48 protein-coding genes, 6 pseudogenes and 1 riboswitch (2 of these 55 cut by a window edge) are annotated in these 57671 nt (G+C 63.2%); of the genes and pseudogenes, 32 read left to right on the top strand and 22 right to left on the bottom strand.

Annotated features, from left to right (window positions below; translation table 11 throughout):
• Positions 1–1026, top strand: the 3' end of a protein-coding gene (leuS, locus tag EJ068_RS13565) for a leucine--tRNA ligase (protein ID WP_126080573.1). Its footprint begins 1602 nt before the window's first position; only the last 1026 of its 2628 coding nucleotides appear in the window; the start codon falls outside the window, past its left edge; the stop codon is at positions 1024–1026.
• Positions 1013–1594 (top strand): LPS assembly lipoprotein LptE, encoded by a 582-nt coding sequence (gene lptE, locus EJ068_RS13560; RefSeq protein ID WP_127249873.1) that lies wholly within the window; start codon positions 1013–1015, stop codon positions 1592–1594. Before leuS ends, lptE begins: the two co-directional genes overlap by 14 nt.
• A gap of 334 nt (positions 1595–1928) precedes the next feature.
• Here the strand turns inward: lptE and fsa are convergent, their stop codons facing one another.
• A complete protein-coding gene (gene fsa / locus EJ068_RS13555; protein WP_126080575.1) occupies positions 1929–2585 on the bottom strand; it encodes a fructose-6-phosphate aldolase in 657 nt (218 codons plus the stop codon).
• Between the two features lie 90 nt (positions 2586–2675).
• Here fsa and EJ068_RS13550 point away from each other — a divergent pair, with 90 nt between their 5' ends.
• The 8 genes from EJ068_RS13550 to EJ068_RS13515 all read left to right on the top strand — a co-directional run bounded on the left by EJ068_RS13550 (position 2676) and on the right by EJ068_RS13515 (position 11510).
• Complete coding sequence (locus EJ068_RS13550; protein WP_127249874.1) at positions 2676–4859, top strand: primosomal protein N'; 2184 nt, start codon at positions 2676–2678, stop codon at positions 4857–4859.
• 32 nt (positions 4860–4891) lie between these two features.
• Positions 4892–5587, top strand: coding sequence for an aspartate/glutamate racemase family protein (locus EJ068_RS13545; RefSeq protein WP_127249875.1), 696 nt, complete (start codon positions 4892–4894; stop codon positions 5585–5587).
• Positions 5588–5700: 113 nt separating this feature from the next.
• The gene (locus EJ068_RS13540; RefSeq protein ID WP_042645646.1) at positions 5701–6096 is read left to right on the top strand and encodes a DUF4345 family protein; all 396 of its coding nucleotides are present in this window, start codon (positions 5701–5703) and stop codon (positions 6094–6096) included.
• 234 nt (positions 6097–6330) lie between these two features.
• Complete coding sequence (locus EJ068_RS13535) at positions 6331–6891, top strand: F0F1 ATP synthase subunit delta (protein ID WP_126080578.1); 561 nt, start codon at positions 6331–6333, stop codon at positions 6889–6891.
• On the top strand, positions 6891–8420 hold the full coding sequence (atpA, locus tag EJ068_RS13530; protein WP_126080579.1) for a F0F1 ATP synthase subunit alpha: 1530 nt from the start codon (positions 6891–6893) through the stop codon (positions 8418–8420). The genes EJ068_RS13535 and atpA overlap by 1 nt, the downstream gene beginning before the upstream one ends.
• 33 nt (positions 8421–8453) lie before the next feature.
• Positions 8454–9338, top strand: coding sequence for a F0F1 ATP synthase subunit gamma (locus tag EJ068_RS13525; protein WP_127249876.1), 885 nt, complete (start codon positions 8454–8456; stop codon positions 9336–9338).
• 69 nt (positions 9339–9407) lie between these two features.
• The gene (gene atpD, locus EJ068_RS13520; RefSeq protein WP_127249877.1) at positions 9408–10985 is read left to right on the top strand and encodes a F0F1 ATP synthase subunit beta; all 1578 of its coding nucleotides are present in this window, start codon (positions 9408–9410) and stop codon (positions 10983–10985) included.
• 117 nt (positions 10986–11102) lie between these two features.
• Entirely contained in the window at positions 11103–11510 is a 408-nt protein-coding gene (locus EJ068_RS13515) for a F0F1 ATP synthase subunit epsilon (protein ID WP_126080583.1), read from the top strand.
• A gap of 204 nt (positions 11511–11714) precedes the next feature.
• Here the strand turns inward: EJ068_RS13515 and EJ068_RS13510 are convergent, their stop codons facing one another.
• Positions 11715–13208: a mannitol dehydrogenase family protein gene (locus EJ068_RS13510; RefSeq protein ID WP_127249878.1), complete on the bottom strand. Its 1494-nt coding sequence runs from the start codon at positions 13206–13208 to the stop codon at positions 11715–11717.
• A 298-nt stretch (positions 13209–13506) separates the two neighbouring features.
• On the opposite strand from EJ068_RS13510, the gene uxaC reads away from it, so the two are divergent.
• On the top strand, positions 13507–14916 hold the full coding sequence (gene uxaC / locus EJ068_RS13505; protein ID WP_127249879.1) for a glucuronate isomerase: 1410 nt from the start codon (positions 13507–13509) through the stop codon (positions 14914–14916).
• 56 nt (positions 14917–14972) lie between these two features.
• Positions 14973–15305 (top strand): cupin domain-containing protein, encoded by a 333-nt coding sequence (locus EJ068_RS13500; RefSeq protein ID WP_127249880.1) that lies wholly within the window; start codon positions 14973–14975, stop codon positions 15303–15305.
• Between the two features lie 167 nt (positions 15306–15472).
• On the opposite strand, the gene EJ068_RS13495 is transcribed toward EJ068_RS13500, so the two are convergent.
• Positions 15473–16099 carry a LysE family translocator gene (locus tag EJ068_RS13495; RefSeq protein WP_129554592.1) on the bottom strand — a complete coding sequence of 209 codons (627 nt, stop codon included), beginning with the start codon at positions 16097–16099 and terminating at the stop codon, positions 15473–15475.
• Between the two features lie 240 nt (positions 16100–16339).
• Between EJ068_RS13495 and EJ068_RS13490 the strand changes: the two are divergent.
• Positions 16340–17560: pseudogene (locus tag EJ068_RS13490) on the top strand (ATP-dependent DNA helicase RecQ); the annotation flags it as partial.
• Between the two features lie 266 nt (positions 17561–17826).
• The gene (hutH, locus tag EJ068_RS13485; protein WP_127249591.1) at positions 17827–19323 is read left to right on the top strand and encodes a histidine ammonia-lyase; all 1497 of its coding nucleotides are present in this window, start codon (positions 17827–17829) and stop codon (positions 19321–19323) included.
• Positions 19324–19484: 161 nt separating this feature from the next.
• Here the strand turns inward: hutH and EJ068_RS33665 are convergent, their stop codons facing one another.
• The 3 genes from EJ068_RS33665 to EJ068_RS13475 all read right to left on the bottom strand — a co-directional run bounded on the left by EJ068_RS33665 (position 19485) and on the right by EJ068_RS13475 (position 21741).
• A complete protein-coding gene (locus EJ068_RS33665; protein ID WP_281059022.1) occupies positions 19485–20780 on the bottom strand; it encodes a caspase family protein in 1296 nt (431 codons plus the stop codon).
• Positions 20777–21073 carry a caspase family protein gene (locus EJ068_RS33660; protein ID WP_281059021.1) on the bottom strand — a complete coding sequence of 99 codons (297 nt, stop codon included), beginning with the start codon at positions 21071–21073 and terminating at the stop codon, positions 20777–20779. Before EJ068_RS33660 ends, EJ068_RS33665 begins: the two co-directional genes overlap by 4 nt.
• 254 nt (positions 21074–21327) lie before the next feature.
• Positions 21328–21741, bottom strand: coding sequence for a hypothetical protein (locus EJ068_RS13475; protein WP_127249590.1), 414 nt, complete (start codon positions 21739–21741; stop codon positions 21328–21330).
• Between the two features lie 789 nt (positions 21742–22530).
• Between EJ068_RS13475 and EJ068_RS13470 the strand changes: the two genes are divergently transcribed.
• The 11 genes from EJ068_RS13470 (at position 22531) to EJ068_RS13420 (ending at position 35331) form a co-directional block, all read left to right on the top strand.
• Positions 22531–24009, top strand: a complete 1479-nt coding sequence (locus tag EJ068_RS13470; RefSeq protein WP_127249589.1) for a multicopper oxidase family protein — start codon at positions 22531–22533, stop codon at positions 24007–24009.
• Between the two features lie 196 nt (positions 24010–24205).
• A complete protein-coding gene (locus tag EJ068_RS13465; protein ID WP_189341864.1) occupies positions 24206–24649 on the top strand; it encodes a Spy/CpxP family protein refolding chaperone in 444 nt (147 codons plus the stop codon).
• Positions 24650–24718: 69 nt separating this feature from the next.
• Positions 24719–26038, top strand: coding sequence for a glucoamylase family protein (locus tag EJ068_RS13460; RefSeq protein ID WP_127249587.1), 1320 nt, complete (start codon positions 24719–24721; stop codon positions 26036–26038).
• Positions 26039–26688: 650 nt separating this feature from the next.
• Positions 26689–29220, top strand: coding sequence for a copper-translocating P-type ATPase (locus tag EJ068_RS13455; protein ID WP_127249586.1), 2532 nt, complete (start codon positions 26689–26691; stop codon positions 29218–29220).
• Positions 29217–29594 (top strand): cupredoxin domain-containing protein, encoded by a 378-nt coding sequence (locus tag EJ068_RS13450; protein WP_126080597.1) that lies wholly within the window; start codon positions 29217–29219, stop codon positions 29592–29594. The genes EJ068_RS13455 and EJ068_RS13450 overlap by 4 nt, the downstream gene beginning before the upstream one ends.
• A 9-nt stretch (positions 29595–29603) precedes the next feature.
• Positions 29604–29885 (top strand): DUF2933 domain-containing protein, encoded by a 282-nt coding sequence (locus tag EJ068_RS13445; RefSeq protein ID WP_127249585.1) that lies wholly within the window; start codon positions 29604–29606, stop codon positions 29883–29885.
• Entirely contained in the window at positions 29882–30556 is a 675-nt protein-coding gene (locus EJ068_RS13440; protein ID WP_127249584.1) for an isoprenylcysteine carboxylmethyltransferase family protein, read from the top strand. Before EJ068_RS13445 ends, EJ068_RS13440 begins: the two co-directional genes overlap by 4 nt.
• Entirely contained in the window at positions 30553–31017 is a 465-nt protein-coding gene (locus EJ068_RS13435) for a hypothetical protein (protein ID WP_129554591.1), read from the top strand. The genes EJ068_RS13440 and EJ068_RS13435 overlap by 4 nt, the downstream gene beginning before the upstream one ends.
• A gap of 3 nt (positions 31018–31020) precedes the next feature.
• Complete coding sequence (locus tag EJ068_RS13430; protein ID WP_127249582.1) at positions 31021–31728, top strand: ABC transporter ATP-binding protein; 708 nt, start codon at positions 31021–31023, stop codon at positions 31726–31728.
• A gap of 4 nt (positions 31729–31732) precedes the next feature.
• Positions 31733–34096, top strand: coding sequence for an ABC transporter permease (locus EJ068_RS13425; protein WP_127249581.1), 2364 nt, complete (start codon positions 31733–31735; stop codon positions 34094–34096).
• Positions 34097–34101: 5 nt separating this feature from the next.
• Positions 34102–35331 (top strand): HlyD family efflux transporter periplasmic adaptor subunit, encoded by a 1230-nt coding sequence (locus EJ068_RS13420; protein WP_245463413.1) that lies wholly within the window; start codon positions 34102–34104, stop codon positions 35329–35331.
• Between the two features lie 540 nt (positions 35332–35871).
• Here EJ068_RS13420 and EJ068_RS33295 read toward each other — a convergent pair.
• Genes EJ068_RS33295 through EJ068_RS13415 form a run of 3 tightly spaced genes read right to left on the bottom strand, consistent with a single transcriptional unit; the run spans position 35872 to position 39665 of the window.
• Complete coding sequence (locus EJ068_RS33295; protein ID WP_245454879.1) at positions 35872–36333, bottom strand: hypothetical protein; 462 nt, start codon at positions 36331–36333, stop codon at positions 35872–35874.
• A complete protein-coding gene (locus EJ068_RS33655; protein ID WP_245455306.1) occupies positions 36302–37234 on the bottom strand; it encodes a shikimate kinase in 933 nt (310 codons plus the stop codon). The genes EJ068_RS33295 and EJ068_RS33655 overlap by 32 nt, the downstream gene beginning before the upstream one ends.
• Positions 37194–39665, bottom strand: a complete 2472-nt coding sequence (locus EJ068_RS13415) for a hypothetical protein (protein WP_245455307.1) — start codon at positions 39663–39665, stop codon at positions 37194–37196. Before EJ068_RS13415 ends, EJ068_RS33655 begins: the two co-directional genes overlap by 41 nt.
• Before the next feature lie 422 nt (positions 39666–40087).
• Between EJ068_RS13415 and EJ068_RS13410 the strand changes: the two genes are divergently transcribed.
• Together EJ068_RS13410 and EJ068_RS13405 are read left to right on the top strand one after the other, a co-directional pair.
• Positions 40088–42298, top strand: a complete 2211-nt coding sequence (locus EJ068_RS13410) for a diguanylate cyclase (RefSeq protein ID WP_126063807.1) — start codon at positions 40088–40090, stop codon at positions 42296–42298.
• Complete coding sequence (locus EJ068_RS13405) at positions 42193–42669, top strand: EAL domain-containing protein (RefSeq protein ID WP_189367335.1); 477 nt, start codon at positions 42193–42195, stop codon at positions 42667–42669. The genes EJ068_RS13410 and EJ068_RS13405 overlap by 106 nt, the downstream gene beginning before the upstream one ends.
• Before the next feature lie 314 nt (positions 42670–42983).
• Here the strand turns inward: EJ068_RS13405 and EJ068_RS32620 are convergent.
• Positions 42984–43497 (bottom strand): annotated as a pseudogene (locus EJ068_RS32620) (transposase); the annotation flags it as partial.
• A 122-nt stretch (positions 43498–43619) separates the two neighbouring features.
• Between EJ068_RS32620 and EJ068_RS13395 the strand changes: the two are divergent.
• Positions 43620–43832, top strand: a complete 213-nt coding sequence (locus EJ068_RS13395; RefSeq protein WP_126057615.1) for a hypothetical protein — start codon at positions 43620–43622, stop codon at positions 43830–43832.
• A pseudogene (locus EJ068_RS13390) lies at positions 43732–44014 on the top strand (transposase); the annotation flags it as partial. The gene EJ068_RS13395 and the pseudogene EJ068_RS13390, both read left to right, overlap by 101 nt.
• 298 nt (positions 44015–44312) lie before the next feature.
• On the opposite strand, the pseudogene EJ068_RS13385 reads toward EJ068_RS13390, so the two are convergent.
• From EJ068_RS13385 to EJ068_RS33850, 11 genes and pseudogenes are all read right to left on the bottom strand, one after another.
• Positions 44313–45095: pseudogene (locus tag EJ068_RS13385) on the bottom strand (sensor histidine kinase); the annotation flags it as partial.
• Positions 45096–45124: 29 nt separating this feature from the next.
• Positions 45125–45757, bottom strand: coding sequence for an Hsp20/alpha crystallin family protein (locus tag EJ068_RS13380; RefSeq protein ID WP_126057616.1), 633 nt, complete (start codon positions 45755–45757; stop codon positions 45125–45127).
• 531 nt (positions 45758–46288) lie between these two features.
• Complete coding sequence (locus EJ068_RS13375) at positions 46289–46513, bottom strand: DUF982 domain-containing protein (RefSeq protein ID WP_245454712.1); 225 nt, start codon at positions 46511–46513, stop codon at positions 46289–46291.
• Between the two features lie 627 nt (positions 46514–47140).
• Positions 47141–47945: pseudogene (locus tag EJ068_RS13365) on the bottom strand (hydroxymethylpyrimidine/phosphomethylpyrimidine kinase).
• Positions 47936–48541, bottom strand: a complete 606-nt coding sequence (locus tag EJ068_RS13360; protein WP_126057618.1) for a thiamine phosphate synthase — start codon at positions 48539–48541, stop codon at positions 47936–47938. The pseudogene EJ068_RS13365 and the gene EJ068_RS13360 overlap by 10 nt, the downstream one beginning before the upstream one ends.
• A complete protein-coding gene (locus EJ068_RS13355; RefSeq protein WP_126057619.1) occupies positions 48538–49311 on the bottom strand; it encodes a thiazole synthase in 774 nt (257 codons plus the stop codon). Before EJ068_RS13355 ends, EJ068_RS13360 begins: the two co-directional genes overlap by 4 nt.
• Before the next feature lies 1 nt (position 49312).
• Positions 49313–49510: a sulfur carrier protein ThiS gene (gene thiS / locus EJ068_RS13350; protein WP_126057620.1), complete on the bottom strand. Its 198-nt coding sequence runs from the start codon at positions 49508–49510 to the stop codon at positions 49313–49315.
• Positions 49479–50480 (bottom strand): glycine oxidase ThiO, encoded by a 1002-nt coding sequence (gene thiO, locus EJ068_RS13345; RefSeq protein ID WP_126057621.1) that lies wholly within the window; start codon positions 50478–50480, stop codon positions 49479–49481. The genes thiS and thiO overlap by 32 nt, the downstream gene beginning before the upstream one ends.
• On the bottom strand, positions 50477–52312 hold the full coding sequence (gene thiC / locus EJ068_RS13340; protein WP_126063809.1) for a phosphomethylpyrimidine synthase ThiC: 1836 nt from the start codon (positions 52310–52312) through the stop codon (positions 50477–50479). The genes thiO and thiC overlap by 4 nt, the downstream gene beginning before the upstream one ends.
• A gap of 103 nt (positions 52313–52415) precedes the next feature.
• A riboswitch (TPP riboswitch) is annotated at positions 52416–52532 on the bottom strand.
• Between the two features lie 121 nt (positions 52533–52653).
• Complete coding sequence (locus EJ068_RS13335; protein WP_245454713.1) at positions 52654–52881, bottom strand: hypothetical protein; 228 nt, start codon at positions 52879–52881, stop codon at positions 52654–52656.
• Between the two features lie 662 nt (positions 52882–53543).
• On the bottom strand, positions 53544–54005 hold the full coding sequence (locus tag EJ068_RS33850; RefSeq protein WP_306283303.1) for a hypothetical protein: 462 nt from the start codon (positions 54003–54005) through the stop codon (positions 53544–53546).
• An 898-nt stretch (positions 54006–54903) separates the two neighbouring features.
• On the opposite strand from EJ068_RS33850, the pseudogene EJ068_RS33285 reads away from it, so the two are divergent.
• From EJ068_RS33285 to EJ068_RS13315, 3 genes and pseudogenes are all read left to right on the top strand, one after another.
• A pseudogene (locus EJ068_RS33285) lies at positions 54904–55426 on the top strand (SMC-Scp complex subunit ScpB).
• A gap of 533 nt (positions 55427–55959) precedes the next feature.
• The gene (locus EJ068_RS13320) at positions 55960–56610 is read left to right on the top strand and encodes a DUF433 domain-containing protein (RefSeq protein WP_126057624.1); all 651 of its coding nucleotides are present in this window, start codon (positions 55960–55962) and stop codon (positions 56608–56610) included.
• Between the two features lie 4 nt (positions 56611–56614).
• Positions 56615–56992, top strand: a complete 378-nt coding sequence (locus tag EJ068_RS13315; RefSeq protein WP_126057625.1) for a DUF5615 family PIN-like protein — start codon at positions 56615–56617, stop codon at positions 56990–56992.
• 21 nt (positions 56993–57013) lie between these two features.
• On the opposite strand, the gene EJ068_RS13310 is transcribed toward EJ068_RS13315, so the two are convergent.
• Positions 57014–57671, bottom strand: partial view of an ATP-binding protein gene (locus EJ068_RS13310; protein ID WP_126063810.1) — the end only. It continues 1976 nt past the right edge of the window; 658 of the gene's 2634 nt are visible here — the last part of the coding sequence; the start codon falls outside the window, past its right edge — the gene reads right to left on this strand; it ends in the stop codon at positions 57014–57016.

The raw sequence follows: 57671 nt of genomic DNA, 5'->3' as shown, positions 1-57671 counted from the left end.
CTGGCGGTCGACCAGTATATCGGCGGCATCGAGCACGCGATCCTGCACCTGCTCTATTCGCGCTTCTTCACCCGCGCCATGCGCGAGACCGGTCACCTCAATCTCGCCGAGCCGTTCAAGGGCCTGTTCACGCAAGGCATGGTGGTGCACGAGACCTACCGTGTCGGCGGCCCGTCCAACAACGGGCGCTGGCTGTCGCCGAGCGAGGTCAGGCTCGAGGATGTCGGCGGCAAGCGCCTCGCCTTTGAGATCGCCACCGGCGAGGAGGCGACGATCGGCGCGCTGGAGAAGATGTCGAAATCGAAGAAGAATACGGTGAGCCCGGAAGAGATCACCGACGGCTACGGCGCCGACACGGCGCGCTGGTTCATGCTGTCGGACTCGCCGCCGGAGCGCGACGTCGAGTGGACAGACGATGGCGCGGCCGGCGCGCACCGTTTCGTGCAGCGCATCTGGCGACTGGTGCAGATCGCCGCCGAATCTCTGCCCGGCGTAAAGCCGGCAGCGGCGAAGGATGGCGATGCGGGCGCCGTGTCCAAGGCCGCGCACAAGATCCTGAGGGCGGTCGGCGAGGACATCGAGAAGCTCGGCTTCAACCGCGCGATCGCCCGCATCTATGAGCTTGCCAATGCGCTGGCGACGCCGCTCAACGACGTCGCCGAAGGCAAGGCCAATGCTGCGCTGAAGGGCGCCTGCCGCGAGGCGGTGGAGATCCTGGTGCACATCATCGCGCCGGTCATGCCGCATCTGGCGGAGGAATGCTGGGAGGCGCTGGGCGGGACCGAGATGGTCGCCGAGCGGCCGTGGCCGGTCTACGATCCGGCGCTGGTCGTCGACAACGAGATCGTGCTGCCGGTGCAGGTCAACGGCAAGAAGCGCGGGGATTTGACAATTGCCCGCGACGCGGATCAAGGTGCCGTCGAAAAAGCGGTGCTGGCTCTCGACTTCGTGCAAAAAGCACTGGAGGGTAAGGCTCCGCGCAAGGTGATCATCGTCCCGCAGAGGATCGTCAATGTCGTTGCCTGATCCGGTGAAGCCACAAGCGATCCGCCTGCGCGGCCGCCTGGCGGTCTGCGGCATGGTCGCCGCGCTTGCGCTGGTCTCGGCCTGCACCGTGCGGCCGCTCTATTCCAACCAGCCGCTGTCGCCCGGATCGCAGCTCAGCGCGTCCGCCGAGCTCGCCTCGATCTCGATCAAGCCGGTCAACACCCGCTATGCGCAGCAGGTGCGCAACAATCTGATCTTCGCTTTCGGGCAGGGCTCGGGCGAGCCGGCCTCGCCGGCCTACACGCTCGATCTCGGCGTCACCGAACTGGTCGAATCGGCGGCCATCGTGCAGGTGCAGACCCAGGAAGACGAGCCGACGGCGGGCACGGTCACGCTGACCGCCAACTATGTGCTCAGGGACACCGCGACCAACACGGTGATTGCCGTCGGCAAGCGCTCGATCCCGTCGTCCTTCGACCGGCCGCGCCAGGAATTCGCGGCCTATCGCGCCCAGATCGATGCCGAGAACCGCGCGGCGCGCGAGTTGGCCGATCTGCTGCGGCTGTCGATCGCGCAGGATCTGGCCAAGCACGGCAAGAAAGCCTAATTCCTCGCCGGGGATTGGCCGAAGCTTCCCCGACGTCGTCATCCCTGGGCGGAGCAGCCAAGAAGCGGCGTCGCGGAGACCCTGGGATCCATTCCGTTACCTCAACGCGAAGGTGCAGCGGAGCAGAATTCTGCGCCGTTGCGACGCTCGTATGTCACGGCATGGATCCTCGGGTCTGCGCCGCGTCGCTTCGCTCCTTGCTTCGCCCGTGGATGACGATCGCGATGGGCGCTCCGGCCAATCGCCAAGGCATGCGACCCACCAAGGTATAGACACTTTGCCAAGAAAAAAGGCCGGTCACCCGGCCTTTTTCTGGTCTGGCGAGATGTCGGTCTCAGCCGATCTTCTGGCCGGTCTTGGCCCAGTCGGCGAGGAAGGCGGCGAGGCCCCTGTCGGTCAGCGGATGATTGACAAGCGCCTTCAGCGTCGCCGGCGGCGCGGTGACGACATCGGCGCCGATCAGCGCCGCCTGCTTGACGTGATTCACCGTGCGCACCGAGGCGGTCAGGATCTCGGTCTTGAAATCGTAATTGTCGTAGATGGTGCGGATCTCGGAAATCAGCTCCATGCCGTCCGAGCCGGTGTCGTCAATGCGGCCGACGAAGGGCGAGATGAACGAAGCGCCGGCCTTGGCGGCGAGCAGCGCCTGGTTGGCCGAGAAGCACAGCGTCACGTTCACCATGCGCTTCATCTCGGTGCGGATGGTCTTGCAGGCCTTCAGCCCGTCCAGCGTCAGCGGCACCTTGATGCAGACATTCGGCGCGATCTTGGCCAGCACCTCGGCCTCGGCCATCATCTGATTGAATTCGGTCGCCACGACCTCGGCCGAGACCGGGCCTTCGACGATGTCGCAGATCTGCTTGGTGACTTCGGCGATCTTGCCGCCCGATTTCAGGATCAGCGACGGGTTGGTGGTGACGCCGTCGAGAAGCCCCAGATCGTGCAGCTCTTTAATTTCCTTGATGTCAGCGGTGTCGACGAAAAACTTCATGGCTGTCTCCTTGGGGATTGCCCGGCGGGCGCCAGGCAGATGAGAGGGTCCCCTTTGATCTAGACCAAAGTCAGGGCAAGGTCACGCCTGATGATCGAAGATTCGCCCTTTGTCGCGGCCGCGCCGGTGCTGGTGCCGATGCCTGCCGAACGGCCCTACACCTATGCCGTGCCGCCCGGCATGCGCGTGGTGCCGGGCTCGATCGTGCGCGTGCCGCTCGGGCCGCGCCAGGTCGCGGGCATTGTCTGGGACGGCGCGGTCGAGACGGTCGACGCGAAGAAGTTGCGGCCGATCGAGGAGGTCTTCGACTGCCCGCCGATCGACCGGGCCATGCGCCGCTTCGTCGACTGGATCGCGCATTACACGCTGTCGGCGCCAGGCATGGTCGCGCGGATGCTACTCCGCGCTCCCGAAGCGTTCGACCCGGAGCCCTGGATCGAGGGATTGCAGCGCACGCTGGCCGAGCCGGACCGGTTGACGGACGCGCGGCGACGCGTGCTGGAGACGGCCGAAGGCGGGCTGGCCTGGACGCGCTCGGGCCTGGCGCATGCGGCGGGCGTGTCCTCGACCGTGATCGACGGATTGCGGGCGCAGGGCGTGTTCGAGACGGTGATGATCCCGCCGCGGCCGGTCGTGGCCGCGCCCGACCCTTCTCACGCAATGCCGGAATTGATGCCGGACCAGGAAGCTGCGGCGGACAGGCTGCGCTCGGCAATCGCTGCCGATGCCTTCAACGTCACTCTGCTCGATGGCGTCACCGGCTCGGGCAAGACGGAAGTCTATTTCGAAGCGGTGGCGGCGGCCCTCGACAAGGTCAGGCAGGTGCTGATCCTGCTACCGGAAATCGCGTTGACCCATGCCTTCCTCGAACGTTTCCAGGACCGGTTCGGCGCCAAGCCGGCGGAGTGGCATTCGGACCTGCCGCCGCGGATGCGCGAACGCGTCTGGCGGCAAGTGGCCGAGGGCGGCGTGCGCGTCGTCGCCGGGGCGCGCTCGGCGCTGTTCCTGCCGTTCAAGGAACTCGGCCTGATCGTCGTCGACGAGGAGCACGATCCCGCCTACAAGCAGGAAGACCGCGTCTTCTACAATGCGCGCGACATGGCGGTGGTGCGCGGCCATATCGGCGGCTTTCCCGTCGTGCTCGCCTCGGCGACGCCGTCGGTGGAAAGCCGGGTCAATGCCAGCCAGGGCCGCTACGACCGGGCCGTGCTGTCGTCGCGTTTCGCGGAAGCCGCGCTCCCCGATCTGAAGTCGATCGACATGCGGCGCTCGCCGCCGGCGCGCGGCGGCTTCCTGTCGCCGGTCCTGCTGGAACAGATGCAGCGCACGCTGGAGAGGAAGGAGCAGTCGCTGCTCTTCCTCAACCGGCGCGGCTATGCGCCGCTGACGCTCTGCCGCGTCTGCGGCCATCGCTTCGGCTGCCCGGTCTGTTCGGCCTGGCTGGTCGAGCATCGCTTTCGCGGCCAGCTCGTCTGCCATCATTGCGGCCATAATGAGCGGCGGCCGGAGGCTTGTCCGGAATGCGGCACGCTCGACCATCTGGTGGCCTGCGGCCCCGGCGTCGAGCGAATCGCCGAGGAAGTGGTCGCCCATTTCCCGGACGCGCGCACCATCGTGCTGTCGTCTGACCTTCTGGGCGGCGTGCGCCGGTTGCGGCTCGAGCTCGAAGCCGTCGCCAATGGCGAAGCCGACATCGTCATCGGCACGCAACTCGTCGCCAAGGGTCACAATTTTCCCGGCATGACGCTTGTCGGCGTGGTCGACGCCGATCTCGGGCTTGCCAATGGCGATCCGCGCGCCGCCGAGCGCACCTTCCAGCTGCTCAGCCAGGTGACGGGACGCGCCGGCCGCACCGGCAAGAAGAGCCTTGGCCTGCTGCAGACCTACCAGCCGGATCACCCGGTGATGCGGGCGATCGTTTCGGGCGATTCGGAAGCTTTTTACGAGCGCGAGATCGCCGAGCGCGAGCGTGCAGGGCTGCCGCCGTTCGGCCGGCTCGCCGGCATCATTGTGAGCGCGGCGACGCGGGGCGAGGCCGAGGGCCATGCGCGAGGCTTGCGGCGCGCGGCGCCCCAGGCTTCGGACTTGTTCGTGCTCGGCCCAGCCGAGGCGCCATTGTCGCTGATCGGCGGCCGTCACCGCTTCCGCTTGCTTGTCCAGGGTGAACGGCGCGCCGATATGCAGGGTTTCATCCGCGCCATGCTGGCGGAGGGGCCGAAGCTGCGCGGCTCGGTGCGCGTGCAGGTCGACATCGACCCGCAGAGCTTCCTATAAACGAGAAAGACAGCTCAGCGGAGTGCTCGCCTATGAAAACCCTCGGCCTGATCGGCGGCATGAGCTGGGAATCGACGGCGATCTATTACCGCCTGCTCAACGAGATCGTGCGCGAGCGGCTGGGCGGGCTGCATTCGGCAAAGCTGTTGTTGTGGTCGTTCGATTTCGCCGAGATCGCCGAACGGCAGCATGCGGGCGACTGGGAAGGCGCCGCCGCGCTTTTGGTGGAGGCGGCCCGAAGGTTGGAGGCGGGCGGCGCGGAAGGCTTGGTGATCTGCACCAACACCATGCACAAGCTGGCCGACGCGGTGCAGGCGGCCATCTCGAACCCTCTCATCCATATCGCCGACGCCACCGGACGCGCTGTCGTTGAAGCTGGGGTTAGGCGTCCGGCGCTGCTCGCGACGCGCTTCACCATGGAGCAGGATTTCTACAAAAGCCGTCTCGTAGACAAATACGGCCTCGAGCCCGTGGTGCCGGACCAGGCCGGCCGCGAGATGGTGCACAAGGTGATCTATGACGAGCTCTGCCAGGGCATCGTCAGGCGAGAATCAAAATCCGCCTATCTCGACGAGGTCGGCCGGATGCGCCGCACCGATCAGGTCGACAGCGTCATCATGGGCTGCACCGAGATCACCATGCTGATCGGCCAGGGCGATTTCGACGTTCCGGTGTTCGACACCACACGCATCCATGCCGAGGCCGCGGTCGACTTCGCGCTGTCGTGACCAGCCGCTCGTCTGATGCGTCTTTTCTAATGTGCCGGCCGCCATCTGGCGTGCCGGTTTTCCTCCGCTAGAATGCCGGCAATTTCAGAACAAGACTTTACGAGGGGGATAAGATGGATTTCGCGTTTCCGTGGCCCGCGAGCCAGGGCGAATGGCTGGCCTGGTCGAGCGCTGTCGTGACCCTGGCGCTCGGCCTATTCCTGTTCCTGGCGCCGGGACTCGCCTTTCGCGTGCTGCGGCTGCAGCCCAGGCCGGAGAAGGCGGCGGCGATCGCCGAGGGGCGCGGCCGCATGTCGGGCTTCTATCTCGGCGTCAGCCTGTGCTGCATCCTTTTGGCGCAGCCGCTGCTCTACATGGCGCTGGGCTTCTCGTGGCTCTTCACCGCTTTCGGCCGCCTGCTGTCGATGATGTCGGACGGCGCCAACACGCCGTTCAACTGGGTTTCGATCGTTGTCGAGCTGGCGCTTGCGGCCCTGCCACTCGCCTTCGCCTTCGGCTTTGTGCCATGAATCCAGCACTTCCGCTGGACTCTGCCGCCTGATGCGACAAAAGTGCCTGAAAACCATGCCGGACGATGCATTGCGGTCTTAAAAAGCCTGTGCTAGACGGCAATCGACTTTCGACCGGGGATAGCGGAAGCCGCACCTCCGTGCTTGGAAAAATGCAGTAAGGTCAAAGATTTAGCCAGAGTTCCCGCTCGCGCCAACAATCTGCGGCCTGTCAGACAAGAGAAAAGACGGTCCGTGGCCCAATCGTCATCGCCAATCTCAGCTGTCGCAGAACGCTACGCAGGCTCGCTGTTCGAGCTTGCTCTGCAGGACAATTCAGTCGCCAAGGTCGAGGCCGACCTCACGAGCTTCGAGGTGATGCTCAACGGCAGCGACGATCTCAAGCGGCTGATCGACAGCCCGGTGTTCTCCAGCGAGGACCAGGCCAAGGCCATCGCGGCCATTGCCGACAAGGCAGGCATAACCGGTCTCGTTGGCAATTTCCTGCGCGTCGTCGCCAGGAACCGTCGCCTGTTCGCGGTGCCCGGCATGATCAAGGCGTTCCGCCAGATCGCCGCCGACCATCGCGGCGAGGCGTCCGCCGAGGTCACCTCGGCGCATGCGCTGACGGCCGCGCAGCAGACTGAACTGAAGGCGACGCTGAAGAGCATCGCCGGCAAGGATGTGGCCATCGCCATGACCGTCGATCCGTCGCTGCTCGGCGGACTGATCGTCAAGATGGGCTCGCGCCAGATCGATACGTCGCTCAAAACCAAACTCAATTCGCTCAAGCTTGCACTGAAAGAGGTCGGCTGATGGACATCCGCGCCGCGGAAATTTCCGCAATTCTGAAAGACCAGATCAAGAATTTCGGCAAGGAGGCCGAGGTCTCCGAAGTCGGTCAGGTACTGTCCGTCGGTGACGGCATTGCCCGCGTCTACGGCCTCGACAATGTCCAGGCCGGCGAGATGGTCGAGTTCCCGGGCGGCATCCGCGGCATGGCGCTGAACCTCGAAGCCGACAATGTCGGCGTCGTCATTTTCGGCAACGACCGCGACATCAAGGAAGGCGACACCGTCAAGCGCACCGGCGCCATCGTCGACGTTCCGGTCGGCCCCGGCCTGCTCGGCCGCGTCGTCGACGCCCTCGGCAACCCGATCGACGGCAAGGGCCCCATCCAGGCGACCGAACGCAAGCGCGTCGACGTCAAGGCGCCCGGCATCATTCCGCGCAAGTCGGTGCATGAGCCGATGTCGACCGGCCTCAAGGCCATCGACGCGCTGATCCCGGTCGGCCGCGGCCAGCGCGAGCTGGTCATCGGCGACCGCCAGACCGGCAAGACCGCCATCATCCTGGACACGATGCTGAACCAGAAGTCGGTGCACGACAACGGCCCGGAGAAGGAAAAGCTCTACTGCGTCTACGTCGCCGTCGGCCAGAAGCGCTCGACCGTCGCGCAGTTCGTCAAGGTGCTGGAGGAGCGCGGCGCGCTCGACTACTCCATCATCATCGCCGCCACAGCGTCCGACCCGGCGCCGATGCAGTTCCTGGCGCCGTTCGCCGGCTGCACCATGGGCGAGTATTTCCGCGACAACGGCATGCATGCGCTGATCAGCTATGACGATCTGTCGAAGCAGGCCGTCGCCTATCGCCAGATGTCGCTCTTGCTGCGCCGCCCGCCGGGCCGCGAAGCCTATCCGGGCGACGTCTTCTACCTGCATTCGCGCCTGCTCGAGCGTGCCGCCAAGCTCAACGACGACAACGGCGCTGGCTCGCTGACCGCGCTGCCGGTCATTGAGACGCAGGCCAACGACGTGTCGGCCTACATCCCGACCAACGTGATCTCGATCACCGACGGCCAGATCTTCCTCGAGACCAATCTGTTCTTCCAGGGCATCCGTCCGGCGGTGAACGTCGGCCTGTCGGTGTCGCGCGTCGGCTCCTCGGCGCAGATCAAGGCGATGAAGCAGGTCGCAGGCTCGATCAAGGGCGAACTCGCGCAGTACCGCGAAATGGCGGCCTTCGCGCAGTTCGGCTCGGACCTCGACGCCGCCACGCAGCGCCTCTTGAACCGCGGTTCGCGCCTGACGGAACTCTTGAAGCAGCCGCAGTTCTCGCCGCTGAAGACGGAAGAGCAGGTCGCGGTGATCTTCGCCGGCGTCAACGGCTATCTCGACAAGCTGCCGCTCAACCAGGTCGGCAAGTTCGAGCATGGCCTGCTCAGCCACATGCGCTCGGCCGGCAAGGACGTGCTCGACGGCATCCGCAAGGAGAAGGCGCTGTCGGACGATCTGCGCGCCAAGCTCAAGGCGGAAATCGACGCTTTCGCCAAGACCTTCGCTTGAACGAAGCCGGACGCACGGGATCAGGTTTGAAGCATGGCTTCGTTAAAAGACCTTCGTAACCGCATCGCCTCGGTCAAGGCGACGCAGAAGATCACCAAGGCGATGCAGATGGTCGCCGCGGCGAAGCTGCGTCGCGCGCAGGAGGCGGCGGAAGCAGCCAGACCGTATTCCGAGCGCATGGGCGCGGTTCTGGCCAACATCACCCAGGCAATCGGCGGCGGCGGCGATGCCCCGGCGCTGATGACGGGCACCGGCAAGGACGATGTGCATCTGCTCATCGTCTGCACAGCCGAGCGTGGCCTGTGCGGCGGCTTCAACTCGCAGATCGCGCGGCTTGCCCGCGACCATATCCGCAGGCTGCTGGCCGACGGCAAGCAGGTGAAGATCATCTGCGTCGGCAAGAAGGGTTTTGACATCCTGCGCCGCGACTACGGCGCGCTGATCCTCGAACGCGTCGACCTGCGCGAGGTCAAGACGCTCGGCTTCGTCAACGCCGATGCGGTTGCGCGCAAGGTCATCCACCTGTTCAACGAAGGCGGCTTCGACATCTGCACGCTGTTCTATTCGCAGTTCAAGTCGGTGATCAGCCAGATCCCGACGGCGCAGCAGATCATTCCGGCGGCGCAGGCCTCGGCCGCCGCCGCGACGGACAACGGCGCCACCGCTGTCTACGAATACGAGCCGGAGCCGGGCGAGATCCTCTCCGACCTCATCCCGCGCAACATCGCGGTGCAGATCTTCCGGGCGCTTTTGGAAAACGCGGCCGGCGAGATGGGCGCCAAGATGAGCGCGATGGACAATGCGACGCGCAATGCCGGCGACATGATCAATAGGCTGTCGATCACCTACAACCGCCAGCGGCAGGCGCAGATCACCAAGGAACTGATCGAAATCATTTCGGGCGCCGAGGCGCTCTAAGCGCGCGCGGGCGGGGTCCCAAGACCTCGCAGCGGCGTGAACAACGGATAGACGAAAAGGGCAAAGACGATGGCGAAAGCAGCTACCCCGAAGACCGCGGCCAAGGAGGCATCGGGCCCGAAGGCGGCAAAGGCCCCGGCAGCAGCCGCGAAGGCCGCCGCTCCGGCGAAGAAGGCGGCCGCTCCGGCCAAGGCCGCGGCTTCCGCGGCGAGCGTCGCGGCCAAGCGCGTCGGCGCCGCCGGCAAGGTCCGCCAGGTCATCGGCGCCGTCGTCGACGTGCAGTTCGAAGATCACCTGCCGGCCATTCTGAACGCGCTGGAAACCGACAATGTCGGCAACCGCCTGGTGCTCGAGGTTGCCCAGCATCTCGGCGAGAACACCGTGCGCTGCATTGCCATGGACTCCACCGAAGGTCTGGTCCGCGGGCAGGACGTCTTTGACACCGGCGCGCCGATATCGGTTCCGGTCGGTCCGGGCATGCTCGGCCGCATCATCAACGTCATCGGCGAGCCGGTCGACGAGGAAGGCCCGGTCGACGGCATCGAAATGCGCGCCATCCACCAGCCGGCCCCGGCCTATGTCGACCAGTCGACGGAAGCGCAGATCCTGGTCACCGGCATCAAGGTTCTCGACCTGCTGGCACCCTACGCCCGCGGCGGCAAGATCGGCCTGTTCGGCGGCGCCGGCGTCGGCAAGACCGTGCTGATCCAGGAACTGATCAACAACGTCGCCAAGGCCCACGGCGGCTTCTCGGTGTTCGCCGGCGTCGGCGAGCGTACCCGCGAAGGCAATGACCTCTATCACGAGTTCATCGAATCGGGCGTCAACAAGAAGGGCGGCGGCCAGGGCTCCAAGGCCGCCCTCGTCTACGGCCAGATGAACGAACCGCCGGGCGCGCGTGCCCGCGTCGGCCTGACCGGCCTCACCGTCGCCGAATATTTCCGCGACCAGGGCCAGGATGTGCTGTTCTTCGTCGACAACATCTTCCGCTTCACCCAGGCGGGCTCGGAAGTGTCGGCGCTGCTCGGCCGCATTCCTTCAGCCGTGGGCTACCAGCCGACGCTGGCCACCGACATGGGCGCGCTGCAGGAGCGCATCACGACGACGACCAAGGGCTCGATCACCTCGGTGCAGGCGATCTACGTGCCGGCCGACGACCTGACCGACCCTGCGCCGGCCACCTCCTTCGCCCACCTCGACGCCACGACCGTGCTCAACCGCGCGATCTCGGAAAAGGGCATCTACCCGGCCGTCGATCCGCTGGATTCCACCTCGCGCATGCTCGACCCGATGGTCGTCGGCGAGGAGCACTACCAGGTCGCCCGTCAGGTGCAGTCGATCCTTCAGCGCTACAAGTCGCTGCAGGACATCATCGCCATCCTGGGCATGGACGAGTTGTCCGAAGAGGACAAGCAGACCGTCGCCCGCGCCCGCAAGATCGAGCGCTTCCTGTCGCAGCCGTTCTTCGTCGCCGAAGTGTTCACGGGTTCGCCGGGCAAGCTGGTCGACCTCGCCGACACCATCAAGGGCTTCAAGGGCCTTTGCGCCGGCGACTACGACCACCTGCCGGAAGCCGCCTTCTATATGGTCGGCGGCATCGACGAAGCGGTCGAGAAGGCCCAGCGCCTCGCGGCTGAAGCGGCTTAAGCCGGTGAATGGTCAATAGTGAATGGTGAATAGGGAGTAGCGGATAGGAAATCGGGCTGAAGTGAAGGTCATCTGAGCCATTCACCATTCACCATTCACCATTCGCTAAAATTGATCATGGCTGAAGCTTTCAAGTTCGAACTGGTCTCGCCGGAGCGGCTGCTCGTTTCCGAGCAGGTTGAGTCCGTCGTCATCCCGGGCGCCGAAGGCGAGATGACGGTGATGGCGCAGCACGCGCCGGTGATGACCACCATCAAGCCCGGTGTCGTCACGGTAAAGGCGGCCGGCGGCAAGGAAGACCGCTATGTCGTGTTCGGCGGTTTCGCCGACATCCTGCCGTCCGGCTGCACGCTGCTGGCCGAATCGGCCGTGCATGTGAACGACATCGACCGCGCGGACCTGGCGCGTCGCATCCAGGACGCCAGGGAAGACGCCGCCGACGCCAAGGACGACGTGGCGCGCAGCCGCGCCGAGCAGTTCCTCGCCCAGCTCACCACGCTGGAAGGCGCGCTGATCCCGGCCTAATTTCGGCTGCAGAGAAGCGATTTAAAGAGCGGGCTTGCCCCGCTTTTTGTTTGCCCCGTTTTTCCCGCCTCCGGCGTAAACGCCGGCGATGAGCTGAAGGCTCCTGAACCTCGACCGCGATAGGCGTCTCGGCCAATCGCCAAGGCATGGGATCTGCCAACGCACACTAACCAACCGGTCAAAACTTCTGTGTTAAGAAACTGGCTAATCGGCCAGCCTGGGCGGCTCGTTGCCAATGCCGAGCGCGGCAAAGGCCAGCTTCGGGCCGCCTTGCTTGAAATGGACGAGGTGGGTGGCAACAAACTCGATCAGCCTCTGTCGTTCCGCGTGACCGTTGGCAAAGCCGGCGAGGTCGAACACGGCTGCCGTCGTTTCCGCCGTCGGCAGATTGCGGCCGAACAGGTCGCCGAGGGCGGCGTCGAGCGGATCGGTGAAATGGCCTTCTGGCAAAGCACCGCCGCGCGCGGCGCATGCCGCGATCCAGGCGGCGACAACCAGCGAGAGGTGTTCCGGCAGCAGGCCCGCTTCCAGCCGCGCAAGCGCTGAAGCGACTATGCGCTGCGGCAGCTTCTGGCTGCCGTCATTGGCGATCTGCGCGGTGCGGTGGGCGAGCGCGGTGTTCGAAAACCGATCTGCGAGCTCGGCTGTGTAGGCGGTTGTGTCGAGCCCGGCATCCTGCGGCAGCGTCGGAATGGCTTCGGCCCAAAGCCAGTCGACGAACTGCCGGATTGACGGATCGGCAAAGGCGCGGTCGACGGTGGCGTGGCCGCTGAGCAGGCCGAGATAGGCGATGCCTGAATGCGCGCCGTTGAGCAGCCTCAGCTTCATGTCCTCGAAGGGACCGACATCCTCGACCATGATGACGCCGAATTTCTCCCAGGCCGGCCGGCCGGCCGGAAAACGGTCCTCGATCACCCATTGGCGGAAGGGCTCGGTCATTACCGGCCATGCGTCCTCGAGGCCGAGCTGTTGGCCGATGCGCGTCCGGTCGGCATCCGTGGTCGCCGGCACGATGCGGTCGACCATGGAGGACGGGAAGGCAACTTCGTCGGCGACATGGCGCGCGAGATCGGCATCCCGCAGCTTCGCGAATTCGATCAGCAGCCGGTGCAGCGTAGCTCCGTTGGCCGGAAGGTTGTCGCAGCAGAGCACCGTGAAAGGCGGCGTGCCGGCGGCGCGACGGCGCGCCAGTGATTCGGCGAGAAAGCCATGCGCCGTCTTCGGCGATCCGGGGTGGGCGACGTCGTGGACGATGTCGGGATGCGCGCCGTCGAGACTGCCGTCGGCTGCCCTGAGATAGGCCTTCTCGGTGATGGTGAGCGTCACGATGCGGATGCGCGGGTCGGTCAGCGCGGCGAGCACCGCGCCGGGATACTCCGGAGCGACGAGCAAGGACTGGATCGAACCGATCACCTGCAGCTGTTCGCCGGCGCTGTCCCTGATCGCCAGCGTGTAGAGCCCATCCTGCGGCTGAAGCGCGTCGCGCGTGTCGGGGCTGCGCAGCGAGACGCCGACGATGCCCCAATCGCTCTCGCCGTCCGCCAGGCAGGCATCGACATAGGCGGCCTGGTGCGCGCGGTGGAAGGCGCCGACGCCGAGATGGACGATGCCGGGCGTGACAGAATTGCGGGCGTACCGAGGAACCAGGGCTTCGGCCGGCAGCTTCGCGATTGTGGCATTGGACAGGCGACCTTTCATGGGAAGCGAAGTCTCCGATCGGGTTGCCCGCCTGATGCCGGGCGAAAACGATGGCAGCGACGTAACATCCGCTGTCGGCGCGCACAATGGCTGCGTTGCTTTCGAGAGTCGCCATGCAATCGATCGTTTTGCATGTTGACATTGCCTCCGACAGATTCACCGTTGGATCAGGATGGCGTTTCGTTGAATCGCCATTGCGATCTAGGAGCATGATCTTTTGCAAAAGCGGGTACCCGTTTTTTGCGTTCACCGACCCTCGGTTCGAGATCATGCTCCAATGCAATCCGAGAGGAGCCAAGTGGCCGCACTAACCGATCCCGATCTGCTGTTTGCGCCCGAGGCGAATTCGCGCGCGCTGGCCCGCGCCCTTTACGCCGGCGTGAAGGACCTGCCCATCGTCAGCCCGCATGGTCATACCGACCCGCGCTGGTATGCGCTCAACGAGCCGTTCCCCGATCCGGCGCAATTGCTGATCGTGCCCGATCATTACATCCTTCGCATGCTGTTCAGCCAGGGCTTGCGGCTGGAAGAGCTCGGCGTGCCGACGCTCGATGGCGCGCCGGGCGAGACCGATGGCCGGACGATCTGGCGGCGCTTCGCCGAGCATTACTATCTCTTCCGTGGCACGCCGACCCGGCTCTGGCTCAACCATGTGTTCGAGCATCTGTTCGGCATCGAGGAGCCGCTCACCGCCGCTTCCGCCGATCGCACTTACGATACGATCGCCACGCTGCTGCAGCGCGACGACTATCGTCCACGCGCGCTGTTCGAGCGCTTCAATATCGGGGTGATCGCCACGACCGACGGCGCGCTCGACGATCTCAAATGGCACCGGACGATCCGCGACAGCGGCTGGAACGGCCGCGTCGTCACGGCCTACCGGCCGGACGCGGTGATCGATCCCGATTTCGAAGGATTCCTGGGCAATCTGGATCGCCTCGGCGACATCACGGCATGCGACACCGGCACATGGACAGGCTATCTCGATGCGCATCGGCAGCGACGTGCCTATTTTAAGCAATTCGGCGCCACCTCGTCCGATCACGGCCATCCGACCGCGGAGACCGCCAATCTCTCCGATGCGGCGGCCGAGGAGCTGTTCAACCGTATCCGCCGCGGCTCCGACGACGAGCGCGAGCGGCGGCTGTTCAGGGCGCAGATGCTGACCGAAATGGCCAAGATGAGCCGCGACGACGGCCTGGTGATGCAGATCCATCCCGGATCATGGCGCAATCATTCGCCTTCCGTCTTCCAGAAATTCGGCCGCGACAAGGGCTTCGATATCCCGACGCGCGCCGACTATGTGACGGCGCTGAAGCCGCTACTCGACTGCGTCGGGCTGGAACGCGACCTCACGATCATCCTGTTCACGCTCGACGAGTCGAGCTACGCACGCGAGCTGGCGCCGCTCGCCGGCGTCTATCCGGCGCTGAAGCTGGGGCCGGCCTGGTGGTTTCACGACAGTCCGGAAGGGATGCGCCGCTTTCGCGAGATGACTACCGAGACGGCAGGCTTCTACAACACGGTCGGCTTCAACGACGACACGCGCGCCTTTCCGTCTATCCCGGCGCGCCACGACGTCGCACGCCGCGTCGACTGCGCCTTCCTGGCGCGGCTGGTCGCCGAGCATCGGCTGCGCGAGGACGAGGCGCATGAGCTGGCGCGCGACCTTGCCTATACGCTTGCCAAGAAGGCCTACCGGCTCTGAGCCGGCGCCCATGGTTTGGCAGGGGGGAACGTCATGCTTCGAATGGAAATTGGACGATGAGCGATATTTTCTCACACGCAGGCGCAAAAGCCTGGGAACCGACGCCGGATGGCAATCGCCGGCGCGTGCTGGTGCATACAGACGAACTGATGATGGTCGAATTCGCTTTTGAAAAGGGCGGCGTCGGCGTGCTGCATTCGCATCCGCATGTCCAGGCAAGCTATGTCGCCGAGGGCCGCTTCGTGGTCACCATCGACGGCCGATCGGAGATCCTCGAGACCGGAAGCAGCTTCATCGTGCCTTCCAATCTCGTGCATGGCGTCAAGGCGCTGGAGGCCGGGCGCCTGGTCGACAGCTTCGCGCCTCACCGGGCCGATTTCCTAGGCTGAGTATCCGCTTCTCAAAGGAAAAGCCCGCGCCGTAAAGCGCGGGCCTGTTGCCTGGGCGCTGGTTGCGCCGCCGCGGTACTCAAACATCGCCGCAGGACAGCAACTGTGCCACAGCATGGTGAAGATAGGTTTAACGGCGACTGGCTGGAGGCAGGCCGGGAAAAAATTCAGCGCTGCTGCAGCGCGAGCCGTATGCCGAGCGCGCAATAGATGCCGCCGACCACCTTGCCCTGCCATCTAAGCACCGCCGGATGGCGGCGCAGGAAGGAACCCAGTCCGCCCGCGCTGACGGCGAAGACGACCGTGCTGAAGAGGCCGAGCAGGACGAAGATGATGCCCAGCACCATCAGTTGCAGCACCACGAAACCGCCTTGCGGGTGGACGAATTGCGGCAGGAAGGCGAGGAAGAACAGAGCCGTCTTCGGGTTGAGCACTTCGGTCAGGATCGCCTGCCGAAAGGCTTTTCCCGCCGAGATCGGTAGCGTCCTGCCCGCCAGATCGGCCGGCGCCTTTTCGAGAATGGCGCGGATGCCGAGGTAAACGAGATAGGCAGCGTCGATATATTTGACGATGCTGAACAGCATCGCCGAGGCGGCGATGATGGCCGAGATGCCGACGATGGCCATGATGGTGTGGATGACATCGCCCGCCGCGACGCCGGCGCCGGTGGCGATGCCGACCTTCGTGCCCGAGCTCGTCGCGCGCGCCACGGTGAGCAGCGTCGCCGGTCCCGGAATGAAGACGAAGCCGAACACGACCGCGATGTAGGTGATGAGCGTGGCTTGGTCGATCATGCGAAGGCTCCTTTTGCGGTCGCTGCCGGCAATGGATGCATCGAACCATAGCAGCCGGGGCTCTCCAGCCAGTGTGCCAGCCATGGCTTTTCGATGCGACATTGGCGCGAGGCGACAGGGTTACCGCAAAGCGCGGTTGTGGCCGGGTCGCGGCTGCGCTACTCCAAGGCATCACGCGGTGAATCACTTGTCTGCTCTTCGCACCTTCCCGAAAACGACCTCCTGTCCGGTGTCTGCCTGATGCCGGCACAGGCAGCGAGCATCCGGGCCGAGGATCCCACGCGGCGCGTCCTGAAGGATGTGTTCGGCTACGACGATTTCCGTCCGGGGCAGGCGACCGTGATCGAGGCGCTGCTGGCGGGACGCCATGTGCTGGCGGTGATGCCGACGGGCGCCGGCAAGTCGCTCTGCTATCAGGTTCCGGCGCTGGTCAAGGGCGGGCTCACCATCGTGGTATCGCCGCTGGTGGCGCTGATGCAGGATCAGGTCGCCGCCTTGCGCCTTGCCGGTGTCGCCGCCGACACGATCAATTCCTCGCTCGATCGCGAGGCCAATGTGGCGGCCTGGCGCCGCGTGGCGTCCGGGCAGACGCGGCTGCTCTACCTGGCGCCGGAGCGGCTGATGACGGAGCGTATGCTGGACGCGCTGTCACGGCTCGATGTCAGCCTGATCGCCATCGACGAGGCGCATTGCATCTCGCAATGGGGACCGGCCTTCCGCCGCGAATATGAGGACCTGGCGCAACTGCGCGGCGTGTTTCCGCAGGTGCCGATCATCGCGCTGACGGCGACGGCGGACGAGGCGACGCGCGGCGATATCGAGGCGCGACTGTTTGCCGGACGCGCCGAAACCCTGGCGCTGGGTTTCGACCGGCCCAACATCAAATTGGCCATGGAGACCAAGCAAGACAGCAAGCGCCAGCTGCTGCGCTTCGTCGAGCGGCACCCCGGCAAAAGCGGCATCATCTACTGCCTGTCGCGGCGCAAGACCGAGGAAATGGCGGCCTTCCTGGAGAAGAACGGCGTGCGCGCGCTCGCCTATCATGCCGGCATGAGCAAGGAGGCGCGGGAAGCGAACCAGAACGCCTTCATGAGCCTGTCGGGCGTCGTCATGGTGGCGACCATCGCTTTCGGCATGGGCATCGACAAGCCCGACGTCGCCTATGTCTTCCACACCGACCTGCCGGGCAGCCTGGAGGCCTATTACCAGGAGATCGGCCGCGCCGGGCGCGACGGCCGGCCGGCGGAAGCGCATATGCTCTACGGCGCAGGCGACATCCGCACGCGCCGCATGTTCATCGACGAGGAGGATACCTCGCCCGAGCACAAGAGACGGGCGCATCGCCGGCTCGACACGCTGATCGGCTATTGCGAGACGGCGCACTGCCGGCGCCAGGTGCTGCTCGGCTATTTCGGCGAGGAGGCGAAGGCCTGCGGCAATTGCGACAACTGTCTTAACCAGGCGCTGCCGTCGGCGCGCGGCGTAGCAATGCTCAGCCCACCGGGCGGAGGCCACGGTGAGGTCGCCAACTAACCGTTTCACGCTTTTCCTGGAAATGCGCCGGACGTCGGTCAGGTCGATGCAGTTGCGCTGATATTTTCACTTTTGTCCGCCGCCACGGCGAAATTCCGACAAAAAGCGTGCCTGAGAAGCCTTAGGTACGGCGCTGCTGGGACACAGGGATTCAGCGCAACTTTTTGGCGGCTAGCAGCCCGGGTAGGTTCGCAATGACAGTAACCATCGACGATGCCGCAAGCTGGCGCGACATCGCGCGTGTCGGCGACGGCGAAATGCTGGTACTGACCGACGCCGCGTGGGATCGCATCGCCCATGCCAACCGCATCGTGGCAAGCCTGGTGGAAAAGGGCATTCGCGCCTATGGCGTGAACACCGGGGTCGGGGCGCTGGCAAGCCAGGTGGTGGCGCCGGCTTTGCAGGAGAAGCTGTCGCGCAACATCATCCTCAGCCATGCCTGCGGCGTCGGCGAACTGGTGCCGGAACGCAGCATCCGCGCAGTCATCGCCGCGCAGGTGGCAAATTTCGCGCATGGCCATTCGGGCGTGCGGCCACAGATCGTGCGCAACCTGCTCACCTTCCTCGAGCGGGGCTGCGTTCCGGACGTTCCGTCGCGAGGATCGGCCGGTTATCTCACGCACAATGCCCATATCGCGCTGGTTCTGATCGGCGAGGGCAGGGCGACTGTCGCTAGGCGCAAGATGAGCGGCCGCGAGGCGCTGGCCGAGATCGGCCTGGAGCCGCTGGTGCTGGGCGCCAAGGAAGGCTTGAGCCTCGTCAACGGCACGGCATGCGCGACCGGGCTCACAAGCATCGCCCTGGTTCGCGCCGAGCGTCTGCTCGCCTGGGCCGATGCGGCGGCGGCACTCACGCTGGAAGCCGCGGGCGGGCAGATGGCGGCCTTCGACGAAACCGTGCTGGCCATGCGGCCGTCGCCCGGGATCGAGGCGGTCGGCGCCTCGCTGCGGCGTCTGCTCGACGGCAGCGGGCTGATCCAGGCTGCGCATGGCAGCCGCACGCAGGACGCGCTCAGCCTGCGCGCGGTGCCGCATGTGCATGGCGCGGCGCGCGAGGTGCTGGAGCGCTCGGCACTGCTGGTCGACCGTGAATTGGCTTCAGTGACCGACAATCCCGCCGTGGCCGGCACGCCCGATGAACCGAAAGTGTTTTCGCAGGCGCATCCGGTGGCGCCGGCGCTCGGGCAGACCGCCGACGGTCTGACGATCGCGCTGGCGCAGGTCGCGGCCATGAGCGAGCGCCGCATCGACCGCCTCGTCAATCCGCTGGTCAACAATCTGCCGGCATTCCTCGCCGCCGAGGGCGGCTGCAATTCGGGCTTCATGATCGCCCAGTACACCGCCGCTTCGCTCAGCAACGTCAACCGGCGCCTCGCCGCGCCGGCGGCGACGGACGGCGGCGTCACGTCCGGCCTGCAGGAGGATTTCCTCGCCCATCCGACCGTGGCGGCCAACAAGCTTCTGGCCGTCATCGACAACGCCGAATACATCCTGGCGATCGAGCTGATGGCCGCCGCGCAGGCGCATGATTTTCTGGCCGGTAAGGCCGCGCGGGCACCCGGAACGGACGCCGTCTACCGCGCTGTGCGCCGACGCATCCCGCACTACAGCGACGACCGGCCGCTGTCCTGGGACATGGAAATGCTGCGCGATTTCATCCGCGAGGCGGATGTTGAGTTCAGCGAAGTCTGAGCGCAACAGCGATGCGAGAATCGAGGGACTAGAGCAATTCCAGGAAAAGTGTGACACCGTTTTCCGTCAGGAACTGCGTCAAAACAAAGAGATAGAGCGGTTCGCCGTTTCCGTGAAACGGTGAAACGCTCTAATGCCATCGGTGCAAGCCCGCCGCCTTTTCAGTGGTTGGCGTAGCCGCTCAACGGGCATCTCTGTGCTGCCGGGATTTGGAAGGTGCCGTCAATCCCGCTGCACATGTGGTATGCGGACTTCCGCGCTGGTGTTGCCTTTGGCTTTGGCGCCGGTCTTGGATTGGCAGCCTCGCGCTGGTCCTGACGCCTCGGCCTGGCGCGGACGACCGGTTGCGGTTTCTGCGGCCTTTGCGGCGCGACGCTTTCCTGTTTCTTTGCTGGCGCATCGGATGCCTGCTTGGCGCGGTACGTCGTCAGCGCGTCGTCCGTGTCGAGCTTCAGGCGGGCATATTGCTTCGGGGTGAGGAATGTGGTCGTGGGCAAGCCATTCGCCTCCTGCCACTGGCCGATGGCGCGGCGGGTCTTGGCGCCGAGGTCGCCGTCGGCGTCCAGGTCGTAGCCGATCGCCAGAAGCCGTTCCTGCAAGTCGACCTTGCCCTGGCGATCAAGTCCGATCGCGCTTTCCGTCAGCTCGGTCCCGGCGTCGGTCTCTGGTTTGGGCGCGGCCGCCGGAGGTTCCACGGCGGTTGCCGACCGCGACGTCTCGCTCTGTACATTGGCCACAACGGTGGCCGGCTGCTTCTTGAGCTGGTCGATGTTGAGACGCGCCAGATCGGCGAATGCCCCGTTGGGGAATTGCTGCAGATAGGCTTCATAATGCGCCAGCGTGTTGCGCTTCGAGGCCTCGTCCCAGACCCGCTGCTCGATTTCCCATCCGCGCCCGTCGGTGCTGGCTGATTCCGCCGGCGCCGCGGTCGCGGATGGTTGCGCAGCCGGCTGGACCGGTACCGGCGGCTGCGCGGTCTGCGGACCGATGAAGGCCTCGCGGCCGAGCGATGCGTTGTGCCAGGGCCGCTGCTTGCCGCTGGTCTCGGCCGTCACCTCGCCGCGCACCCGGGTCAGCGCGCTCTGGAGTTCCACGCCGGGCTCGGCGATATGCCTGGCAAGAGACGTCGTATAGGGACTGTTGGCGCCGCCGCCGTCATAGGACACCGCGCCGGGGTCGGTGGCAAAGGCGATCAGCACGCCGCCGGTGCCGACGTCCGACCCGCTGACATCAATGGGGGCCAGGCCCGGAGCCGTGGTCGAGCGGCTTTTCGGCAAGGAGGCCGCCAAGGTCCTCGCCAGCGGATTGTCGCGGCAGGCGTCGAGAATGACGATGCCGACTGCCGGGTCCGGCGGAAGAGCAGCCAGCAACTCGTCCATCTGGACAGTGCGGGTCTTGAGATGCGCCGGCGCGGTAAGCTCGGCATCGACCGGGATGAGATAGTTCTTGCCGTTCACCTGCAGGCCGTGGCCGCGTCGTAGGATGCCTCAGTGAACTTGTTCAGCCGATCCCGCATTCCGGTATAGTCGAGATCGACGCCTTCGATAACGTTGAACCCGACCTTGCGCAGTACGTCGGCCATCAGGCGGGCATCGCTCGCGGGATTGGGGAGAGCGGGCGCATAGACATATTTGCTGTTGCCGATGACCAGCGCAACCCGATTGCCCTGGGCGGCAAGGGCGCCGTGCTGCGGCAGCAGATCTGCCGCGGTCAGGAGGAAGAAACCAACGATGGCGACCCAGAACCTCATGGCGCGCATCCTCAACTCAAGTTGCGGCTCTGCTTGCCTTGGCAATTTCATTCAGAGATGTTCGCGTCTATGAAATATAGCACATCCGCGGGCAGGAAGCGCGTGCCCTCTCGCGGTCGAAGCCGCGCCGTCGGGGCCTCGGCGATACACCGCGCCGGGCAAACACATTGCATGATCTGGAGGATGGCGGCGACTAGGTTATTCGCCACCAGTTCGATCTGCTTGAATTCAACCCCGCAATCGCCTTGAGCCGGTCAACGCCAAAGGCAGACCTTGACGTCCTTCCCGATATAGCAGGCGCCTTCGCGGCGAAGCTCTCCCCAATCGCCCACCTCGCCGTGCGTCTCGCGAATATCCCCGTTGGCATAGCCTGCCCAAGAATCTCCGTCCTTGTAGACGACCGCCCAGTAATCCTTGGACATCTCGCCAGCCCCGCTATGCGTGTCGGGATAGTCGATACCCGCGAAAACCTGCTTGGGGCCCTGGATGTTGAAATCGCCGCCCTGCTCGATCTGGTAGGAGCATTTTCCGGAGATGCGCGTCTCGCCGTGAACGACGAGCAGGCAGCGGCCCCATTTGTAACCGTTCGGCAGACGATGCTGTGCTGCATGCGAAGGCGAGAGGGAAAACGCAATTGCCAGGGCTGCCATGATGGTTCGCGCGGTCATCCTATCAACCATCGTGAAACAGCCGATTGGGTTCGGCCCAGGGCGTATGTCGAAAATGGTCCTCCGCGGGATGGTTCCACCAGAGATCCTCTTATTTGTCCCCGAATTGTCCCCAGAGCCGGTTCGATCGGATTGACGTATGTCAAAGCGCATTTTGATTGAAGAGGTAATCATTAATGTGAAGAACTTGGAAGCCGCATTGTGCTTGATCGAGTTTGGCAAATTACGGCCCACGTCTCCGGGATATGATTAGTTCCAAGATGGCGTTTGCCGTGGCTCGGAAAGGTTTGATTGTGGATCGGAAAGGCATCCGACCAAGGCTTGGCCGTTCAATGAAGCGCTCGTCAGGATTTGGCGGCTCGCGTTGGCTCGCCTGCTGCCTCGCCTTGCTGATGGCGTTCACCACGGTCCTTTCCAGCCATGCCAATTCGGCCGCGTCTCCGCTTGGCGCCCAGTGGGCCGCAGAGCATAATCATGGCTCCGCGGCGATCCGACATGATGGTTCCGCCCCGTGCAAGGATTTCGGCCATGCGCGCCATCAAGGCACATGCTGCATCTCGGCTTCAAGCTGCTCATTCTGCGTCCCGGTTGACGTCCATCTCTTCGTCGCGATTTCGGGAGGCCATCCCGTCGCGACGGCGCCGCCTTTCGTATCCTCTCCAAGTGACGTGCCTGTCGGGCTGCGCCCTCCGAACCTCGTCGTGACCGCCTGAGCGCACGCGCCCTGGCGTTCGTGCGCTTCGCCGCCGGTCAATCCGGCCCTCGAGTCACGAACATGAGAGCTTTGCAATGCAATCCATATCCCGTCGCCAGTTCCTGGCATCCACGGTGGCTGCCGGCGCCGCGGGCATCGTCCTGCCGCTGATCAATCCCCGCGCTGTACAGGCAGCCTCCCCCAGCATCATCCGGGCCGATACCCGCGTCATCGATGTGGCCGGCCGTGCCGCCAAAGTCTTCGGTCTCGTCCAGCCCGACGGCACCCATGGGCTTGTCACCTCGGCCGCCAATGACTTCCAGGTCCGGCTCGAAAATGGGCTGAACGCGCCGACCTTGATCCATTGGCACGGCCTGACGCCGCCGTTCGGACAGGACGGCGTGCCCGACCTGCCGCAACCGTTGCTGCAGCCGGGCCAGTCCTATGATTACAGCTTCCCCGTCGCGACGCCGGGCACGCATTGGATGCATGCCCACACGCTGCAGGAACAGCAGTTGCTTGCCGCGCCGCTGGTCGTCACGGATCCTGCGGAGGCAGGTGCGGACGAGCAGCCCCTGGTGGTGCTCTTCCACGACTTCAGCTTCAAGACGCCTGAGGAATTGCTGGCCGGGCTGACCGGATCGGCGCCTGCATCGGGAACCGGCGGCATGGCCGGGCACTCGATGTCGGGCATGTCAGGCATGGACATGCAAGGGATGTCGGGCGGGCAAGGCATGTCGGACGGGCAAGGCATGGCCATGCCGATGGACGTCAACGACATCCAATACGACGCCTACCTGGCGAACGACCGGACGCTGGACGATCCACAGCTGTTTGCTGTCGAACGCAACGGCACGGTCCGGCTGCGCCTCATCAACGGCGCGACCGCCACGGCATTCTGGGTCGACACCGGGTCGATCGAGGGCGAGGCAATCGCTGTCGACGGGAATGCCGTCACGCCAGTGCGCGGTCGCCGCTTTCCGCTCGCCATGGGCCAGCGCCTCGACATCCGGCTGCGTATTCCGGACGAGGCGGGAGCCTGGCCGATCCTGGCGCTGCGTGAGGGCAGTGTCGAGCGCGCTGGTTTCGTGCTGGCGACCAGGGGCGGCGCGGTAAAGCGCATCGCGCCGGTTGGCGATCAGGCGACAGCCGCGTTCGACCTCGCATTCGAGTCCAGCCTCGTCGCCGCCAAGCCTCTAGCCTTGACATCGGCGAACCGGAACCAGGCCGTCGAGATTGGCGGCACCATGCAGGGCTACTCCTGGACGCTCAACGGCAGGACATGGGGCAACCATCAGCCGATCGCCGTGCGAAAGGGTGAGCGCATCGAACTCGTCCTGCGCAACGCCAGCATGATGGGCCATCCCATGCACCTCCACGGCCATCATTTCCAGGTTGTCGCCATCGACGGCCGCCGCTTCGCGGGAGCCGTGCGCGACACCGTCTGGCTGCCGCCGATGCACGAGGTGACGGTGGCATTCGACGCCGCCAACCCAGGGACATGGGCGTTCCATTGCCATCACCTCTATCACATGGCGACCGGCATGATGACCGTCGTCGACTACACCGCCTAACCGATTTCAAGGACAGGACCATGAGACAGAACCATATGAATACCCTCTTCAGGACCCTGGCGATCGGAGCAGTCCTCGCATTCTCGGCGCCCGTTCTCGCGAACGATGCGCATCATCCGGCTGGCACCGAGACTCCTCGCCGCCCCCTGCCGCGACGGAGAATGCGGAGGACGGAGGCACTGGCTCGGGGATGCCCATGATGATGGGCAACTTGTCCAACACCATGATGCCGAACGGCATGATGAAGATGATGATGGCGATGATGGCGGGCGGCGACACTCCTATGGGTCAGATGATGTCGCCCGACCATGTCGAGGGGCGGATCGCCTTCCTCTCGACCGAACTGAAACTCACCAAGGCCCAGCGGCCCCTGTGGGACGCCGTCGCCGAGGCGCTGCGGGCAAACGCTCACTCGGCCAAGGACATGATGGCGAAAATGCCGGCCGGTATGATGGGCGGGGATACCGGCCCCGAAACGCCAGTGGAGCGGATCGAGGTTCAGGAGCGAATGCTGTCGACGCGGCTCGAGGGACTGAGGCGGCTCAAGGTCGCTTTGGAGCCCTTCTACGCGTCGCTGGACGATGCCCAGAAGGCGGTGGCCGACAAGCTGCTCGCGCCGGCCCCGATGGGCATGATGTGAGACATGAAGGGGCCGTTGCACCAGACCACGAGGGCCCCCGCGATCGACGCGAGATCTCCAGGTGAGACCATGAAGACGAAGCGGAGCGTCCGCGCGGAAGAGCTGCTGCTTTTGCAGCGCGAAACCTTCGACTACTTCCTGGGCGAGGTGAATCCCGCCAACGGCCTCATCCGCGACAAGACCGCCGCCGATTGGCCGGCCAGCATAGCGGCGACGGGTCTCGCTCTCACCTGCTATCCGGTCGCCGTCGAGCGCGGATACATGACCCGGCAAGAAGCCGTCGCGCGGACCCTGGCTACGCTCCGCTTCTTCCACACGAGTCCCCAGGGGCCGGAGCCCGACGCGACCGGCTATCGTGGGCTCTACTATCATTTCCTCGACATGCAGACAGGACGGCGCGCCTCGCAGTGCGAGCTGTCCACGATCGACAGCGCCCTCCTGTTGGCAGGCGCCCTGTCGGCGGCCGCGTATTTCGGTGAAGAGACCGCCGACGAGCAGGAAATCCGCACGCTTGCCGATGCGCTATATCGCCGTGCCGACTGGCAGTGGGCACAGAACCAGGGCGCAACGGTGACGCATGGCTGGACCCCGGAAAACGGGTTCATCAAATACCGCTGGGAGGGCTATGACGAGGCCCTCCTGCTTTACATTCTGGCGCTCGGCTCACCGACCTTTCCGCTTCCCGAGAGCAGCTACGCCGCCTGGACGTCGACCTATCGCTGGGAAAGCTGCTACGGCTACGAATATCTCTATGCGGGGTCGTTGTTCACGCATCAGCTGTCGCATGTCTGGATCGACTTTCGCGGGATACAGGACGCGTTCATGCGCGGGAAGGGCATCGACTATTTCGAGAACAGCCGGCGGGCGACCTATCTCCAGCAATGCTATGCCATCATGAATCCGCGTAAGTTCGAAGGTTACCGCGAATGCTGCTGGGGGATCACCGCAAGCGAGGGACCTGGTCCGGCCACTCTCAAACTCAATGGTGTCCAGCGGGAGTTCTACGATTATGTCGGCCGCGGCGTTCCCTATGGACCGGATGACGGCACGCTCGCTCCATGGGCGGTCGCCGCCTCATTGCCGTTCGCTCCGGAGATCGTGTTGGAGGCGCTCGACTTCTGCATCCATCAGGCGAAGCTGAAGGAGTTCAACAGATACGGCTTCAAGGCGGCCTTCAATCCCACCCACCCGGGCGAGCCTGGCAATCCGTACGGGTGGTGGGTGTCGCCCTGGCACTTCGGCATCAACCAGGGCCCCATCGTGCTGATGATCGAGAACCACCTGAGCGACACGGTTTGGCGCTTGATGCGCGGTTGCCCTTACATCCTCACCGGATTGCGCCGCGCCGGGTTCAACGGCGGCTGGCTGAACGATGCGAATCCTGGCTGAACTGATTGCTTTGGTCCCCGCGAGTGGGTCGATCGATTTGACGCACATCAAAGCGCATCTGAATCGAAGGGGCGATCATGCCCATGGTGAATAGCTCGGAAGCCTTGCTGTGCTTGAACAATCTTGTCACATCTGGCAGCGACGCCATCGGACTGCAAGCGGCCCCTTCGGTGCGATCATGCTTGCGTTCGGGCTTGCCCTTTTCCTGTTGCTGACGCCTTCGGGCTCGGCGCAAGCGCACGAGTTCGGCGCATCACCAGACTTCTCGTCAGCCAAGGTCGTCCAGTCGGTTGCCGATGGCAAGGCCGATCGGCAGGCCTCGGCGGCCTCTCTGTCGGCATCAACCCTGGACGAGTCGGGTTGCCATGACGGCCATTGCGGCCTGTGCATGGGTGGACATTGTTTCGGTTGTTCGGCAGTTGCTCTGGCAGCTGGTCCTGATCTCGCCTCCGCAGCTGAGCCTGGCGCCCCAGCTTTCCCCGACCAATCGGGTTTCGCGCTGACCAGGCCTGACGAAGCCTTTCGGCCCCCTCGTTCCGTTCTCTGACGCCCTGCTCGGCGGGCAAATTCCACGCCTGCCGAACAGGATCGCTCTTTTGTGCCGGGCCTACGCTGGCTTCGGTCGCGAATGTATTTCGAGGAGAAAACTCATGAACATGCGGACAGAAGCCGCGATCCCTGACCACCCGTCTGGTGGCCTGGCCGAGGCGCGCGAGTCACTCACCCTCCGCATTGGAGGAATGAACTGCGCCCACTGCCCGCCAACGATCGAAACAGCCATTCGGGCCGTCAAAGGGGTGCAGACCGCCTCAGTCAATCTCGCCACCCAGACGGCGATGGTCAGCTACGATCCTGCCCAGGCAAAGGTCGCCGAAATCCTGCGCGCCATCCGCTCCGTCGGCTACGCCGCCGGTACGGCGACGATGCGCATTCCGATCAAGAACATGCATTGCACCTCATGCGCCACACGTGTCGAGCTGGCGCTGAAGATGACCCCGGGCGTCATCGCCGCCCGCGCCAGCCTCGCACCCAACGTTGTCGACATAGAGTATCAACCGGAACGGGCCAATTTCCAGGAATTGAGGAGGTCGATCGAATCCTCCGGCTATCGGGTCGCCGAGCCGAAGGTGAAACCCACGGACGAGACGCTGGACCCGGCGGAGGCGGCCAACGAGCAGGAATACCGCGGCCTGATGCGCAGGTTCTGGCTCGCCGCCGTCATCTCCCTCCCGGTGATGGCTCTCAGCTATCCCGATCTCATTCCGGGACTGCGCGAATGGATGCCCATGGGCAGCGACACGCGCCGGATCGTTTGGGCGCTGCTTGGCGTGCTGAGCCTGCCCGTCCTGCTGTGGTCCGGATCGCAGTTCTTTGTCGGCATGTGGGACGCGCTGAAGCACCGCGCTGCCAATATGCACACGCTGATCTCAATCGGCATCACGGCGGCGTTCCTCTATTCGGTCGTGGCGGTCGCATGGCCCGGGATCTTTCCCGACATGGCGCTGGCCGAAGTCTTCTGGGACGTCACCGATGTCGTCGTGGCGCTCGTCGTGCTGGGTCTCGCCCTCGAGATCAAGGCCAAGGGCCGAACCTCGCAGGCGATCAAGAAGCTGATCGGGTTGCAGGCCAAGACGGCAAGAGTCGTGCGCGACGGCAAGGAAATCGACCTCCCCGTCGAGGAGGTGCTGGTCAGCGACACGGTGATCGTCCGTCCCGGCGAAAAGGTCCCGGTCGATGGCAAGGTGAGCGCCGGATCGAGCGCTATCGACGAGTCGATGATCACCGGCGAATCCATGCCGGTCGAAAAGCAGGCCGGCGACGAGGTCATCGGCGGCACGCTCAACAAGACGGGCAGCTTCCGCTTCACCGCTACCAAGGTCGGCAAGGATACCGCGCTCGCAAGCATCATCCGCATGGTGAAGGACGCGCAGGGGTCGAAGGCTCCGATCCAGCGCGTGGTGGATACCGTGTCGGGCTACTTCGTGCCCGCGGTCATGATCGTCGCGATCCTGGCCGCAGTGGCATGGTACGATTTCGGGCCTGAGCCGCGGCTGATCTATGCCACGGTCGTCCTGGTCACGACGCTGATCATCGCCTGTCCCTGCGCGCTCGGCCTTGCCACGCCGACATCGCTTACGGTCGGCATCGGCAAGGGAGCGGAAAACGGCATCCTGATCCGCTCGGGCGACGCGCTGCAGGCGGCCGAGAAACTCGACGCGATCATTCTCGACAAGACGGGCACGATCACCAGGGGCGAGCCGGCGCTGACCGACGTCGTGGTCACGCCGGGCCACGAAGAGAGCGCCGTCCTGCGGCTCATTGCATCTCTTGAGCGCGGTTCCGAGCATCCGCTGGCCTCGGCCATCGTGAAGGGCGCCGAAGCGTGGCTGATCGAGCTGGTCGATGCTGAAGGCTTCGCGGCGATCCCGGGCCACGGCGTCAGTGGCCGGATCGACGGCCATGATGTGCTGTTCGGAAACGCCAAGCTCATGCGCGACCGCGGTGTTCCCGCAGACGCGCTGCTGCCCCAATGGGAGCGCCTCGCCAATGAAGGCAAAACGCCGATGTATGTGGCGGTCGACGGGCAGGCGGCTGGACTGATCGCGGTCGCCGACACCGTGAAGCCGGATTCCAGGGCGGCGATCGAAATCCTGAGAGGGCTCGGCATCGAGGTCGTCATGCTGACCGGCGACAACGAACGCACGGGTCGGGCAATCGCGCGCGAGGTCGGCATCGATCGCGTGCTGGCGGAGGTCCTGCCAGACGACAAGGCGCACGAGGTGCAGAAACTACAGCTCGAAGGCAAGTCGGTCGGCATGGTCGGCGACGGCGTCAACGACGCGCCGGCGCTCGCCCAGGCCGATGTCGGTTTCGCCATCGGCACCGGAACCGACGTCGCCATCGAGGCAAGCGACGTGACGCTTATCAAGGGCAGTCTGATGGGCGTGGTCACGGCGATCGAGATCAGCCGGGCGACGATGCGCAACGTCCGGCAGAACCTCGTCGGCGCATTCGGCTACAACGCGCTGGGAATCCCGGTCGCGACGGGCGTGCTCTACCCGTTCATCGGGCTTCTGCTCTCTCCCCTCATCGCAGCCGCCGCCATGGCCTTCAGTTCGGTGACCGTCGTCACCAACGCCAATCGTTTGCGCTTCTTTCAGCCGAGGAGGACAGGCTCATGACACCCGACCGCTGGATAGTGACCGTGGCCGGGATCGGCCTGGTCGCCTTCATCATCTGGTTCTTCTGGCTCAAGCGTTCGAAGGGCATCCGCGCCGCGGATACGAGCGGCGGCTATCAGGAGGCGATGATCCTGGTCAAGGGCGGCTACACGCCCGACACGATCGTCGTCCGCAGCGGCCGCCCGGTCCGGCTGAATTTCCGCCGTGAGGAAACCGCCTCCTGCTCGGACAAGGTGATCTTCCCCGATTTCCAGAGGAGCGCCGATCTGCCTACCGGTGAAACCGTCGCCGTCGATCTGATGCCCAAGCAACCAGGCGAGTTCGGATTCGCATGCCCCATGGGCATGTTCCGCGGCCGCCTCATCGTCGAATAGGAGACCAGCATGTCAATGCATGACCATTCGGACCACGACCAACCGCAAGGCTCCTTTCTGACGTCCCGGGCAGGCCTTGTCCTGCTTGGCTTCCTTGCGATCGGCGGGTTCCTGCTCCTCACCGAGCACCGCGCCCATGTCCTTGGCGCGCTATTCTATCTGCTGCCGCTCGGCTGCGTCTTCATGCACTTCTTCATGCATGGAGGACACGGCCACAGAGGACGTGAGCATGGAGGACATGGGCATGGTGGGGGCCACCGCAACCAGCCCGACGAAAGGAATCCGTCATGAGCATGCAGGCCTACGGCCTTTGGAGCCTGGTGATCGTCAACTCCGCCGTCTTCATCCTGTTCGCCTACAGCTTCTTCAAGCCGGCGACGACCCGTGACTGGCGCTCGTTCGGCGCGTTCAGCGCCTTCCTGGTCGCGCTGTTCGCGGAGATGTACGGCTTTCCGCTCACCATCTACTTGCTCTCCGGCTGGCTGCAGTCCCGCTATCCACGGATCGACTGGTTCTCGCATGATGCCGGGCATCTCTTGGAAATGATGTTCGGCTGGCGGATCAATCCACATTTCGGCCCCTTCCATCTGCTGAGCTTCGTCCTGATCGGCGGTGGGTTCTGGCTGATCGCGGTCGCATGGAGCGTTCTCTACGACGCTCAGCAGCACCGTTCTCTCGCCACCAGCGGCCCGTACAGCTACGTGCGCCACCCGCAATATGCCGGCTTCATCCTGGTGATGCTGGGTTTCCTCGTTCAGTGGCCGACGCTGCTGACGCTGGCGATGTTCCCGGTGCTGGTCGTGATGTATGTGAGGCTGGCGCGGGCCGAGGAGCGCGAAGCGATTGCCGCGTTCGGCGACGTCTACCGCAACTACATGACACAGGTTCCGGGTTTCATTCCGAGCTGGAACCGGTTGTCCGGCGGGTCGGTCGGCGGCCCTGGACGAGGCCTGGCGCCATGACACGGCACCGCCGATCCTGGCCGTTTTCGGCGATCCTGCTCGCCGTCTTCGGTGTGGCGCTCGTCTGCATCGGCGCCTTCTTCATGTTCCTTCGGCCGCCGCTATTGCCGGAGGACGTGCGGTTCGTCGGCCTGTCGCTGCAACAGCTTCAGGCCGAGCAGCCACGCATGGCATCGTGGCTCGAGCGCGTGTTTCAGGTGCTTGGCGGGTATGCCGTCGCCTCGGGCATCCTCACCGTCACGGTCGCCGTGACGTCGTTCCGGCGGCACGAGCGGTGGGCTCTTCTGGGCGTGCTCGCCGCCGGCGTCGCCTCCATCGGATGGATGGCTGTCGTCAACTTCATCATAGGATCCGATTTCCGGTGGGCCTTGCTGGCTATCACGATCTTATGGGCCGCGAGCATGGGCATGTTCCTGGTCGAGCTCAGGCAAGCTGCCATGCGGGCAGGCAGGGCGGAGTGATCCATGTCCGACCCTGTCTTCACCGCGAAGGACCTCACCAAGACCTACGTCTCGGGCGAGACGCAAGTGCACGCCCTGCGCGGCGTGAACCTGGCGATTTCGGCAGGGGAAGTGGTCGTCCTGCTCGGCCCGTCGGGCAGTGGAAAATCGACATTGCTCAACATCATGGGCGGGCTCGATCACGCGAGCAGCGGCGAGCTGTCCTTCAAGGATTTGCGGCTGACCGACCTCGATGACAGGGGTCTGACATCCTATCGCCGCCGCCACGTCGGTTTCGTGTTCCAGTTCTACAATCTGATCCCCAGCCTGACAGCCTATGAGAACGTCGCGCTGGTCACCGAGATTGCCGATGATCCAATGCGTCCCGAGGAAGCTCTCGCCCTCGTTGGGCTGGAGCCGCGCATGCATCATTTCCCGGCGCAGCTATCAGGCGGCGAGCAGCAGCGCGTCGCCATCGCCCGCGCGATCGCCAAGCGTCCGGAAGTGCTGCTTTGCGACGAGCCGACAGGCGCGCTCGACTCCAGGACAGGCGTTCGGGTGATCGATGCGCTGATGAAGGTCAATGCCGAACTCGGCACGACCACCGTCATCATCACCCACAACGCCATCATCCAGGAGGTCGCGCACCGGGTCCTGTTCTTCAGCGACGGGCAGATATCGAAGGCCGTCACCAACGAGGCCCGCCGCGCTGTCGCCGAGCTGCAGTGGTGAAGACATGCGCGCCCTGGACATAAAGCTCTTCCGCGATCTCCTGCGTCTTTGGGCGCAGGCATTGGCCATCGCGCTGGTGGTCGGCGGCGGCGTGGCAACGCTGCTCCTCGCCGTCGGCTCCTACCGTTCCCTCGATGAGACGAGGACGGCTTACTACGAGCGCTACCGCTTCGCCGATGTCTTCGCCACGGTGCGACGGGCGCCGAAAGCTCTCCTCGGCCGGATCGCCGAAATCCCAGGTGTGGCTAGCGTGGATGCACGCATCGCACAGTTCGCGCTGCTCGAAACGCCGGGTCTGACCGCTCCGGCCACCGGCGTAGTCATCTCGCTGCCCGAGGTCGGCGAGCCGAAGCTCAATCGCCTCTATATGCGTGCGGGCCGCACGCCGGATCCGAGCCGGGACGACGAGGTCGTCGTCAATGAGACCTTCGCCGAAGCGCACCGGTTCACCCTGGGCTCGAGCTTCGCGGCGACCCTCAACGGTCGCAGGCGCGATCTGACGATCGTCGGCATCGCGCTTTCTCCCGAATACATCTATGCCGTCGGCCCCGGCGACATCATGCCCGACGGCCACCGCTTCGGCGTCATCTGGATGTCCGAACGGGCTCTGGCCAGCGCCTATGATCTCGAAGACGCTTTTTCGTCGGTGTCGCTGAAGCTGCTGCCGGGAACGTCGGAGCGCGAGGTGATGATGCGTCTCGACAGCCTGCTCGATCGCTATGGCGGGCACGCTGCCTACGGGCGCAAGGACCAGACGTCGCATGCCTGGCTCGACCACGAGCTCGACATGCTCAACAACATGAGCCGCACGCTGCCGCCGATCTTCCTGCTGGTTTCGGCGTTCCTGGTCAACCTTACCCTCAGCCGGCTCGTTTCGCTCGAACGCGAGCAGATCGGCCTGCTGAAGGCACTCGGCTACCGCAATGCCGGCATCGTCCTGCACTACCTGAAATTTGTGGGCGTCATCACGGCGGTCGGCATCGTCATCGGCAGCCTGATCGGCACCTGGCTCGGCAGCTATGTGACCGGAGTATTCGCCGACTTTTTCCGCTTCCCGTTTCTGCTGTTCACCAAGGCCCCCGATCTCTACGTCGCGGCGGCGGGACTGAGCGCGTTTGCCGCGGCAATCGGCGCGCTGCGAGGCTTGCGCGAAGTCGTCAATCTGGCTCCCGCGGTTGCCATGCAGCCGCCGGCTCCGCCGGTTTTCCGCCGAACGCTGCCGTTGAGCCTTAGCGCGGCCGGCCTTGTCTCGCAGCCGATGAGAATGATGCTGCGCAACGTCGCGCATCATCCAGTTCGATCCTTTCTCACCGCATTCGGCATGTCGCTGGCGACGGCGATCCTGATCGTGTCGCTCTTCACGGAGGGCACGATGGAGCAGCTCGTCGACGTGACCTACTTCCTTGCGGATCGACAGGACGCGACCGTCAGCTTTTTCGAGAAGCGCCCGAGGGAAGTGGCCTTCCAGATTGCGAGGCTTCCCGGAGTGCTGAATGCGGAACCCTATCGAGAAGTCCAGGTCCGCATCCGCAATGGCCATGTCGAGCGTCGCATCATCCTCCGCGCAAGGCCGCGCGGGGCGGAGCTCAACCGTATCATCGATGCGGACCTGCGGCCGGTGGTCCTGCCGGAATCAGGCCTCGCGATCTCGGACATGCTGGCCAAGATACTCAAGGTGCGGGTCGGCGACACCGTCGAGGTCGATTTGCTCGACAGCGAGCGCCGGACGGTCTCGCTTCCGGTGGCGGCGCTGGTCGAGGACTATCTCGGCATGCGCGGGATGATGGATGAGGAAGCGCTCGCCAGGCTGCTGCGTGAAGCGCCGATGGCGAACGGGGTGAGCGTCAGCCTGGACAAGAACAGACGGGACGAGTTCTACGCGGCGGTCAAGGCCATGCCGGCGGTGAGCAGCCTGGCTCTGCAGACGGCGTCCCTCGCCACTTTCCGCGACGCCGTGGCGCTTCTGGTGACTACGATGTCCAGCATCTACACGGGTCTCGCCGCCGTCATCGCGTTCGGCGTGGTTTACAACAACGCGCGTGTCTCGCTGTCCGAGCGGGCCCGGGAACTGGCAAGCCTGCGGGTGCTTGGCTTCACCCGCGGCGAAGTGCTCGGCATCCTTCTCTTTGAACTCGCGCTGTTGACCTTGATCGCGCAGCCGCCGGGCTGGGCCCTCGGCTATGGTCTTGCCTGGATCATGAAGACGAACCTGGCCGGCGAACTGATGCGCGTACGCCTGGTTGTCGACCCTGCCATTTATGTCTTCGCCAGCGCGATCGTCATTACGGCGGCTGTGCTCTCAGCGCTGATCGTCCGCAGGCGGGTTAATCGACTCGACCTCGTTGCTGTTCTCAAGACGCGGGATTGAAGACCATGCGCACCAGATCGATGACCAACTGGATGAGGAGAATCGGCGGCATCGCGGCCTTTGGCCTGATCGCCGCGGCGGCGGTCTGGTTCGCATGGCCGCAGCCGATCCCGGTCGACCTGGCGACGGTAGCCAAGGGTCCGATGGAGGTGACCGTCGATGACGAGGCCAAGACCGAGGTGCGGCACATCTACACGGTATCCGCGCCAATCGCCGGCAAGGTGCTCAGAATTTCGCCGCCGCACCATGTCGGAGACGAGGTAGCCAAGGACGAGACGGTGGTGGCGGTCATGCAGCCGACCATCCCCGGTCTCCACGATGTTCGCACGCACGAAGAACTGTTGGCGGCGCTTGGCGCGGCAGAAGCGGCCGTGACGTTCGCGGAAGCGGAGGTGAAACGTCTCGAGGCGGCGCTTGCATATTCGCGCGCCGAGCTCGATCGCGCGGAAAGGCTGGCCAAGTCCGGAGCGATTTCGCAGAACGCCCTCGACAAGGCGAAGTTCGAAGTGGACACCAACGAGGCAGCCTTGGCGAGCGCGAAGGCGCAGGTCGAAGTCCGGCGCAATGAACACGCGATGATCCAGGCGCGGCTCGGGCAGCCTGCCGGAGATGTTGCACAATCGGATCCGGCCTGCTGCGTCCAACTTCGTGCGCCGGCGAGCGGCCGCATCCTGAAGATCGTTCAGGAGAGCGAGGGCATGGTCCAGCCGGGCGCGCCGCTTGTCGAGATCGGCGACCCGCGCGACCTGCAGGTGGCGGCGGACCTGCTCTCCACCGACGCGGTCCAGATCAGGCCGGGCGCCTCAGTTCGCATCGACGGTTGGGGCGGACCCGCGCTTCAGGGCAAGGTGACGCGGATCGACCCGGCCGGGTTTCTCAAGGTCTCGGCGCTTGGGATCGAGGAGCAGCGCGTCCACACGGAGATCGATATCGTCGACCCTGCCGAGATGTGGTCGCAGCTTGGGCACGACTATCGCGTGATCGTGCACGTGACGAGTTGGCGGGACGACAATGTCCTTAGCGTCCCGGTAGCGGCACTGTTCCGGCAGGGCGATGACTGGGCCGTGTATCTCGCCGAGGCCGGACGGGCGCGCACGGCCGTAATCAAGATCGGCCACCGGGACAGCAGGATGGCCGAGGTCGAGTCCGGCTTGTCGGAAGGCGATCGGGTCGTGCTGCACCCGAACGACCGGGTGGGCGACGGCGTGGCCGTGCGCGAGCGGAGGGTTCGATAGGCCCGGTCGGCCTGTAAGCTGCCTTGGGCTCTCCTTCGCCGAGGCTTCGGAGGGCGTCCTGCTTCGCGCTGAAGATAGGACTTGTCCTGCGAAGCTCGGAGAGCAAAGCAGGATGGCGGAGAGGGAGGGATTCGGTTTCACGCCTATCCTGCTGAAAATGCTAATCTTTTCGCGCTTTTTGTTACGCAGTTTGTTACACTGCTACAACTGCGATTTACAATCGCTCTTTTGAGCTCGCCTGCCCAATCCATCTTATCTGTCGAAACCGACGCAATGGCGCGGCGGTGGATTGGGTCACTCTGTCATAGTATCCGCGCTTCATTAAGTTGACGATGCCGTTTAGACTCGGAGCTGATCCTTTCCGGTCGATCACCAGGATTTGGCGCGCGACCCGGCACCGGCGGTTCGTCTTTGTACGTTTGTGTCATCCAGGCCGGATCAACTCGGCCATCAGGCTTCTCACGACTTATGCATGCGTTTCCCACTTTTATTAGCATTCGGTGCGAACCCGCACCCTGCACCAAACCTGCGACGCCTAAGCTATCGTCCTCGACTTGAGCGTTCCCTGCTTCTCGTGGAAGACGCTAAATTCGCTCGTGCGTTATTGCCGGCCAGCAAAGGCTGCGGGTCGGCGGTGAGGGTGTCGAGGAGCGGCGGCCGTTCCCTTTCACTCAATAGTGCCGCCGGCGCCTGGATGGTTTCCACGACGCCGCCCCCGCAATCGTAGCCGTTGTGATGATCATCGTGCATGCGCTGAGCTGTTGGGGACATGCTGATGGCGGTGCCGGAAGCACCGGAGACATGTGATATCTCGGCAGCGGGCAGAGCGGCTTCTCTGTCGCTGCACAGGAAAGCGTAGAGTTCCTTCACGCAAATGCGGGCGTCCTTCTTGTCTTTTTGAAAGGGCGGGACGAGGGGCAACCTGATATCGGCCTTTTGGTAGAACGGACTGCGCTCTTCGTACAGCTGGTCAACCTTCTGCTCGATGTCGGCGCCTTGCAGCAGCGGCCGGCTGGTGTCCCTCTCGAGGCGCCTGCGGAGCTCTTTCAGCTCGGGTGTCGAGCCAGATCGACCTCGCCTTATTAAGAATCAGGGCTTGATTGGACTCCTTGCCAAAGCAGCCGCCGCCGGTTGCGATGACGATGGGGCCTCTCTCCAGCTGCTTGGCGAGCTCTTTGGTCTCCAGGTCCCTGAAGTGCGCCTCGCCACGGCCAGGGTCGGCGAACATCTCCATCAGATTGCCGTGATCGGCGACGATATGCTTATCGATGTCGACAAACTCCACCCCCAACTCCTTGGCAAGCTGGGCGCCGATGGTCGACTTGCCGCTCGCCGGCATGCCGACGAGCACGACCGGCCGCGTACCGAGGGCCGCGAGGATCTCGCCGGCTTGCGGCGAGCGAGCGACCGCAATCTGTTGTCTTGCGACGATGGGCGACCTGGAGGTCCCTGCCGCCCTCGACCTGCTTTCTCCTGACGAGTCCCAGTGTAATATCTCCCAGGCACCACGGGGAATGGGGACTAGCTGTGAGCTCTGCGCGCGGTGCGCGAGCTCGGCCCGATAACTGGCCGGCGTAGGGAACTCGACCTCGAAGCGATAGTTCTGCGCGGTTCTGAACGCCGTGTGAACGCCGCGTAACCGCGGCCTGTCCATCCTGATGACCCAGTTGGTGGTCTCGACCTCGCTGCAGTCCCGCTCCTCGAAGGCCAGTGCCGCCTTCCTGAAGGCGCGCGTAAAAGCCTCGTCCGGGATCTCGAAGACATGGCGCACGGCATTGGTGACCAGTTGGGCCTCCGGCGCCGTGCTCACGCTCTGGCCGGTCAACTCGTCGGCTATCCAGACCTGCCCGCCCGACCGTTGGTCAAGATGCGGCACCTTCACCTCGATGCCGTCCTGCCGCAAAAGCTCGGCAACCGCATGCACAATTTTTGGTAATCGCGCTTTCTTGCGCTTCGGCGGGGGCGGCTTCGAGCCTGGCCCGCTCAAGGGCCTGTTCGCTGCTCAGCGTTATCGTGCTGGCGCGGTCGTCTTCGGCCGAGATTGCTAAGGCGCTGAGCAGAATGCGCTTTTCGACGGCGAGTCTGATCGAGGCCTCCATGACCGATGCCGCCAGCGTGGGGTTGTCCTTCAGATCCGCCAGGCTGCCATCGACGTCGAACCGGCCCTGGTGGAGCTTTGCCGCCTGCGCCTTGACATATGGCGCCGACTTGAAGCCCGGCCTCTGCTCCAAGAGCCGCTGCAATTCGGTGGTTTTTTGCATGAACACCCGCGCACCGGTATCGGACTTGTAGGCGTCAGTGCCGACCTTGATGCCGACGCTCAACAGATTGATGGCGCTTTCATGCAGCTTGACTTCCGACTGCTCATGAGCCGGCTCGCTATTGAGCTGCAGGTTCCAGTCCTGGAGCTCGGCCACTAACAACGCGGCCAGTTCGCAGGCCACCGGATGCCTGGCGGCCTTGCTGTCTTCCCTCGCCCTGGCGATGAGCTCATGGAGGGCCTGGCCATCCGGCCGATCTTCCTGCAACAGTGCGCGGATGTCGGCCTTGAGCTCATTATGAATGCCCTCGTAGGTGCCGAAGATGGCACGCTCGGCAAACCAGCGTTGCGCCTCCAGCGGCTGCGCCAGCACGTTGCGCTGCAGGCAGCTGTAGGTCTCCAGCACCAGCCCGGTGGCCGACAGGATCTGCTTGGACCGGGTGAACTGGTAGCCGCTTTTCTCAATGGCCGGCGTGTGCGACTTCGGCGGCTTCATCGAGGCGATGCCGCGCGCCTGCAGCTGCGCGTCGAACTGGCGCACATGCTCGTAAAGGCGAGGCTGGTCGCCAATGATGACGACGGTGTCGCCATCAAAATCGCCGTCGAGCATTTTTTGTTCGACGCTTGGAACCGCAACCAAAGAGCCGGGCGCGAACACCTCCGTCGCCTGCAGGATGCCGACGCACTCGAGCGCGGTGTCGGCCTTGACCCGGTCCTTTTCCTCCAGCCAGTACGAATGGCACTTTACGTCCTCGGCAGACATCACGACCCCGCGCTCGGCGAAGTCCGCCGGCCACATTTCGTCGGGCACAACGATCAAGATGCCTTTGGCAAAGAAGGTCGGATCGTCGGCGGCAAGCCCAGCCCCCGACCTGTGCGCGAAGTTGAAGCTATATTGGAAGGCCACGCACCGATCCAGGAACGCCGCGGTCCGGTCGCCATCGCGCGCCGACCTGACCCGGTCGGCGGCGAACGGGCGCAGGTTGGGCTTGTCATAGGGGGAGCGTCCGACAAGCACGCCAGCGTCACGGGTCAAGGTCTTGCTCTTGCCCGTCGGCACATGCAGGCATTCGTCGCTGGACGGCACGGCGATAGCGCTCGAACCCTCGATATGCCCGCCCGTGACCGTCCGGAACAGCTCCTCGGCGGTGAGGCTTTGATGGGTTTCGAGCCAAGCCTGAGCCTTCTCGCGGGTCTCCTGTGCTACCTCGACGCTACGCGGATAATGTTGCAGCGCCGAGGGCGGTACCGCCGATTGCCTTTTATCGGCATAGGCAGGCATCCGCTCGGGAGCGTCGTGGCGAGCCCGGGCAATGGACGGCATGCGCTCGGCCAGTGAGGCCCTAATGAAGCCGCAGCCGTCATGCGGCCGCAAGGCGATCTCGCCGTCTCGCCCCTCGAACCGGAAGGGATGCACTGCGCCTGCGGGATGGTCGGGCAGAAGGGACAGCTTGAAGCACCCTTCCAGCGCATAATCATGGGGGCCAATGTCGGGGATGCCCGGCGGCGCGGCAAATCCGCGGCGCTGGGTATAGTAATAGGCTTCCTTGAACGGCGCCCAGGCCCGCGACAGCTGCTCAAAGGCCGTACCCGGAGCCGTCTCGGCATAGGGGATCGCCAAAAGCTTGCCGCTTGGGGCCTCTGCGGCCGTGAAAGGCAGGTGAGAGGCAAGCTGGTTCAGGCTCTTTTGCGGCGGCTTCAGTTTGCTGCCGCCGAACAGGTCCATGCGGTAGGGCACGCCCTCCACGGTGAACGTGCGTGTCAGCATGGCTCCAGTCGGAGTTCCCTTTAGCTGCACCGCCACCACCTTCACCGCGCCCGAGGTCAAGCGGTGGAAAATGGAATAGCGCAACTCGGCTTCGCTGGCCAGCGGCCGGCCTTGCATGTCGACCACCGGCAGCCGCATCAGTCCGGCATCGCCTTGCGGCGGTCTCGGCTCGTGGTCCATGGCCTGAAGGACCCGATGGACATCGAAGCTGGAGGCTGCATGCTGGGCCTGGATCATCGATGCGTTCTGCGCCATGAAGGTGTCGAGCGCTTCGAGCGGCTCCTTCGCCTCGATCTCGGCGATCACGCTCGAGTTCGCGCACCGCCTCGGCGCGCGCCGCGGCGCTCCTTCCTCGGCTGATGAACACTGCCGATCATAGATTCGACTGCCAGCCTCAAAGCCCCATCGTCGTGCATAATATGGGCTGGCCTCGCTACATTCGAAGGGGATCGAAGGCCGATCCCACGGTGCGGTGAAAGAAGCTGCAAGCGGCTTCCAAGACTAGGTGCGAGCACCTCGATCTCATTGTAGGCCCGTCATCGGATCATATGGAAATCGGTGAGCTTCATCCGCCGGCCTTTTACAACGTGGTTTGGTCGATCCTCTAGGGGATTACGCAGTCTTAAGCCAGCATTAATACCTTAGACGCGACACTAGGAATACTTTTACTATTCGCTAAAGCTCGATGCTATTTGACGAGGACTGGTCTTGCGTTTGCAGTTTTCTAGATGAGAGGGCTAAAGGACATTAGCGTCGGGACCAAGCTCTCGTTGGGCTTTGGGCTGGCGCTGCTGTGCGTCGTGGCCGTGGGAGTATTTGGGGTCGCGCAACTGCGATCACTCAACAAGGTCACGAGCGAGATCACCAGCGTTTGGTTGCCCCAGGTCCAGATCGTCGGCGAGATGAAGCGCAACCTCGCGGAACACCAGCTCTATGCGACGTTGCGCGTGCGCACTGCCGAGGCTGCGCAGATAGCCGGCATTGAGAAGGAGATGGCGAGGGAAAGCGACGAAATACTGCAAGGTCGGCGCGCCTATCGCCGGAGTGCCGGATCGCTGGCCGAGCAGCAGCTGTTCGACCAGTTCGTCAACCTATGGACGGCCTACGAAGATTCCCTGACATCGATTTTCCCGCTCCTCGAAACAGGAGGGCGAACAATGGCTGTCAAGGAGTTCGAGACGGTATCGCTCCCGACCGTTGCCGCCGCCACGCAGCGATTGGACGACCTGCTGGCCCTCACCAACGAGCGCAGCACGGCCGCGGCGGTGATGGCGGACAGGACCTACACCGTTGCGCAAAGATTGACTTGGCTGGCAGTTCTTTTTGCCGCCGGGTGTCTTGGTGGGCTTGTCGCCTGGATACGCCACAATGTCAGCAAGCCGATCCTCGCCGTGACCGAGGCGATGCGTTGCTTGGCGCAGGGCGAGCGCCGTTCGAGTCTCATTGCGCTGAAAAGGGATCGGCAGGACGAGGTTGGAGTGCTGTTCTCGGCCTTTGCCGGCTACCGGGCCAGCCTGGAGCGCAGCGATGCCTTGGCCCGAGAAGCCGAGCTGGAGCGGCAGCAATTGGCCGCGGCCGCCGCCAATATGCCCGTAGGGCTTTGCATGTTCGATGCGGAGAGGCGGCTGGTTCTGTGCAACCAAAGCTACGCCGATCTCTACCATGTGCCGGAGCCCCTGACTCGTCCCGGCACGCCGTGGATCGATTTGATGCGGTTCCGGATCGCGGCGGGCCTCTATGCCGGCCATGACCCGGAAAAGTATGTGCAGCAGCTGACGGAGACCATCGATCGCGCAGAGCGGACGGTGAGCCTGGTGGAACTCAGGGACGGACGCACCATCGACCTCATCCATCAGCCACTGCCGGGCGGCGGGTGGCTTGCCACTCACCATGACGTGACCGACTTGCGGCGGAGCGAAGCCAAGATTTCATACATGGCGCGCCACGACGGACTTACCGAGCTTCCAAATCGCATATTGTTCCGCGAACGCGCCGAGGAGGCTTTGGTCGAGATGCGGCGTGATGGTAGCAAGATTGCTTTCCACTGCCTCGATCTCGATCATTTCAAGATGGTCAACGACACGCTGGGGCACCCGGTTGGCGACGCCTTGCTGAAGGAGGTCGCCGCCAGACTGAAACAGGTGGCCCGTGAAGGCGACACCGTGGCAAGGCTCGGCGGCGATGAGTTCGTGATCATTCAAACCGCGGTTGATCAGCCGGTCGAGGCGACAGCTCTTGCCCAACGGGTCATTGATGGGCTGAGCGCACCTTATGTCGTCGATGGCCACGGGGTTATGATCAGCGCCAGCATCGGCATCTCGATCGCGCCGGACGATGGCATTGACGCCGACCAACTTCTCAAGACCGGCGACATGGCGCTCTACCGGGCGAAGGCGGAAGGCCGCGGAACCTACAGGTTCTTCGAACCGGAAATGGATGCGCGCATGCAGGCGCGGCGGTTTCTCGAACTCGACCTGCGCGAAGCGGTGGTGCGGCAGCAGTTCGAAATCTACTACCAACCGCTCCTCAATCTCGACCGCGGCGAGGTCAGCTGCTTCGAGGCGCTGCTGCGCTGGCATCACCCGACGCGCGGCATCGTATCCCCGGGAGAATTCATCCCGCTGGCCGAGGACATCGGCCTCATCGTCCCGATCGGTGAATGGGTTATCAAGCAAGCCTGTCTCGACGCGGCAAGCTGGCCCGGTAGCATCAAGGTCGCCGTCAATCTGTGCCCGGCGCAATTTCGCAACGCGCGCTTGCTCTCCACCATCGTCGAGGCATTGGATATCTCGGGACTGCCCCCAGCCGGCTTGAGCTTGAGATCACCGAGACAGTGCTGCTGGCCAACAGCCAGGCGACTCTCTCGATGCTGCAACATATCCACATGCTCGGCGTTCATATCGCGATGGACGACTTCGGAACCGGATATTCGAGCTTGAGCTATCTGCGCTCGTTCCCATTCGACAAGATCAAGATCGATCAATCCTTCATCACGGACGCCGGAGATATCGACAGTTCCGTCGCCATCATTCGAGCGGTCACGAGCCTCGGCAACAGCCTCGGGATGCAGACCACCGCCGAGGGCGTCGAGACCGTGGAGCAGCTGGAACGGGTCCGAAGAGAAGGCTGCACCGAGGCGCAGGGCTTCCTGCTCAGCCGCCCGCTGCCCGCGCGGGACATCCCCGCGATGCTGGAGCGGACCCGCGCCGTGGTGGCGGGCGAGATCATTGAGACCGAACCCGAAACGTCAGGCGAGCGAGACACGGACAAGCCGGGCAGGCGTCGCAGTAGGGCGTCTGTCCCCGCCTAACCGGGATGCAAGCGAAAAACAGTGCCAACGAACATGAGTTTGCCGGCCTAGTTCAGGCCGCCACTCGGATCATGTCGATAGCGGGTGTGTAGGTCGGCGCGGCTCGAAATTAGGTGTGCTGAGCGCCGGTCAAAGTGGGATTAGCTTGTCATATCGATTATGGGATCCAGGTTGAACCCGACTTGCAGGACTCTGCTCGTAACCGAGCAGATCAACCTCACATTCGGTCGCTGCTCTTCACGGCTGCACCAACATCCCGCCTACGGCCGCTGGGCTCGGGCGACGAGACCATTCTGAGTGAGCGGCGTTTTATATACCCGTTCGGTCGTCAGTACCTTGCGTTCACGACAGATACGCCGGCGATCCTCCTGCTCCGGTGTTGGCTCTTTGACCATTGCACATATGCGCGGTTCGCCTCGCTTGAAGGCAAGGAGAGACGAGCGTTTCACCATCGATCTTATCGGTTTTGGCTCGGCGACTGCGACGAGACACTGCGATAGAAGCGGGATCAACGACGTAGCTCTCGATCCCCGCCTTGCTCAGAACCCGATGGATCCAGGAGCCATCGAGCCCGGCTTCCTGGATAGCGACGACGGGGAAGTCTGGCCCCATGCGTGCTCTTGCCTTCTCTCGCACGCTATCGAAGCGACGGAACAAGGCGGATAAATCACCACTGGGGACACTGTGTTTCGACAACTTCTCGCCGCCACCTGGCGACAACGACGAGATCAGCCAGGTTGAACGGCTGAGCTCCAGCGATACGAAGATTGCGCCCAGACCAGTCCGGATAGCAGTCAGAGTTTCGGATCGGTCGGCCACTACATGCATGGTGTTCCTCCGCGGGGTGTTTGTTAGCAGCGTCACTCTGCCAGAGCACGCGCCGCTATCCATCCGTCGCCATGGGATCTGGTGATTGTTCATGTCGCCGATTCCCGCGAAGGAACGCCACCATGACCAAGATTGAAAGTAAGACCGCCAGCGCTGCCGTCAAAGACATTCTGCTTTCAGACCCGGACGGACTTCACGAAATGATCCGTGCGGTGATGCAGGAGGTGCTCGAGGCCGAGATGGACGACGGTGGAGGAGACCATCGAGCGCACGCTGACCTTCTTTTGCCTGCCGCGCCAGCATCACAAGCATCTCAAGAGCACCAACATGCTTGAACGGCTCAATGAGGAAATCCGCCGGCGCACCTATGTCGTGCGCATCTTCCCCAACGCCGAAAGCTGCCTGCGCCTCGTCAGGGCGCCGGCTGTCGAAACCAACGAAAACTGGATGGAGGCCCTACATCAACATTGACGACCTGCGCGAGCACAAGAAGCTCGCTCTACGCCAAGCCGCATGACCAGCATCGTGGCCGCCCCATTTTGCAGAACTTGACGCACACAACCGCCACTTCGAGTTTACCGACCGCACCGAGTCATCCACGCAAAGACCTGCGCAGCGTCAGCTTCAGAGCTTGGTCCCACCGGCTGAACGCCAAAAAAGCGGATCTTGGCCATCGGAAGCGCCCTCAACCGACTGAGAGGTTTCGGCTTATGCGATGCGACTGGCAGTCCTGCGCTCCGGGGACAAGGCCGTGGCGGCAGAAGATCCCCTGGACATCAGGCGATGTCCGGAAGGCAGCATCGTAGTAACGGTTTTTACGCCGCTCGCGGCACGCGCGAGGTGAACGTCGCCCGGGTGACCGACACGCTGGTGCCGTCAATATCGCTGATAATCTCCACCCTGGCCTCCAGTTGTTTCACCAGTGCTTCGACGATGGCTGTTCCAAGTCCGGTAGCCGGTACGTCGTTGGCGATCTTGCCGACGCCATTGTCCGAAACCGTCAGTTTCCAGTCACTGCCCGCGGTCTCGTAGCTCACCTGGATGCGAGCGCCGGTTCTCTTCTTGGGGAAAGCATATTTGATGGCGTTGAGCACGAGTTCGGTGACAATTAGTCCCAGACTGACTGCCCTTTGCGAATCTATCCTGCCGCCTTCGGCCATTACGGTGACCGTGATCGGCTGGGCTTCGCCGACCATCGACGAGGCGAGGCTGCTGCACAATTTCGGTAGGTAAGAGCCGACATCGATCTCGTCGACGCCGGCGGAGGTGTGGAGATGGCGTTGCACCTCGGCCACGGACAGAACGCGCTGATGGGCGTCCTTGAGATGCTGGCGCGTCTCTTCCGACGTCACCGAGCGTGCCTTCAGCAACAGGATCGAGGCAATGATCTGCAGGCTGTTGGCAACCCGATGCTCCATCTCGCGCAGCAGGACGTCTTTCTGCCGAAGCAGGTCTTCGGTGCGACCGAGCAGTTCTTCCTTCTCCCGCTCGATGATACGACGGGCCGTTATGTCATTGAAGGCGAGAAGGATGGTGATGGCCGAACTATGGTCGTAAAGCACCTTGCGGGCATTGAGCAGCATGGTGCGACGGCCGATCCGCGTTCCTGAGCCATGCTTGCCTCCCTCTATCCCTTGATCTGGATCTTCTTCGGCCGATCCGCCTCCGGCCGGTGCAACTCGACTTCGAGCAGCCCGTTGGCGAAACGCGCCTCGACCCGTTCCGGGTCGACGCGGAATGGCAATTGCACTGTCCGGGAGAAGGTCCCATAGGCGCGCTCACGGCGGTGCCAGACGGATTTCTCGTCCTCCGTTCGAGGCTCGCGCGTTCCCTTCAATGTCAGAATGTTCTCGCGCACCGTGAGGCCGATTTCGTCAGGTGATATCCCCGGCAGTTCCGCGGCCACCGCCACGCTGTCCTCGCCAGTCCAAAGATTGATCGGCGGAAACTCCTGAGCGGCGCTGGCGGTCAGCCCGGCCAAACGCTGGTTTACTTCCTGTTGCATGCGCCGCATTTCCACAAACGGATCGAACCCGATGCGGCCGAAATCCGACAAAAGCATGTACATCCTCCTATGATTCACGACCTTGCATGATTGCCACGCGCGACACGTGCGTGCGCACCGGAAGCGGAATCGATCGATGGCAACAGGAGGGGCGATCAGCACAGAGACCGAGCGGCCCGATCGCGCAACCTCGCAGAATGCGAGAAAGAGGGGTTCGGGCAGACGCCGGAACACATCCTCCTTGCGAAGCGACATGAACCGAACTCGATCCACCGTAGGGCCGGACCGTCATTCCCGTGCCAGGACCCGATAGCGGCATCCGGCTTTATCATTAGGTGGCCCCAAATGGCCTTTCACGAGGTGATCTTTGACATTCCACCAGTCACCTCTTCGGCAACAGCGGGGTCCCTTCGAATCCGTAGCCACGTTGCCTCTAGTCGCTGATTTGGCTTCCCTTTGCGCAACTGTCGGGATCGACGAAGCGTCCCGAATTGCACCGCGGTTCGATCAACTGATCGCAGGCGACGCGCCGCATCGTCATGGTAGCTGACGAATGAATCGGCATGACACGTCGCAGTGACCGAGACATCAAGCCAGCACCTATGTCGGCTTGCCGCAAGTCAAAAGAATCCAGCCCTGCGTGCCGCGTTCGCTGACCTTCGCCAGTGACGCCATTTGCATTTCGGCCGGACAGATGGGCACAGACATGTGCAATTCCCGCATCGCCCATTATTGGAACTCACAAGGCGGCGTTCTTTCCGTCTTGGCGAGCAGCGGGCCAACGCGTTACCGGCGGTGATCTTCCTGCAGCTTTAAATCAGTCGCCACCAACGACGAAATCAGATTTGGCCAGCACGCCGGCAATCCTGGCAAATCCCACAATGCTTGCCGCGCCTGCTCGGGTGTCATCTGTCCGGCGATCGCTGCGTTGCTGCTTCTCACCGCGCAACTGAATACCGGTCCCCGACGCGCTTTTGGCCACTGATTCAGGAATACGAGCGCTTCGCGCACTGTGTTGATGTCGTGACGACGTCGTTGGTCTTAACCTGGACCGGCGATAGGAAAGCCAGACCGGTTATTCTTACCTCCCTGCGATCGCACGCTGGATCTTTCATTCGGTGGTTGGTTGCGTGACAGGTTTCGAACGTTAGGTCTTGTTTTCTCTGGAAGATCGGGCTGTACGACATAATCCAAATGTTGCGACGCAGCGAAGGCTTCTGCTGGTTCCCGAGTTGAAAAAGCCAGTTGCACCTGGATGAGTGTGTCGCCGCCACCCAATAGCCCATCAGATGTTCAATGGCAGGCGGCGTCCGACGCTCGAACAGCAAGCGCCACGGCCGGCGGGTAGCCGATGCCACAGCTTTGGAGCTGCCCCGGATACTATTATAAGACCGATTGACGCGGGGCTCGACGCGTTTGCGGCAAATAAGCTCGAGTGTGGACAGAGATGTGACGTTCTATTGAGTCGCTGACCCAATCGGTAGCGACCTGGTGATCCACGCAACCAATTCCGGTCGTTTCTGTCACTAAGAACTCGATATTCGCTATTTGCACCTCGAAAGTCGCATAATTGGCAGTGAGAAACTCAACGCGTTGTGAGGATGGCATAGAGAAGCAGTAGCCCCTTCTCTAGTCTCGCTACGGGAAAAATTCTGGAAAATGGGTCTGCTTGGCTGGACGCAGAACGCTGTGGTTATTCAGCCGGCATTTCTGAAGCCTCTCCAAGACAAACAGCTTGCCTTCGCGCACGCTGTCTTCGAGCGGCTTCGGCTTCGCCAGATGCGCCGCAATCGCGCTGGCCAGCATGCAACCTGTCCCGCGCATCGATGTGGCAAGGCGCGGTGCATCGAAGCGGATGGGTTCGTAACAGAATATCGGTCGACCGGGTTCCCGACGCATGCCCACCCTTGATCAGCAGGGCTTGAGGGCCGGCGGCCAGCAGTCTTTTTCCTTGTTGGAGCGCTCCGTCCTCATCCACTGCCAGTTCGGAGCCACTAAGGAGCGCCAGTTCAGGGAGGTTGGGCGTGACAATGCAGCAAAGCGGCATAAGATCGCGCTTCATGGCAGCGATAGCGCCTGCTTGCAGAAGTGCGCGGCCTGAGGTGGAGGCCAGCACAGGGTCGAGTACTGCGGGGACATGCGGAAATTTGCGCAGCACTGCGGCAACGGCAACAATGATCTTGGCAGTCGCCAGCATGCCGATCTTGATTGTGGCCACGTCGTTGGCCTGCAGCGCGGCGCACATCTGATTGGCCACCAGGCTAGGTGGCGAATAATAGATTTCGATCACGGCGTCATGCGTTTGCACCGTTAGCGCTGTGACGGCGAGACAGGTGCGCACGCCAATGGCAGAGATCGTCTCGATATCGCGTGCAATTCCAGCACCGCCACTGGAGTCCGATCCACCGACGACAAGCACATGTGGTTCTCGCCTCAGCGCCATTGGTCCGTCTTTTCGATCCATTCTCGCGTGCGCGCCTCGGGGTCGTCGTTGAGCGTGATGTCGGTCACCACCGCCGCGCTGTCCGCGCCAGCCGCAAAGACACCGTCGAGCCGCTCAGGGTTGAGGCCACCAATGGCGACCAATTGAAACGGCGCGACCTGGCGCTTCCATTCGCTGATCCGTTCGACCCCTTGCGGCGCCCATTTCATCTTCTTCAGGATGGTCGGATAGATGGGTCCAAGCGCTATGTAGTCAGGCTCGGCGGCCATCGCCGTTTCCAGCTCCTGATGATCATGTGTGCTCAGTCCGAGCCTTACGCCGGCTGCCCGTATCGCCAAGAGGTCAGCGGTCTGCAAATCCTCCTGGCCGAGATGTATGAAGTCGCAGCCTTCCTCGATTGCCAGGCGCCAGTGGTCGTTGACGATGAGTTGGCACTGGTATCGAGCACACAAGGCCTTCGCGGTGCGGATCTCCGCGCGCAACCCAGCCTCATCCACGGTCTTGATGCGCAGTTGCAGAAGCCGGACTCCGAGTGGGACCAGCCGTTCGATCCAGGCAGCGCTGTCGACGATCAGATAAAAGGGATCGAGCTTCATGAAAAAACGGCCCTGCCGACCATCGGTGTCGATGGCACGGCGACGTCGCGCGGTTCGAGCATTCCCGAACTGAACGCCTCACGACCGGCGTCGACCGCCTTACCGAAAGCACGCGCCATGCCGACCGGATATGCCGCCTTGGCGACCGCTGTGTTCAGGAGCACGGCGTCAAAGCCGAGTTCCATGACGGTGGCCGCGTGCGACGGCCGTCCGAGCCCCGCATCCACAATCAGCGGGACGCCAGGGAAATATCCGCGCATCGAGCGCAGCGCCGTCATGTTGACCGGTCCCAAGGCGGAACCGATCGGTGCGCACCACGGCATCAGGACCTTGCAGCCCGTTTCCAGCAGCCGCTCGGCGACAACGAGATCGTCGGTGGTATAGGGGAATACCGCAAAGCCGTCCTCGCACAGGATGCGGGCGGCTTCAACCAGACCGAACACATCCGGCTGTAGCGTGTCGTGATTGCCGATCACTTCGAGCTTGATCCAGTTGGTGCCGAAGACCTCGCGCGCCATTTTCGCGGTGGTGACGGCTTCCTTGACGGAGAGGCAGCCGGCGGTATTGGGCAGGATTCTGGCGCCCAGCGAGCGGATCAACGACCAGAATTGTTCGCCGGCTCTACCGCCCGCCATCTCACGCCGCAACGAGACGGTCACCACCGACGTGCCCGACGCCTTGACTGCATCGGCAAGGATGGCCGGCGAAGGATATTGAGCGGTGCCGAGAAGCAGGCGCGACGAAAGCTCGGTTCCATAAAGCTCCAACATGCTAGCCGCCCTGCATGGGCGAGAGGATTTCGATCCGGTCGCCGTCGCTCAACTGGAACTCCGTGCGGTTGGCTTTGTGCACGAGGTCGCCGTTGACGGCGGTGGCGAGCCAATCGCCCTCATAGTCGAGCGCGGCAAGCAACTCGGCCAGCGTGGTGGCGGCAATCTCACGCGCCTCGCCGTTGACCATCAGTTTCATGAGCATGCTCCTTGGTTCTGTCTTGACTGAAAACCAGGCCGGCAGCCTGGCGCGCCATGGCGGGGGCGAGGAGAAAACCGTGACGATAAAGACCGTTGATCGCGATGATCTCACCGTCTGTTTCGACGCGTGGCAAATTGTCGGGAAATGCCGGACGGACACCCACACCGGTTTCAACGATCTCGGCCTCACCAAAGGCCGGATGGAGGGCATGGGCGGCGCCCAGCAGCTCCATCATGGAACGCGCCGTCACCGGTCCGGCGCTCTGGCTTTCAATCATCGTCGCTCCGATCATGAAACGGTGATCGGTGCGCGGCACGGCATAAAGCGGAAAGCGTGGATGAAGCAAACGGACCGGCCGCGACAGCGAGACATCAGGCGTGCGAAGGATCAGCATTTCGCCGCGAACACCGCGCAGCCTGTCATCGGCCGCTGCCATTCCCATGCAGTCTATCTGACGGGCGAAACCCGAAACAGGCCGGGCGTCGCAGCCGAAGTGGAATTTGACACCCATGGTCGCAAGGTTGTCATGAAGTGCCGCCATCGCCTGGCGTGGGTCGAGGTGAGCCTCGTTGGGGAAGAGCAATCCACGCCGGAAGCGGCCGGCGAGGTCGGGTTCCAGGAGCGCAATTTCGTTTTCATCGACGCGCCTATGCCCTGACGTGCGACTGGCGAACCGGTCAAGCTCACCGGCATCACGCGGCGCGGCCACGACCAATGTCCCGGCCCGTGTCACCTGACCCGACAGCACCGCATCCCACCAGTCGGCAGCGTCGCGTCCGAGATCCAGCACCGGCTGCTCCGCGCTTTCGCGCTCGCACCATGGCGCCAGCATGCCGCCGGCGAACCACGACGCGTTGCCGCCAAGGCCATGCCGCATCTCGGCGACTGTGACCGTCGCGCCGCGGGCGGCGAGTTCGAAAGCGACGGTGAGGCCGGCAACGCCGGCCCCTTTGACGAGCACCCTCATGATGGTTTGGGAGCCTCCGGCACGACCGGTACGCCAGTCTCGTCCGCCGGCATGTAGAGATCGCCGCCCTCCCGGTATTTTGCCGCCATTGCCGCCATGCCTTCCTTCTGAGCCTCGGCACGGATGTCGTGGGAAATGCGCATGGAGCAGAATTTCGGCCCGCACATCGAACAGAAATGTGCCAGCTTGTGCGCCTCCTTGGGCAAGGTCTGGTCGTGGAAGGACCGTGCGGTTTCGGGGTCGAGCGACAGGTTGAACTGGTCCTCCCAGCGGAACTCGAAGCGCGCGCGCGAAAGGGCATCATCCCTGGTTTTCGCTGCCGGATGGCCCTTCGCCAGATCGGCTGCATGGGCGGCTATCTTGTAAGTGATCACCCCAATCTTGACGTCGTTGCGGTCGGGAAGGCCGAGATGCTCTTTCGGCGTGACGTAGCAAAGCATTGCGGTGCCGAACCAGCCTATCATGGCGGCACCTATCCCTGAGGTGATGTGGTCATAGCCCGGCGCGATGTCGGTCGTCAGCGGCCCCAACGTGTAGAACGGCGCCTCACCGCACACTGCGAGCTGCTTGTCCATGTTCTGCCTGATCTTGTGCATGGGGACATGGCCCGGGCCTTCGATCATCACCTGGCAGTCCTTTGCCCAGGCAATCTTGGTGAGTTCTCCAAGTGTTTCCAGTTCGGCGAATTGCGCCGCGTCGTTCGCATCGGCGATTGAACCGGGACGAAGGCCGTCGCCGAGCGAGAAGGAAACGTCATAGGCTCTGGCGATGTCGCAGATCTCCTCGAAATGCTCGTAGAGGAAGCTCTCCCGGTGATGGTGCAGGCACCATTTGGCCATGATCGAGCCGCCGCGCGAGACGATGCCCGTGACCCGGTCGACGGTCAGCGGTATGTAGTGCAGCCGCACGCCGGCGTGGATGGTGAAATAGTCGACGCCTTGCTCGGCCTGCTCGATCAGCGTGTCGCGATAGACCTCCCAGTTGAGGTCCTCGGCGATGCCGCCGACCTTTTCGAGCGCCTGATAGAGCGGCACCGTGCCGATCGGCACCGGTGCATTGCGCACGATCCAGTCGCGGATGTTGTGGATGTTGCGGCCGGTCGACAGGTCCATCACCGTATCGGCGCCCCAGCGGATCGCCCACACCATCTTTTCGACCTCTTCGGCCATCGACGATGTGACAGCCGAGTTACCGATGTTGGCGTTGATCTTCACCAGGAAATTTCGCCCGATGATCATCGGTTCGCTCTCGGGATGATTGATGTTGGCGGGAATGATTGCGCGTCCGCGCGCCACCTCGTCGCGCACGAATTCGGGTGTGACGAAATCTGGGATCGCCGCGCCGAAGGCTTCGCCGTCGCGTTGCAGCTTGCCGCGCATCACCTCGCGGCCGAGATTCTCGCGGATGGCTACGAACTCCATTTCTGGCGTGATGATGCCGGCGCGCGCATAGGCAAGTTGGGTCACCGCCTTGCCCTGCTTGGCCTTGAGCGGCCGATTGCGTATCGGAAATTCCGGTGTCAGGCGCTCGCCGGTGGCGAATCCATTGTCTTCCGGCCGGACGTGGCGGCCGTCATAGGCTTCGACATCGCAACGCGCCGTGACCCATTCGTGGCGAAGCCGGGCAAGGCCTTTTTCGATGCTGGTTTGGACTGATGGATCGGTGTAGGGGCCGGACGGATCGTAGACGGTGACGGGCGGTTCGCCGGCCGTCGGATGGACGGAAATCTCGCGCATCGGCACCCTGATCTGCGGGTAGAGGACGCCGGGCTTGTGGATTTTCCGCGAGGCGGGCAGTGGTCCCGTCGACACGGCGGGGGTGAGGGCATTCATCGTGAGGCTCCTTTGCTCATGCATTGGAGACCCAGTTCTGTGCCGGAAGGATGAAAAGACGCTTCTGTAGACCTGCTGCAGCAGGACCTCGGGCGTAAACTCCCGCAAAGCGCTTGCACCGTCCCTACGCCAGTATGAACTGGATCAGGTTCAACGGGTCACTGCGCCGCGAAAGCCAGCAGTATCTCAGCCCCTTACCGGGACTCCCCTGGTGAATGCCTCAAGTTGAATGGGCCGGTGCTGCTTTGTCAAGCGCCTTCGGGCGCCTTCGGGCGCCTTCGGCCGGTGGCGACGTCCGGCGGCCGGCCGAGCGGAGAGCTCGCGCATGCATCGGGGACAAGTCACGCCCCGTAGACCAGGGCTGGAATGGCCAAAGTCTCATTCGCTTCGTGAAGGATGGAAAAACTGTATCGGCCATGTGCGTCGAGATCGACCGAGTAGCTCAGGCGGTCACGGATGTGGTTATCCTGGTCGAAGGCGACGATTTGCGGCTTCAGCGAGGTGATTTGCACCACGTCCAGGTAGATGGAGTTGCAGATATGATCTGGTCGTCGGGCTGGCAGGTGCAAGCGGCCGCTCTATTCAGGATGCGGCATCGGCGGCGTTCCCGATACCAATGATATCTTGCGGGCAACTTATGCAATCACCGGCTTCGTAAAACCCGACGGCGGCGGCCGTGTCCTGGCGCTGAGGATGTGCCGCTGTTCCAGCAGAGAAATCGCGTGGGCGCGGAGTTTTCGCTCTGCGAGGAAGAGTTGACGCAATCGTTTAGCTTGCTTGCAGTTCGTAGAGACCCGCCTTTGAAAGCAACTAAGCTATTGCATTGATATGTTGGTGCGCGATCGATCGCTACATAGCCGGCCGCCATTATCCGAGTATTGATCCGCCGGTGTTCGTGTTGCCGTATATGGCAATCCCTGCGAGATCGTCGCGGCCGGATCGGCCGCACCCTCTAGTCATAAAAGGGGAAGCGACCGAGAATTCCGCTGCCGAAAACTTCTCTGGCTTGGCTATGCATGCGGTAGATGAGATCGCCGCCTACCGCGACCTGGTCGAGGAAGGCATCGACGCCCAGTTCGGACAGCCTGGTTATCGCAATGCGTTAGCGGCTCAGACTTGCGGTCTCGAGAGCGGCCTTTGGGGGTCACCTCTTTTTTGTTTCAGAGGTTGGAAGACGGCTGCTCGTTACCCAATAGAAATGGCGACTACGGAACGCGATCGATCGCGGCCATCAGGAAACACCTGTCTTCGGCTCAACCTCGACATGGCGTCCGATCGACCGCAGATATACAGCTATCTCGTCCATGAGATGATCGCGTTCGCCGTAGATCTCAGCAATCCTGCGCAGCTGTGGCTCGACGGACCTCCGTTGCGCCGGCGTCAAATCAGCATCGCCAAAGACATATCCCAAGTTGCCAATCGCGCAAATGTTGCAGCCGGCCTCCACAACTGCTTGCACGAATGCCGGAATGTCTTTTTCTTGCATAGTCTTCATGTCGAACCTCTCGTGAATGGCGTGCTTGCGCGCCCATGCTGCCTTTTCAGCGTGTCCTCTGGGCGGCGCAAGCCTTGAGCGTAATTGTGCCGGGCAACCTCGACTATCCCGTCTGCCACGCTCTTTAGAGTCGGTGGGGTCTGGTGATTGCAGGCTGGGCCACTCAAAAGCCTGCAAGAAGAAAGTCATGGCGACCATTGCTCAAGATCGCGAGGGTGCGTGCAAGACCTTCCGTTGGCAGTCATGCACGCTCACCCAGCAACTGGGTATTGAGCAACTGGGTCTCACGTCGCGGGTCTCGTGTGCTTCACAGCCGAAAATAAGGTACCACCGTGGCTATTCTCAAGTGCAGGCTACCTCTTCAGGACACGGCGGAGTGCCTTCCGACGCACCCCTGGTGCAACGTGCGACCTAACGAGACACATCTCGTTCGCGTTCCCTCGACCTTTCTTCGTATTGCTGCTTGCCCTGCGATTTCAGGCCCTCTGCTAGCTTCTCGGCCGCTCTTTGGCCTGCAATGTCACTATTCAAGATCATATCCGACATCCCTGGATGGTCATAACCGTAATGCGCATGCAGTTTCCCTCACGAGCAGCGCCTATCCGTCGATTAGTTCGTCTTCCGGAACCCGAAGCCCTTTTTATCCGGCGTACCTATCCACCATTCAACCGGTATACCTTTCCCAACTTTGGCGGACCATTTACCTCAGGCATGATCATCTCGCGTGACATTTTTTTTTGGCGCCATCATCGCACGTGGCATTTTCTAAAAACCAAGACGTGTCAATTTGTAAAATCAAGGATGCGGCCGCGCCCGTTGCGAGGATTTGCAGGTAGCTCTTCAGCCCCAACACGATGTGTGAGGCGGCGGTGGAAAAGGCAACCGACGGCGTCGACGCGTCCTTTGATGATCGCAAGCGATATGCTTCGTCGCGAGCCCAGATTGCGGTCTCGGGCACAAGGCGAGATCACAGTTCTGCGATCTGTGGTAACGCGAGCCCGCAAAGCGCCGCTGCGGCCACCGCTTTTGGAATCTGGACGAGATTCGTCGTCGTCTGAGATCAGTTGATCGAGCAGTTCGCGCGCGCGGGACGCGCTTGCGGTGCAGTCTCTCCCGCGAGCTCGCCCGTGACCTTCTCATCGACGACATCCGAGAGCTGCGCGGACGGCCCTATGACCTCGTCGCTGTCGCCGGCGGCTGGAAGCACCTGACACGGCCGGCCTATGCCGATGCCATCCGCGCCTGCGGAAGCAGCGGGCGTGCCGTGGACCTGACGTGGTCGGACGTGCTGATGCTGATGTGCATCGGCACTTCCAGCCGATTACCCGCGCCGAATTGTCGTCGGTTTTCGGGAAGTAATCAGTCGCGACCTGATCGGCCATCTGCGGCACCGGCCTGATCGCGTCGAACCCGCGCAGTCCGACGCCCGGCGCTCCCTACACCTATGTGACGACAAAAGCGTCCTGCTCGAGTTCGGCCTCGACACGCTTCGCGATCTCCCGGACTGCGAGGCGCTCGAGGATGCCGGGCTGCTGAGCAGAGATGAGCTGCTTGCTGGTGAAATTATGCCAGAGTTGGCTAGTGGCCATGAGGATGCGGGTTTGGATACGGAGGAATAGCTTGGCGCTGCAGACGCTGTGGCCACCGGGCTTGCGAGTGCTTCCAGCTTTCCATAGCGAATCTAGCGCGCCCAAGGGCGTCCGAAATTTGTAGGCAAATTTCGGACATGGACACGGTCAGCGACGTCAAGCAGGCAGCGGTATGCGGCCTCTGCACCGCTGTCGCCCAAAAATTCGTGGCCATGGGCAAGCCCCACTTGAGACCCCCAGAGAGAACGCTCGTGAGCGATGGAAACGGTTTTGGTCCAAAGCTTGATACAGATGGCCTGCAGATGGGTGTAGGGTTTCAAAGCGCTCGAAGACGCGCCTTCGCAGAGTTAAAAGTCCGCGACGAACTCGTGTGTCGTTTGTCGCCAACTGCAAATTCGATAGTTAGCGCAATTATACTGCGCCGAGTCTGCCATCTCGAGCCCCAAGGGTTTGTGAGGCCTCTCGGCTCACCACCGCCTTTGCTAACCGCCGTGATTCCAAAGACGCGTGCCTTTACGGAGGGGGTCAAACGGCCTATATTATTCTTTATAAGGAGAAGAATAATGGGCACACTTGCTCGCATCTACACCCCCGCAGAGGCAGCCGCCGTCAGCGGGATAGGAATCAAGGCCGTGCACAATGCGATCGACAAACGCATTGTCGATACTGTGCCAAGCACTGCTCGGCGCATCGGTGGGGTCGTCCGACGGGCATTGACCGGCGAGGATTTGCTGCGGCTCAAGCTTTGGTATGGCGTGGGTGCGACATTGCCCGCTGATCGTCGCTACCGCCTGTTCGAGGAAATCAAAGCTGCCCCAAGGGCCAAGACCGTAAGGGCCGACGACCTGCTGATCGTCGACGTCGCCGAGGCACGTAAACAGCTCAAAGCGCGCATCGTGGATCTTGATGAAGCGGAGGCCGCCATCGGCCGCGTTAAAGGGGTGATGGGCGGAGAGCCTGTCTTCAAAGGAACCCGCATCCCTGTTCGTATGATCACGACGATGCTAGCGCAGGGCGCAGATGAAGCGGAGGTTCTGGAGGGATATCCGAAGCTAACGCCGCGCGTGATTGAGCTCGCCAGAATGTGGGTCGCCGCGCACCCGGTTCGTGGGCGGCCTAAGAAGCTGGTCGAGCAGGGCGTGAAAATAAAGTCGTCGAAGCGCGTGGTTTTGAAGGGCGACCCAGGTCCGTCGGCCAGGTCGAGACGCGTGTGACCTCGTGAGGTTTCTGATCGATGAGTGCCTGCACACGTCTCTGGTTGCGGTAGCCCAAGAACGCGGACATGAAGCAAACCACGTCAACTGGCTTGGGCTAAGCGGCGAAACCGACTGGGACCTCATGCCGCTCATTATCGATGAGGATTTCACCTTCGTCACCAACAATGCTAAGGACTTCAGGAAGCTCTATGCCAAAGAACCGGTTCACGCCGGCCTGATTATCGTCGTCCCTCAGGTCGGGCCTGAAAAACAGAGAGAGCTCTTCGATGCTCTCCTCGAGGATCTTGGCCCAGAGGAATTCCTGATTAATGAAGTTATCGAAATCGAGATCGAAAACGGCATTGCAATCGTAACACGATACGATCTGCCGTCGCCCTAGCTGAGGCTGCGCGATCTCCGCTTATGACCGACCCGGTTGCCAGTCGCTCATCTGCAAAATGTTACCGCCGAGTTTTGCAAACGCGCGTTGGCGGCAGGAGAAAACGAGAATCTGCTGATCGTGTGATTGACGATGCAAAGCGTCGAACATGCGCTCGATGCGGTCGTCATCGGAATAAACCAAAGCGTCATCCAGGATAACCGGTGTGGGTCGGCCGTCGCGGGCAAGCAAACGGGCGAAGGCCAGACGTGTCAGAACCGAAAGCTGTTCTCGCATGCCGCCACTCAACCTATCGACATCCTCATCCTGACCATTGCGGCGAACGGTCTGTGGCAACAGTGTGTTCTCGTCGAACACTATGGAGATGTCATCGAATAGCAATCCAAGCAGCGGTCGCAGCTCGGACATGACCGGCTTCAGATAAAGATCGCGTGCCGTCGAGCGCGCAGCGACCAGCGTCGTGCGCAGCCGGTCGAGGACGGCTTTTTCGAATTCGAAGCGTCTCGCTCGCTCTCCAGCGATTTCCAATTTTTCTGTGGCCTCGCGCAAAGCTTCTTCCACCGCGTCGTCGGACCGAGTGCGAATATGGCCATTGAGATCGGCCAGGGTTACACGCAACTGACTTGCTTCCTGTGTGGCGGCATCCTGAACCGAACGGGCGCGGCGCAGAACGGCTTCA

The organism is Mesorhizobium sp. M2A.F.Ca.ET.043.02.1.1, from assembly GCF_003952405.1.
Lineage (GTDB): Bacteria > Pseudomonadota > Alphaproteobacteria > Rhizobiales > Rhizobiaceae > Mesorhizobium.
This window is presented reverse-complemented; position numbering and strand designations above follow the sequence as displayed.

What these genes read in the sequence shown, in the direction of transcription:
- lptE (WP_127249873.1), top strand. Translation starts at nt 1,013, where the DNA reads ATGTCGTTGCCTGATCCGGTGAAGCCACAAGCGATCCGCCTGCGCGGC.
- thiC (WP_126063809.1), bottom strand. Translation starts at nt 52,312, where the DNA reads ATGAATGCCCTCACCCCCGCCGTGTCGACGGGACCACTGCCCGCCTCG.
- EJ068_RS13425 (WP_127249581.1), top strand. Translation starts at nt 31,733, where the DNA reads ATGCGCGCCCTGGACATAAAGCTCTTCCGCGATCTCCTGCGTCTTTGG.
- EJ068_RS13550 (WP_127249874.1), top strand. Translation starts at nt 2,676, where the DNA reads ATGATCGAAGATTCGCCCTTTGTCGCGGCCGCGCCGGTGCTGGTGCCG.
- EJ068_RS13450 (WP_126080597.1), top strand. Translation starts at nt 29,217, where the DNA reads ATGACACCCGACCGCTGGATAGTGACCGTGGCCGGGATCGGCCTGGTC.
- EJ068_RS13445 (WP_127249585.1), top strand. Translation starts at nt 29,604, where the DNA reads ATGTCAATGCATGACCATTCGGACCACGACCAACCGCAAGGCTCCTTT.
- fsa (WP_126080575.1), bottom strand. Translation starts at nt 2,585, where the DNA reads ATGAAGTTTTTCGTCGACACCGCTGACATCAAGGAAATTAAAGAGCTG.
- EJ068_RS13510 (WP_127249878.1), bottom strand. Translation starts at nt 13,208, where the DNA reads ATGAAAGGTCGCCTGTCCAATGCCACAATCGCGAAGCTGCCGGCCGAA.
- EJ068_RS13540 (WP_042645646.1), top strand. Translation starts at nt 5,701, where the DNA reads ATGGATTTCGCGTTTCCGTGGCCCGCGAGCCAGGGCGAATGGCTGGCC.
- EJ068_RS13470 (WP_127249589.1), top strand. Translation starts at nt 22,531, where the DNA reads ATGCAATCCATATCCCGTCGCCAGTTCCTGGCATCCACGGTGGCTGCC.
- EJ068_RS13465 (WP_189341864.1), top strand. Translation starts at nt 24,206, where the DNA reads ATGATGATGGGCAACTTGTCCAACACCATGATGCCGAACGGCATGATG.
- EJ068_RS13395 (WP_126057615.1), top strand. Translation starts at nt 43,620, where the DNA reads ATGACCAAGATTGAAAGTAAGACCGCCAGCGCTGCCGTCAAAGACATT.
- EJ068_RS13545 (WP_127249875.1), top strand. Translation starts at nt 4,892, where the DNA reads ATGAAAACCCTCGGCCTGATCGGCGGCATGAGCTGGGAATCGACGGCG.
- EJ068_RS13410 (WP_126063807.1), top strand. Translation starts at nt 40,088, where the DNA reads ATGAGAGGGCTAAAGGACATTAGCGTCGGGACCAAGCTCTCGTTGGGC.
- EJ068_RS13380 (WP_126057616.1), bottom strand. Translation starts at nt 45,757, where the DNA reads ATGTCGCTTCGCAAGGAGGATGTGTTCCGGCGTCTGCCCGAACCCCTC.
- EJ068_RS13500 (WP_127249880.1), top strand. Translation starts at nt 14,973, where the DNA reads ATGAGCGATATTTTCTCACACGCAGGCGCAAAAGCCTGGGAACCGACG.
- EJ068_RS13320 (WP_126057624.1), top strand. Translation starts at nt 55,960, where the DNA reads ATGGGCACACTTGCTCGCATCTACACCCCCGCAGAGGCAGCCGCCGTC.
- EJ068_RS33850 (WP_306283303.1), bottom strand. Translation starts at nt 54,005, where the DNA reads ATGGTCGCCATGACTTTCTTCTTGCAGGCTTTTGAGTGGCCCAGCCTG.
- hutH (WP_127249591.1), top strand. Translation starts at nt 17,827, where the DNA reads ATGACAGTAACCATCGACGATGCCGCAAGCTGGCGCGACATCGCGCGT.
- atpD (WP_127249877.1), top strand. Translation starts at nt 9,408, where the DNA reads ATGGCGAAAGCAGCTACCCCGAAGACCGCGGCCAAGGAGGCATCGGGC.
- EJ068_RS33660 (WP_281059021.1), bottom strand. Translation starts at nt 21,073, where the DNA reads ATGAGGTTCTGGGTCGCCATCGTTGGTTTCTTCCTCCTGACCGCGGCA.
- EJ068_RS13515 (WP_126080583.1), top strand. Translation starts at nt 11,103, where the DNA reads ATGGCTGAAGCTTTCAAGTTCGAACTGGTCTCGCCGGAGCGGCTGCTC.
- EJ068_RS13475 (WP_127249590.1), bottom strand. Translation starts at nt 21,741, where the DNA reads ATGACCGCGCGAACCATCATGGCAGCCCTGGCAATTGCGTTTTCCCTC.
- EJ068_RS13420 (WP_245463413.1), top strand. Translation starts at nt 34,102, where the DNA reads ATGCGCACCAGATCGATGACCAACTGGATGAGGAGAATCGGCGGCATC.
- EJ068_RS13355 (WP_126057619.1), bottom strand. Translation starts at nt 49,311, where the DNA reads ATGTTGGAGCTTTATGGAACCGAGCTTTCGTCGCGCCTGCTTCTCGGC.
- EJ068_RS13360 (WP_126057618.1), bottom strand. Translation starts at nt 48,541, where the DNA reads ATGAAGCTCGATCCCTTTTATCTGATCGTCGACAGCGCTGCCTGGATC.
- EJ068_RS13460 (WP_127249587.1), top strand. Translation starts at nt 24,719, where the DNA reads ATGAAGACGAAGCGGAGCGTCCGCGCGGAAGAGCTGCTGCTTTTGCAG.
- EJ068_RS13525 (WP_127249876.1), top strand. Translation starts at nt 8,454, where the DNA reads ATGGCTTCGTTAAAAGACCTTCGTAACCGCATCGCCTCGGTCAAGGCG.
- atpA (WP_126080579.1), top strand. Translation starts at nt 6,891, where the DNA reads ATGGACATCCGCGCCGCGGAAATTTCCGCAATTCTGAAAGACCAGATC.
- EJ068_RS13435 (WP_129554591.1), top strand. Translation starts at nt 30,553, where the DNA reads ATGACACGGCACCGCCGATCCTGGCCGTTTTCGGCGATCCTGCTCGCC.
- EJ068_RS13495 (WP_129554592.1), bottom strand. Translation starts at nt 16,099, where the DNA reads ATGATCGACCAAGCCACGCTCATCACCTACATCGCGGTCGTGTTCGGC.
- EJ068_RS13455 (WP_127249586.1), top strand. Translation starts at nt 26,689, where the DNA reads ATGAACATGCGGACAGAAGCCGCGATCCCTGACCACCCGTCTGGTGGC.
- thiO (WP_126057621.1), bottom strand. Translation starts at nt 50,480, where the DNA reads ATGAGGGTGCTCGTCAAAGGGGCCGGCGTTGCCGGCCTCACCGTCGCT.
- thiS (WP_126057620.1), bottom strand. Translation starts at nt 49,510, where the DNA reads ATGAAACTGATGGTCAACGGCGAGGCGCGTGAGATTGCCGCCACCACG.
- EJ068_RS13430 (WP_127249582.1), top strand. Translation starts at nt 31,021, where the DNA reads ATGTCCGACCCTGTCTTCACCGCGAAGGACCTCACCAAGACCTACGTC.
- EJ068_RS13440 (WP_127249584.1), top strand. Translation starts at nt 29,882, where the DNA reads ATGAGCATGCAGGCCTACGGCCTTTGGAGCCTGGTGATCGTCAACTCC.